Here is a 57671-nt window from a genome sequence, read left to right as displayed (position 1 = left end):
TTCCTGGTGTCCCGCATGGTCGAAGCCCGCGCGCGCGGCGCGACCACCGAGGAGGCCATCCGCTCCGGCACCGCCCAGACCGGCCGCATCATCACCGCCGCCGCCCTGATCCTGCTGGTGGTCACCGGCGCCTTCGCCTTCTCCGACCTGGTCCTCATGCAGTACATCGCCTACGGCATGATCGCCGCCCTGGTCATCGACGCCACCGTCCTGCGCATGCTCCTGGTCCCCGCTGCCATGAAGCTCCTGGGCGACCGCGTCTGGTGGGCGCCGGCCTGGATGAAGCGTATCCAGCAACGCATCGGCCTGAGCGAACCCGTCCTGCGCGACGAACCCGCCCACCTACGCCGCACCGAATTGGCCGACGCCCGAAGCTGATTCATCCCAGGACCCGATACCGATGATCGAAATCCAGGCCCTCCGACCCGACGATTGGGCCCTGTGGCGCGAGCTCCGGCTGCGGGCCCTCACCGAATCGGCGTCGGCCTTCGGTTCGACCCTTGCGGAGTGGAGTGGACCCGGCGACACCGAACAGCGCTGGCGCGCCCGGCTGACCGATGTCCCCCTCAACGTCATCGTGCGCTTGGACGGCACGCCCGTGGGGATGGCCGGCGCCTACATCCAGGACGACGAAGCGGCAGAACTGATCTCGCTGTGGGTCGCGGAGTCGGCCCGCGGTCGCGGCGTGGGTGATGCGGCCGTGCGCGCGGTTGTGGACTGGGCGGGCCGACGGGATGTCGTGCTCTCGGTCAAGTCCGGCAACGACAGTGCGATCGCGCTGTATCTCCGCCACGGATTCGTCGACGCCGGACCATCACCCGATGACGACTGCGAACGCTTCATGCGCCGCGTCCAGCAGAAAGTGGGCTGATCAGTCGGCGACGAGCCCGATGCCGCGGCCGATGTCGGCGAGGGTGGAGTCGAAGAGGACGTCGGGGTGGGAGATCTGGATCGGGTAGTTGCCGAAGACCTCGAGGGTGACGTGGCCGTAGAGGCGGGCCCAGAACTGGATCATGACGTAACTGACGCCGAGGTCCAGTTTTTCGGCGGGGAAGTTCTGGCCGGAATCGGCGAGGACGCTGAGGAGTTCGGTTTGGAACTTGATGAGGTCGTCGCGGAGTTCCGGGGGGATGAGTTCCAGCGGTGGGGTCACGACGGCGTAGTCGGTGAGGAGGCGGCCGGCGGCGCCGAGGAAGATGCGGCCGACGGGTTCGCCGAATTGCTGCATGGCGCTGGTGATTCCGGCGGTCACCGGGGAGGCGAAGACCAGGGTGAATTCGCGGGAGTGGGTGAGGGCCCAGCGGCGGAAGCCGCGGCAGATGGCGAAGAAGCGGACGCCCGCGTCGTCGGGGAGGCCCTCGATGGCGGCCTCCAGATCCTTTGCCAGATCGGCACATACGTCCGTACGGACGGCGGCGACGAGATCGTCGCGGGATTCGTAGTACCGGTAGAGCGCGGGAGCGGTGATGCCCAGCTCCCGCGCGATGGCCCGCAGCGTGATCGCATCGGGCCCTTGGTCGACCAGCAGTGACCGCGCGACGCGCCGGATGTCGGCGTCGCTGACCGCCGGCATCCGGCCGCGTCGGCGAGGTTCACTCATGCTGACTCCATAGGTCGAAAGAACGGGGCCCCTACCGGGTTACGCACACTACCTCCTCGGGGCCCGGACGCTCATTCGTACGCGACTTCCCAGCTCTTGATGCCGTTGAGCCAGCCCGAGCGCAGGCGCACCGGCTCGGAGATCTGGTGCAGGTTCGGCATCACGTCGGCGATCGCGTTGAAGATCAGATCCAGCTGCAGGCGAGCCAGATTCGCGCCCACGCAGTAGTGGGTGCCGGTGCCGCCGAAGCCGACGTGCGGGTTGGGGTTGCGCAGCACGTTGAACTTGTACGGGTCTTCGAAGTAGTTCTCGTCGAAGTTGGCCGCGCTGTAGAACATGCCGACGCGCTGGCCCTTCTGGATCAGCTGGCCGCTGAGCTCGACGTCCTCGATGGCGGTGCGCTGGAAGGCGATGACCGGGGTGGCCCAGCGGACGATCTCGTCCGGAGCGGTGCGCGGACGCTGCTCCTTGTAGAGCTCCCACTGGTCCGGATTGTCCACGAACGCTTTCATACCGTGCGTGGTGGCGTTGCGGGTGGTCTCGTTGCCGGCGACCGACAGCAGGATCACGAACCAGGCGAACTCGTCCGACGCCAGCGACTCGCCGTCGATGTCGGCCTGCAGCAGGGTGGAGGCGATGTCGTCCATCGGGCAGGCGCGGCGCTGCTCGGCCAGGTTCCAGGAGTAGCCCATGACCTCGGCGGTGGCGACCTTGTGGTCACCGTTGAACTCCGGGTCGTCGTAGCCGATCATCTGGTTGGACCAGTCGAAGATCTTGCCGCGGTCTTCCTGCGGGATGCCGATGAGCTCGGCGATGGCCTGCAGCGGCAGCTCGCACGCGACCTGCTCGACGAAGTTGCCGGAGCCGTTCTTCTTGGCCTCGTGCACGATTCGCTCGGCGCGCTCGCGCAGTGCGTTGCGCAGCGACTCGATGGCGCGCGGGGTGAAGCCCTTGGAGATGATCCGGCGCAGCTTGGTGTGGCGCGGCGGGTCCATGTTCAGCAGCAGGTAGCGCTGCACCTCGATCTCTTCGCGGGCGATGTCGCCGTAGAAGCGGATGACCGCGGTGTTCTCCTCGTTGGAGAAGGTCTCCGGGCTCTTGGAGATCTCCTTGATGTCATCCATCTGGGAGATGGCCCAGTAGCCGCCATCGTCGAAGCCGGTGAGGCCATTGGCCTGCGGCACCCAGAAGGGCTTGGCCTGCTTGCGGAGTGCGGCGAACTCTTCGACCGGCAGACGCTGCGCGAGCAGGTCAGGGTCGGTGAAGTCGAAACCGGTGGGGATGGACGGCGCGGACACGGAACCTCCTTTGGAACACGTTCGCCACCGAGTGAACCACACCACAGCAGGGTTTGTGAACACCTTTTACTAAAACCTGTTCACTAGATTCCGCCGCCCTCGGAAACCAGACGCGCCCGCTGCGAGGAACGCAGCGGGCGCGACGGTTTCGGAATCGACGGTCAGTATGCGCCCTCGCCCCTGGTCACCGCGCCGATGGTCTTGGCGATCAGGAGCAGATCCAGGACCATGGACCAGTTCTCCACGTAGGACAGATCGAGGCGCATGGCGTCCTCGGGGGTGAGATCCGAGCGGCCGCTGACCTGCCAGAGACCGGTGACGCCGGGTTTCACCAGCAGGCGGCGGCGCATGACGCCGTCGTAGGAGTCGACCTCGCGCTGGACCTGCGGACGCGGGCCGACGATGCTCATCTCGCCGCGCAGCACGTTGAAGAACTGCGGGAGCTCGTCGAGTGAGTATTTGCGGATGACCTTGCCGACCGCGGTCACCCGCGGATCGTCGCGAACCTTGAAGAACAGCGGGTTGCCGCCGTTGCTCTCGATGAGCGCGTTGATGTGCGCCTCGGCGTCGGCGTACATGCTGCGGAACTTGATCATCCGGAAGGGCCGCCCGTCCCGGCCGATCCGCTCGGAGAGATAGAAGACCGGACCGCGACTGGTGATCTTCACCGCGAGCGCGATGAAGGCCAGTGCCGGAGCGATGGCCAGCACGGCGGCGCAGGCGAAGCAGAAGTCGAAGACGCCCTTGCGAATCGACTTCGCGCGGTCGTACTGCGGCTTCTCCACGTGCAGCATGGGCATGGAGGCGACCACCCGGTGGGTGAGCCGGGTGCCGGCGATGTCCACCAGGCCCGGTGTCACGATCAGTTCGGCGCCCAATTCGTCCAGCTCCCAGGCCATCCGGCGGAAGTCGGCCGGGCCGAGGTTGTCGGTGGCGGTGACCGCGACGGTGTCGGCACCCGTCCGCCGGACCGCCTCGATCACGGCGTGATCGCTTGCGACAATCGGGATATCCCGTCCGCCCACCTCCAGCGCGGCGTCCGCGAGCGCCCCCTCGTCCCGGGTGCACACCCCGATCACCTGGTATCCGGAGTCACGGTCGCGGGAGAAGGCCGCGAGCATGGCCCGCGCCGCCTCCGGGCTGCCGACCACCAGCATGGCGGTGCGGTAGTGGCCGCGGGCGCGGCGCCCGGCCACCCAGCGCCGCCAGATCCGCCGCTCCACCATGAGCCCGATCATGCCGAGCGGCAGGGCGATGGCGAGATAGCCGCGAGCGATGTCGACCCGAAGTAGCAGCGACACAATGGCTATCCCACCGAACAGCTTCAGGGAAGCGGCCACCACACGCCGGTATTCCTCTGTGCCACTGCCGATTACGCGCGGTGACCGGGTGCCGCTGAGAGTCAGCGTGATCGACCACGCCAGTGCCAGCACGGCCGACACCATGGTGTAGCGAACTTCCAGCGGTAACTGGGAGGCCAGCGGCGGCTCGGCCCCCGCGCCGCCGAAGCGAATCCATTGGGCAAATCCGATGGATAGTACTAAAACGATCAAGTCACTAATAAACAGCCGACGCGCGTAATCCGCTTGCCAGCGTTCGCGATCCGAGCGCGGCTCGGGACGTGGAGGCCGAGGCGCGCGCACGGCGCGACCGGCAGAAATTTCGTAACTCATGAAACGAACGCACCTCCCCCACGGGAGAACTCGGTTCCGATCCCCGCTGATCAGTTCCACGACCGGCCGACGCCAGCTTCCCAAGGGCTTTCAGGACCATGACAACCGATGTGGCCGCCGAGTCTTTCGGTGGCCAGATGCCGAATGTTACACAACCACGGTAGCGCGCAGGATGTAACCCGTAGGGCCCCAACGTTTCCGAAAAGTAACGGGATTCGTGACGACTGGTTTCCCGCACCTCTCCCCCTATTTCCCCTATTCGCAAAATCGCAGGTTGCACTACGCAAGATCCACCGTGTGAGCTGGTCGAAACCCTTGCACTGCAAGGCTCGAGCGTTTGCCGACCGGACGCCTGGTTCTGCGGGTCGCAGAAATCCAGCTGCTTTGGCACCATCGGCCACTCGCCGGGCGCCCGAACACCACGCAATCCTGTTGTAACGTAAGGCCGGACCAAGCCGACCACAGGTCATCCGGCGCTGCGCGGGCAGCCCGAACTCGGTGAAAGGTGGGGAACTTCGTGCAATGCCGTCTTTGCCATTCCGATCGACTGCGCAGCGTTCTTGATCTGGGCGCGACACCGCCGTGTGAAAAATTCCTCACCGTCGACGAACTGGACCTGCGTGAACCGACATATCCGCTGCACCTGAGGCTGTGTGAAAACTGCCTGCTGCTGCAGATTCCGGCGCTCATCACTCCGGAGGAAACATTCACGGAATATGCCTACTATTCGTCATTTTCGGACAGCTGGGTTCGGCATGCCCAGCTATTCGTCGATCAGGCAATCACGCAGCTAAATCTGACTGATAATAGTTTCATAATTGAGGTGGCGAGTAACGACGGTTATCTCCTGCAGCACGCCGTGGCCGCCGGCATCTCGTGCCTGGGAATCGAGCCGTCGGTGAATGTCGGTGCGGCAGCACGCGACAGGGGCGTACCCACCGAGACCGCCTTCCTCGACGAGGAGCTGGCCGCCCGGGTGCGGGCCGAACGCGGACCGGCAAACCTGGTGGTGGCCAACAATGTCTACGCTCACATCCCCGACCTGCTGGGTTTCACCAGGTCACTGCGTGCGCTCATGGCCGACGACGGCTGGCTGTCCATCGAGGTGCACCACGCGCTCAACCTGGTGGCGCTGGCCCAGTTCGACACCATCTATCACGAGCACTTCCAGTACTACACGCTGCTGTCGGCCCAGCGGGCCCTGGCCACCGCCGGCCTGGCAGTGGTCGACTGCGAACTGATTGGCACACATGGCGGTTCGCTGCGTGTGTGGGCCCGTCCAGAGGGCGTCGGTGCCCCTACCGCCCGGGTTGCCGAGGTATTGCGGCTGGAGGCCGATGCCGGTCTGCACGAGGTCGCCGGCTACCTCGAACTGCGACCCGACACCGAGCGGGTGCGCCAGGATCTCCTGCGATTCCTGCTCGACGCCAAGGCATCCGGCAAGCGCGTGGTGGGCTACGGCGCTCCCGGCAAGGGCAACACCCTGCTCAACTACTGCGGCATCCGCACCGACCTGCTCGAGTACACCGTCGACCGCAACCCCTACAAACACGGACGGTTCACACCCGGCACCCGCATCCCGATACACGAACCGGAGCGGATCGACGCCGACCGCCCCGATGTGGTGCTGGTGCTGCCCTGGAACCTGGAACGGGAGATCACCGCGCAGCTGCGCCACGTCACCGACTGGGGTGGCGCGATCGTCTACCCGCTCCCCCACCTTCATCATGCGACGCTCGACGACGCCGCCGCATCCACTCATGCAGAAAGGCAAGCGAAGTGAAGGTCGTACTGTTCTGCGGCGGTTACGGCATGCGGATGCGCAACGGCACCGAGGACATGATCCCCAAGCCGATGCAGATGGTGGGCCCGCGCCCGCTGATCTGGCATGTCATGCGCTACTACGCGCACTTCGGGCACAAGGACTTCGTACTGTGCCTGGGCTACGGCGCCGCGCACATCAAGAACTTCTTCCTCACCTACCAGGAGTCGGTGTCCAACGACTTCGTCATCCGCGGCGGCAAAGTGGAGCTGCTGCAGTCCGATATCAGCGACTGGACCATCACCTTCGTCGACACCGGGGTGGAGTCGCCCATCGGTGAGCGGCTGCGCCGGGTGCGCGATCACCTCGCGGGCGAGCGGTACTTCCTGGCCAACTACGCCGACGTGCTCACCGACGCCCCACTGGACGAGATGATCACCCAGTTCCAGCATTCCGGGGCCGCGGCCTCCATGATGATCGTCCCGCCACAGTCCTCCTTCCACTGCGTGGACGTGAACTCGGCCGGGGAGGTCAAGAACATCACCCCGGTCTCGCAGCTGCCGATCTGGGAGAACGGCGGCTATTTCGTGCTGACGCAGGAGATCTTCGAGCATCTGCCGCCCGGCGGGGATCTGGTGGAGGACGCCTGCGGCGCACTGGCCGCGCAGGGCCGGATGTTCGGCTATCAGCATCACGGGTTCTGGAAGCCCGCCGACACCTTCAAGGAGCGCGCCGAGCTGGACACCGGCTATCTGCAGGGCGACCGCCCGTGGATGGTGTGGGAGCAGCGCAGCGCATGATCCGACTCGATACCGGCGCGATCACCGAGATCGCGCTGCTGGCGGCGCATTGCGACGATCTCGCCATCGGGCTGGGCGGGACGCTGCTGACGCTGGCCGAGGCCGTGCCGGGCCTGCGGGTGCGGGCGCTGGTGCTCACCGGCGCCGGCACCGAGCGCGCCGAGGAGGAGCGCACCGCGCTCGAATCCTTCTGTCCCGGCGCGGATCTGGAGCTGCGAATCCTGGACGTGCCGGACGGCTACGCACCCGCGCACTGGGCGCGGGTCAAGGACGCGGTGGGCGCGCTGCGCCGCGACAGCGCGGCCCAGGTGGTGTTCGCGCCGCAGCGCGGGGACGCCCATCAGGACCACCGGCTGCTGGCCGAGCTGGCGCCCACCGAGTTCCGCGACCACCTGATCCTGGGCTACGAGATCCTCAAGTGGGAGAACGACACCCCGCAGCCGGCGGTGTTCCATCCGCTGCCCGCGGGCTGCGCGGAGCGCAAAGCCACGCTGTTGATGAAACACTATCCCTCACAGCGCAATCGGGACTGGTTCGATGAGCAGTCCTTCCTGGCCCTGTCCCGGCTGCGCGGGGTGCAGTGCCGCGCCCAGCACGCCGAGGCGTTTCTGCTCGAGAAGGCCACCATCACTTTCGGAGGTGCATAGTCATGCGCGTGCTCGTCACCGGGCATCAGGGGTATCTGGGTACCGTCATGGTGCCGTTGCTACAGCAGGCCGGCCATGAGGTGACAGGGCTGGACAGCGGCCTTTTCGCGGACTGCGTGCTGGGCGAGGCACCGCCCGCGCCGCCGGCCCTCGCGGTGGATCTGCGCGATGTGACCGCCGATCAGCTCGCCGGTTTCGACGCCGTGGTGCATCTGGCGGCACTGTCGAACGATCCGCTGGGCGCGCTGGCGCCCCGGATCACCTACGACATCAACCATCACGCGTCGGTCCGGCTGGCGCGACTGGCCAAGGACGCCGGGGTGCGCCGATTCCTCTACGCGTCCACGTGTTCGGTGTACGGAGCGGCCGGGGACGGCCTGGTGACCGAGGACGCGCCGCTGCGCCCGCTCACCCCCTACGCCGAGTCCAAGGTCCGGGTCGAGGACGATGTGGCCGCCATCGCCGACTCCGGCTTCTCCCCCGTATTCCTGCGCAATGCCACGGCATTCGGGTTCTCGCCGCGGCTGCGCGCCGATATCGTGCTCAACAATCTGGTCGGGTACGCGGTGCTGACCGGTGAGGTGAAGGTGCTCTCGGACGGCACGCCGTGGCGGCCGCTGGTGCACGCGCAGGACATCGCGCGCGCCTTCGCCGCCTGCCTGGCGGCGCCCGACGAGGCCGTGCACTGCCGCGCCTACAACGTCGGCACCGAGGCCAACAATCTGACGGTCGCGCAGATCGCGCAGGCGGTGGTCGACGTGGTCCCGGAATCCACGCTGGTCATCACCGGCGAGAGCGGCGCCGACCCGCGCTCGTACCGGGTCGACTTCGGTTATGCCCGCAAGGAACTGGGCTTCGAAGCGGAGTGGAGCATTCCGGACGGCGCGGCCGAGCTGTACCGGGAGTACCGCGCGCGCGAGCTCACCGCCGGGGCCTTCTTCCAGCGTTTCACCCGCCTGGCGTGGCTGAAGTCGCTGAAGGAGACCGGGGTGCTGGACGACGAGCTGCGCCGGATCAGGACCGAGGCGTGAGATGAAGGGCGGCGAGCAGCTCGCGCCACGAGCCCGCGCCCGCGTCCCGCTCCGACACCACGGTCACCGGCTGCGGCCAGGTGATGGCCAGGTCCGGATCGTCATAGGCGACGCCCAGGTCCTCGGCCGGGTCGTGCGGGCGGTCGATGCGGTAGCAGACATCGGCCACCTCGGTGAGCGCCTGGAAGCCGTGCAGGAAGCCGGGCGGGACGTAGAGGTGCCGGAAGTCGGTGTCGTCCAGCAGGAATGCCTGCCGGCGGCCGAAGGTCGGGGAATCCGGGCGGATGTCGACGAGCACGTCGTGCACCGCGCCGTGCGCGCAGCGCACCAGCTTGGCCTCGCCACGCCCGGAGCGGCCGTGCATACCGCGCACGACACCCCGGTGCGAGCGCGACTGCGAATCCTGCACGAACGTCGCCGACACCCCGGGTGTGCCCAGGTGGGCGTCGAATTCCTCGGCGTCGAAGGTTCTGGTGAACAGGCCGCGATCGTCGCGGAACGGCTGCGGGATCAGGATCAGGACGTCGGCGAGGTCGGTCGATTCGATACGCACCAGGTCATCGTGCCATGAGCGGCGAACCCCGGTGCGGGTGTCGCGGCTGCGGGCTTGGACCGCTGGCCCGGGTGCTGGATCTCGGGAAAATGCCTGCGGCAGACGACTTTCCGAGTCTCGCCTCGGCGGGCCTGCATCGCGCAGGAAGTAGCCTGGCGGCCGAGGCGGCGCATCCGCTGGCCATGGAACTGTGCGCCGTGTGCGGGCTGGCGCAACTGGCCGAGGACGACACCGTCACCGCCGAACCGCGCGGCGTGGAGCCGCAGGCGCTGCGGGATCAGGCGGCGGACGCGGTGGCCCGGGTGGCCGCGGCGGGCCGGCTGCCCGGCGGCGGGACGGTGCGGGAGTTCGGCAGCCCGCACGGCGGCAGCTGGCTGCCGCTGCTGACCGAACGCGGGTACCGGGTCACCGATCGCCCCGCCGATGTGGTGATCGACTGCTTCGGCATCATGCACGAGCCCGATCAGCGGGTCGCCTTCGCGCAGCGCGCGGCGGCCACCGTGCCGGGCGGGGTGCTGCTGCTGCAGTTCCACTCCTTGCACACCATCGTGCGCCACGGACAGTGGAATGCGTTGCGGCACGGGCATTTCGCCTACTACACGATGGCTTCGCTACAGGGCCTGCTGCGCCCGGCCGGGCTGGTGGCGGTGACCGCGTGGGAGTTCCCGCTCTACGGCGGCACGGTGCTGGTGGCGGCGGTGCACGCGCCCGCCGTCCCCGACCCCGCCATTGCGCGGATCCTCGCCGCGGAGGCGGCGGTGGCGGACCCGGTGGTGGTGCGCGGGCTCCAGCGCGCCGCCGACCAGCAGGCGCGGTCCCTGCGCGCCTGGCTGGAGGCCGAAACTGCCTCCGGAAGAACCATTTATGCGTACGGGGCGGCCTCGCGCGCGGTCGCGCTGCTGCATCTGGCGGGCGCGCATCGCGGCCTGCTGGCCGGGGTGGCCGATGCCTCCCCGGGCAAGCAGGGCCGCCGCATGCCCGGTACCGACATCCCGATCCTGTCTCCGGCGGAACTCGTTGCGGCGCAGCCGGATCGGGTTCTCCTGACGGTGCCCGATCTGTTGCCGGAGGTCTCGTCCCGGTGGCCCGAACTCCAGGGGAAGTGGGTGACCGACGTGACCGAATCACTATGAAAGCCAGCAAATATCGCCCGGCACGCGCATGAACCGCCGGGCACGTACCACGTCGGCCTGTGATATCGATCATCGGATTGCGGCCACACGCAGGGTAATCGAGTGGGTTAGTCTCAGCGTGAGGGTCGATCATCGACCGAGGGGACGGGGGACGTCGTCTCACGCCCCGTAGCACTGGGGAATCATCAATCACGCGTAGGCAATACGCAGCAATACCTGATGAGGGAATGGGATTCATCATGCGCAACAACACGACTGCGCTCTCTCGCACCGCGGCCGTCGCGGTAGCGGGCACCATCGGCCTGGTCCTGAGCGGCGGCGCCTCGTCGGCCGCCGTCGACGCCGCCAATTCGATCGTCGACCAGCAGGGTCGGACGGTCCAGGCCATCTCCGCCGATACCAAGATCGATTTCGTGCCGCCGCTGGACGGCAACCCGCTCACCCGGGAGTGGTTCCACAGCGGCAAGGCCTGCTTCAAGGTCGACCGCCCGGCCGGCGACCCGTGGACCGGCCACATCACCCTCGGCTACCAGGTCGGCTATCCGGCCACGCTGTCGGGCAAGCTGGAATTCCAGTACCAGACTCCCGGCCTCGAGCTGGAGATCGGCAATGACCCCAAAGCCGATGTCTTCAACCTGATTCCGACGCTGGGCGTGACTCTCGACGTCGGCTTCGGCCCGGGCATCCAGTCGGTGGACGCGGCCGGCGGCGATGTGTCCGGCACCGAGGGCTGCATCACCATGTCCGGCTTCCACGGCACCGTGTCCGGGGTGCTGGGCACCACCACCATCCGGCCGTTCGTGCGGCTGGTGAGCAGCAGCGGCGACACCGTTGTCGCCTACGGGCCGCTGTCGAGCATCTAGCGGCGGTCAGTGCAGCAGGTCCGGGCGGCGCAGTGCGGTCGCGACCGTCCGGACCCGCACCCGTTCGGCGGCGGCGCGTGCCAGCCGCCAGTCGCCGCCGAGGACCGCGCCGCGGCCGACGTACTGCGGGTACTCCGCGCCCAGGCGGTGATGGAAGCGCAGCATCTCGGTCAGCTTGCTGACCGTCGAGGTCTGGCTGCACAGGTTGAAACTCGAATTGCGCCAGGCGGCCAGGATTTCCGGCATGCCGTAGAAGTCGCCGAAGGCGCACACGCGGGCGAACAGATCCACGTCCATCGGGAAGACCAGATCGCCGCGGAAGCCGCCCACCCGGTCGAAATCCTGACGGCGGAAGAGCGCCGCCGCGGTGGGGCCGAAGTCGGCGGGGCCGCGGTGCACGATGGTGCGCATGAGGGCGCGGGCGTTGCGGCGGCCCAGCAGGTTCGGCAGGCCCAGATCGGTCTCCTCGACCGCGCCGTGCTCGTCGATGACCTGGAATTTGGACGAGCAGATGGCGATGCCGTTGTCGCCCATGATCTCCAGCTGCTTGTCGAGAGAGCCGGGCAGCAGGATGTCGTCGGCGCAGACGACCTTCACGAAGCGGCCCGAGGTCAGCGAGACGGCCTTGTTCCAGTTCTCGCCGATGGGCAGGGTGTCCTCGTTGCGGTGCACGTGCACCCGCGGGTCGTCGAAGGATTTCGCGATGGCGCCGGTGTCGTCGGAACTGGCATTGTCCAGGACGAGCACCTCGATATCGGTGTCCTGGTCCAGAATCGAGCGCAGCGTCGTCTCCAGGGTGCGGCCGGAATTGTAGGCCGGGACGCACACCGAAAGGTTCTTCATCATTCCCCCTGAACTGGTTCGGCTGGTTCGCCGGGTGCGCCCTCACCTCCTGCCACGAGCCCGTACACCCGATCCAGACCCGCGCGGCCGGCGTCGATCTGTTCAACTGCCCTCTGCTGCAGCGTATCCCGCAGTTCCGGCGCGAATTCCCACAACTGGCGAATCGCACGTGACAGTTCGGCGTCGAGGTTGTCCACGTCCAGGTGCACGATGCGCAGACCGGCCCCGGCCGCGCCCGCGCCGAACATGTCGGCCAACCCATAGAATTTGTCGTCGTAGTACTGCGACGCCGTTACAGCCACGGCCGGAATGCCCTGGGAGAGCGCGAAAACCGCGAGGTGGTAGGCGCTGGTCACCAGCACCCGGCAGCGCGAGACCTGACGCGCCACATCCTGCGCGGTGCCCGCGCGCCCGATGACGGGCCGGGTGCTCGCCGCGCCCGTGAGCAGCGGCAGCGTGTGGCGGCGGTCCTCGTCGTCGTATTCGGAGATGATGAGCGGGGCCAGCGCGGTGTTCAGCTCGGCGGCCTCGCGGCGTACCACCACACCGAGGGTGTCGCGGGCCGAGTCGCTCACCTTGGAATAGTCCGAAATGCGCAGGCACAGACCGAGGTCGGTGCCGATGCCGGGCCGCCGCAGACGGTAGGCGAACTCCACCGCGTCGTCGCCGGTGACCACGATCTTCTCGGCGGCGACGCCGAGTTCGGCCAGCAGCTTGGGGCCGCGCCGGCCCTCGCGCAGGGCGATGAGGTCGGCGCCCGGCAGCACCTCGGCCGCGCGGCGCAACAGGTGCGCATCGCGCATGGGGCCCAGGCCCTGGCCGATCATGACGTTCGGAATGCCTTGGCGCTGCGCAGCTTCCAGCAGGTTGAGGGTGCGATGGGCCTGGTAGAGGTCGACATCGGTCATGTAGCCACCGCCCTGGGCGATGACCAGGTCCGCGTCGGCGAGGGCGGCGGGCACCGGCGGCAGGTCGGGCATGCCGGCGGGTTCGGGTTCCCGGTCGCCCGTGGTGAGGACGTGGACCTCCTTGCGCGCCCAGTTCTTGGCGCCGCGCAGATAGTGCTTGGGCACCTCGGTGGCGGAGCGCCAGCGCATGGCGGCGGGGCCGAGTAGGTGGACCCCGGCGGCCTCCTCCAGCCGGCCCGCGATACCGCCCCGGCCCCAGTGCCCGCCGGTGTGGGCCGGCACGGGCTCGGCCTGCGGCAGCACGCCGCGCAGAATGTGGGGTTCGTCGGTGAGCATGCCGATGCGGGCGTGCGGCCAGCGTTCCCGTAGGCGTTCGACGGTCATCACCATCATGGCGATGTCGCCGCGATTGCGTAACCAGTACTCGCCATTGTCGACGAGCACCCTTATTTTCCCGGCACCATCCCCCGCGCCAGAGTTCCCCACGCTCGATTCCTTCCGACGCCCGGTCCGAGCACGAATCCGCAGCGAATCTATCGCACGTCCAGTGCTTCGCGCCATACGGAGCGGGGGTCCCGGAATGCGAAATCGTTTCAGTGACAGGATCATCGGCGCGGCAGGACCGACCGGTCAGCTGGGGAACAGGGGGCTCACCAGATTGCTGCACAGCCACTTGCCGTCCACATAGTCCATGGACAGGGTGATCTTCTGGTGATTGGTGCTGTCGGCCTTGCCCTGGGTGGAGTTGATCTGGGTGACGTCGACGGCCAGATCGTAATGAGTGTTGCTGCCCGAGGTCACCGTGCAGGCCGCGTCGGCGGCGCGGGTGTGCTCGGAATCCGACTCCAGCAGCACGCGGATCGTCGGCAGTAGCGTCTCGGCCTCGGATTTCCAGGTGCCGGTCGCGCCCGCGATCACCTTCGACTGCCAGTCGTCGCCATTGCTGTAGTCGTAGGTGGTCATGAGTTCGGCGTAGTCGCAGGCGGCCTTGGTGGCCGCGGCCCGGGACGCGTCACCGGCTGCCGGCGGCTGGGAGATGGAGCGACCTCCGCTACCGAAATGGATTGCGCCCGTTCCGAATCCAACGCCCAGGCCGCCGGCCAGCAGGAGGGCGGCCAGGAAGGCGCCGAGGAGAACCGTGCGGACGTGGCGGCGCGGCGAGGCGGGGGTGGCGTCGGCGGGATGCGGGCCGCTGCCGGCCGGGCCGTACTGCAGTGGCGGCGCGGTGAGCAGGACCTGCTGAGGCGTGATCTGGGTCTGCGGCGCCGCGAACTGGGAGCGCTGCGCACCGAGCTGGGTCGGCAGCTCGCCGTACGGGACCGGCGCGGGCTGGGTGGGCATGCTGGGTTCGGTGGTCGCGCCGGTGAACTTGCTCGGATCGAAGCCCATCCGGGACTGCGCCACAGCGGGATTCGGTGGCCAGGCGCCTTGCTCAGCGGGTCCATCCTGGCGGAAGCCCGGCCCCCAGGGGCCGTTTGTGGCCGCGAGCGCCTGCTCGGCGGCCGCGGCCAGTTCCCCGCAGCTGCCGAAGCGCTGGTCCCGGTTCTTGGCCAGCGCCCGGTCGATGACCGTGTCGAACGCGGCGGGAACGCCGGTGTGCACCAGGCTGGGCCGGGGAATCTCGGCGCCGAGGTGGGCCGCCACCAGCTGTGCCGTGCTCTCGCCCGGATACGGCAGCCGGCCCGTGAGCATGTGGAACAGCGTGCAGCCCAGGGCGTAGACGTCCGCCCGATGGTCGGTGTCGCTGCGCAGTTCGAACTGTTCGGGTGCGGCGTACTGGAAGCTGGCGTACATTTCGCCGGTCCGGGTCAGCGCGCCGGTCTGATCGACGGCCTTCGCAATGCCGAAGTCCGCCAGGTACACCCGTTGATCCGGACCCCAGGCCAGCAGGATATTGGCCGGTTTCACATCCCGGTGCAGCACGCCGGCGCGGTGCGCGTGGTCCAGTGCCCGCGCGGTCTCCCCGATGATGCGCACCGCGTGGTCGGGCCGGACCGGGCCCTCCCGCAGGATCGCCGACACATCGGTGCCCTCGACGTACTGCATGGCCATCCAGAGGCGGTGGTCGTCATTGCCGCGCGCGTACACCGCGACGATGTTCGGATGCGACAGCCGCGCAGCGGTATCGGCCTCCCGCAGGAAGCGCGCCCGCACCTCGGGGTCGTCGGCCTTGCCGGAAGCCAAGAGCTTCAAGGCCACCGAGCGTGGCAGATCCTTGTCCTTCGCGAGATAGACCTCCCCCATCCCGCCCACCCCGAGCAGCCGTTCAACGGTGTACCCCGCGAAAACCTGCCCCTGCGCGAGTGTCCGCCCCACAGCCTGCCTACCTCCGACCACATCGTGCCCGCCGATCACCGTAACCCAGATACGGCAGCGCGGCGTCGGCGTTAATCGCCGGGCTCGACCTGGAATCGGAGATCGGTGATCTGCCCGGAGTCGTCGCAGCGCAGCTTGCGCAGCCGAACCGGCGCGGTCCCTTCGAACAGTCGCACTCCGCTACCGAGCAGGATCGGCACTATGTGCATGGCGATCTCCTCCACGAGCCCGGCTTCGAGGCATTGCCGGGCCAGATTCGCGCCGAAAATCCCGAGGTCGCCCTCCCCCGCAGCGGCTTTCGCCGTGGCGACCGCCTCCGCGATTCCGCAGGACAGGAAGGTGACATCGGGATCGGGCGGCACGTCCCCGGGCCGATGGGTGAGCACGAATATCGGCCCGGACCACATGCCGCCGTACAGTTTCCGATCGCCGGTCCCGGGCCTGTTGCCCAGGTCGTATCCGCGTCGCCCGGACAAGACGGCCCCGGTCCGCCGCATCGCCTCCACCCCGAGCGGGCCCGCCGCGCCGTGCCCGAACATCCACCCGGTGGAGTCGTCCTCCGGTGCGATGAACCCGTCCACCGACATCGTGATGTGCCACAGAACCTGCGTCATACGAGTGGAGACGGGTCGGGAGGCGCAAACTCATCGGCGGCGGCCGGTCCTATCGACGCGGGAGCACGCGGTCCGCGGGCCGCAGGGCCCAGGAGGCGAGGACCAGCGCCACGATGCCGGCGGTGACGGTCAGATGCATGCCGGCGGCGCCGTAATCGCGCTCGACCAGGTGCGAGATGAAGGCTCCGGTCATGTTGAAGAACATTCCGGCGTAGGCCCATTCCTTCAACCGCGGGAAGCCGGGCACCAGAATCGCGGCGCTGCCCAGCAGTTTCCACGTTGCGATGAGGGTGAGGAAGTAGGTGGGATACCCCAGAATCGTGTGGGTTTCCTGGGTCCCGTACTGCTGGGTGTACTCGCCGTAGGCGCCGCTGACCATCATGAACGCCAGACTCACCGTGCACGCCCAGTAGGCGTACGTGCGAATCCGGCCCTGGGCGGCCGGGATGGTCCGGGTCGGGATCTGCTGCGTGATGGTGGCCATGGTCTTCTCCTGTCGGGATGCACTCTTCGGTGTCATCTCCTCGACCATCGGCACGCGGGAAATGTGACAGCACCCGGGTGGGAGTGTTCTTACGACAGGTCGGAGAAGCGCACGGTGTGGGCGACGGCGGCTACCTGCAAGCCGTCGGCGCTCGGTTGGATGGACGTGAGCTGCGCGCCGAGCGGCAGCCGCTGCAATGGCACGGTGAAGGTGAGATTTTGCTGCAGCAGGGCCAGGGGAATCGTCGGGCCGCCGGCCGCGGCCTGGACCGAGACCGGAGTGACCACGATGCCGTCCTCGGTCGGCGCGACGGTGACGACGACCGTCGCAGGCACCGAAAGACCCTCCACCGAAAACGTTCCCTTCACGCGCAGTCCGTCCGGAGCATAGGAAATCGACTGCACACCCTCCGGGGCAAAAGTCTGCACGGTGTCGTACGGAACCAGCGCCGTCGCAGTCGCCGTCGCGGCAACCAGATTCGAGGTGCGGCCGTGCACCACGTCGCTCAGCGGCGCAGATACATCGGTCAGGCTGACATCGAGATCGTGAACAGAAATCTGCTGTCCACTCCAGTCGCCGACCTTGATATCGATGTCATGGAAATTGCCGTTGACGGCCTGCGTCAGAAACGGGAAGCCGCCTATCTCCACGCGCGGCTGCTGCGGAAGGTTGTACTCGGTAGCAATCTGGCGCCCGATCTCGTTCTGTGCCACCACAACCCCGATCCGGTCGCCCACGACCAGCGCAATCGCCAGCACAACCACCAACATCAACAACGCACGCATGCACTCACCCGCTCAGCCATCCCACCATAATGCTGTCGATCGCGACCATCCGCCGCCTCCGACTCGCCACCGGGTCCGGCGTGGGGCGACGACCGATTATTTCCTCGTGAGGCGTCGGGCAAGCCATGACTCGGCGTCGCGGAGCGCGGCGGTGGCCATGCCGGTCGGGCGCGAGGTGAAGGCGTGGGTGGACTCGGGGTAGACGCGGATGTCCACGTCGTTTCCCGCTGCGGAGAGACGGGCAGCCATGGCCAGGTTGTCTTCGAGGAGGAGATCCAGGGAGCCGACCATCAGTAGCGTCGGGGGCAGTTCGGCGAGGTTGCCATAGAGGGGCGATATGTCCGGGTTGGTGCGGTCGGAGATGTGGCCGGCGTAGGCCTGGATGAAGTACTCGTCGGCGTAGAGCTTGCCGCCGGGAGATCGCCCGCTGAGGTCGTAGGCGCCGAACTGCAGGACGGCACCGGCGAACCGATCGGCCAGGCCTCGGTCGCGCAGTCGTAGCAGGGTGGTCATGACCAGGGTGGATCCCGCGGATGCTCCGCCGATCGCCAGATCCGTTGTCCCGAACAATGATTCCGCCTGTTCCAGGAGCCAGAACGCGGCGGTTTCGCAGTCGTCGGGGGCGGCGGGCCAGGGATGCTCCGGCGCCAGGCGGTAGTCGACGCTCACCACGGCTACCCCGAGGGCGTCGGCAAGGCGAGCATTGCGTGCATCCTCGCCGGCCGCCGAGCCGAGATAGAAGCCTCCGGCGTGGATGTCGAGATAGGCGGCTCGGATCTCGGTGTCCCGTGGGACCGTGATCCGCACCGGGACTCGACGGCCGCCCGTTTCGGCGATGTGCTCGGTAGCCCTGGTGCTCGCTCGGGGGAGGGACGTGGCATGTCTGTCCCGCACCTCGAGGAGCTCCTCGAAGGTGGCCGGGCCGGCAACAGGTTTCGAGGCTGCGTTGAGCTGCCGGCATTCCGCGACATGAATGCCGAGTTCCTCATCGATCAACCGCGTGAGTCCGATCTCCACGTTCCTCCTGTTCACAGCCCTGTACCGCGTGGATGTCAGCGGCGCATCGCCGCATCCGAACACCCTCGCATCGATCATGAGCATGCAATCAGGCGAGGTACCTGACATCAAACAACCAATCCACCTGCTGCCCACAACATTTGGTTGTGCGCAGCCCCTGACACCGTCCTAGCGCGGTTGCTGGAAGCCGCCGATCTTCTCTTCGAGCAGTTCGGCCAACCGCAGTGGGGTGCGGTCCTCGAACATCGGCCCGATGAGCTGAACGCCCACCGGCAACCCCTCGGGTGAGAGACCGGTCGGAATGGCGGTGGCGGGCAGGCCGGGCATGGTTGCCACGCCGGCCCAGACGAGCTGGTCGCCGAATGGGTGTGCGACGCCGTCGATGTCGATCCGCCGGTCCCGCATATCGGCATTGTGGTCGTGCGGGAACGCGGGAGTCGGCGTGATCGGGCACACGACGACATCGAACTCGCCGAAGAGCTGCCGCCAGGTCTGGCGGTGGAATTCGCGTCGGGTGTTCGCCTCGATCCATTCGCGGTGGCTGAAGACGGCGCCGCGCACCCAGGCCACCTCGGAACCCTCTGCGTCCGCGGGCAGTCCGGCCGCGACCGCCCGCACCTGCTCGTACTGCTCCGCCGGCATACGTGCCGCGAGGTTCGAAACCAGCAGCTGCGTATAGAGGGTCGCGGCTTCGGTGAGATCGGGCAGCAGCGGACTGTGCCGTTCGACGCGAGCACCCTCCGCGGTGAGCGCGCCGGCGACTCGGTTCAGCCCGGCCCGCACGGCCGAGCCCGTAGGAATCAGCGGGTGCTCGTCGATGATCAGGACGCGGAAGTCCGACAGCTTCTCGTGGCGGGCGGGCGGCAGAGCCACTTCGTATGCGACACCGAGGGTCAGCGGATCCGGTCCGGCCATGACGTCGAGCAGGAGCGAGAGGTCGCGGGCGGTACGCGCCATCGGACCGACGACGGCGAGATCGATCTCGGCCGGCAGTGCCGGTGCGGGCGGCGGCACCATACCGCGCGTCGCCGCCAACCCGAGGGTCGGCTTGTGCGCGTACACGCCGCAGAAATGCGCCGGAGTGCGCAGTGAACCACCGATATCGGACCCGATGGACAGCGCGCCGAACCCGGCCGCCAAGGCCGCCGCCGATCCACCGGAAGACCCGCCCGGCGAACGCCCGTGATCCCAAGGATTGTTGGTGGTGCCATAGATCTCGTTGAAGCTCTGCAGATCCTGCAACATGAACGGCACATTGGTCTTACCCAGCATCACCGCACCGGCAGCCTCGAGCCGCGACACCTGCACCGCGTCCTCGGCCGGCACATAATCCCGGAACGCAGGCATGCCCCAGGTCGTGGGCAGCCCAGCCATGTTGTAGGACTCTTTGACCGTCACCGGAATCCCGAGCAGCGGCTTGTCCTCGCCCCGCCCGCGCGCCTCATCGGCCCGACGCGCCGCAGCCCGCGCCCGGTCGAAGTCCGGCACACAAATCGCATTGATCGCCTTGTCGTCTCGCTCGATCCGCGCAATCGCCTCCTCGGTCAGCTCCACCGAGGTCACCTCACCAGCGCGCATCGCCGCCGAAAGCTCTTCCGCCGCACGAAAACTCCACTCCATGAACCCGACCCTACCGCCGTGCGCCAGTCCCTCGACCCGACTTTTCGCCGCCCACAATCCGCGGAAGAGTCCGCCACGACAGACCTCACCCCGTCGTCAATCGCGACGCACCGCAGGTCACGGTGTCTGCGATGGACCGTTCCCCCTGGTGCGGGGCACGGAATACCGCGTCACACAACCAGATAGATGTCTCGCTCCGCGCTGCGGCCATGTCGGGGCATGCGTTCCGTGTAGTCGTGGTGATGGCGACGGCGCCGCCAGCACCAGGCTCGCCTGTCGCACTACCGGCGCCGGGGCCACCGACTCACCTGAATCCAAGTGGATATCAGCTGGCGACTGCCGATGGAGTTGTGCCGTTGACAGCGGCTTCCGAATCACCGAAGACATCCCGATGACCGCGTGCGGTATCCATGTACTCCCGAACCCGGTGGATCAGACCGTCGCGCAACTCGAACACGAAACAGTAGTCGTTGCTGTATCGATTCCCGTTCGCCAGCGTGGCACTCATCGTCTCCTCCACGATCACGCGGTCACCATCGGAATAGAAGCCATGGAATTCCACCGCGACATCGCCGACGAACAATCGAGGGAAATCGTTCGCGACGAACTGCGTGATGGCCTCGCGTCCGACCATGTGACTGGGGGCGTCCAACGCGACCGCGGTCGCGTTGCCGGACGGCGCCAGCCACTCCGCGTCGGTGGTGAAGAATGCCGCGATCTGCTCGGCATCATGGCTGGCGAACGCTCGCCAGGCGGCCTGAACGACGTTCCTGCTGTCGGGTGTCATGAACCGCACCATATAGCCGCACATCGGGGCGAGCTGGCGGAAAAACGACAGCATCATCCGGCCGCCGGTCGAAGTGGATGCCGGAAGCGGATGGATTGGGCGGCAATGCATCTGGTGTGAATCATGCGGTAGGGTCGAATGACCGTGCACAATCACGAACCTTCCGGCTACGACTGCCCATTCTGTTTCCTTCTCACCGGTGGCGAGACCCCACTCGACAGCCCGCGAGACATCGTGCTGCGCACCGGCCGTGCCACCGCTTTCACCGCATCCCGGTGGTGGCCGAACAACCGCGGACACGTCCTGGTCATACCGAACGCTCATCACGAAAACCTGTACGACCTGCCACCGGAATACGGGCACGCCGTGCATGACGTTGTCCGCGAGGTCGCCATCGCGATGCGCGCCACCTACGGTTGCGACGGAGTATCCACTCGCCAGCACAATGAACCCGCCGGCAGCCAGGACGTGTGGCACTACCACGTCCACGTCTTCCCGCGATGTCACGCCGACAACCTCTACGGGTCTCAGCCACTGCCGGGGTACGCGACCGGCGAACAACGATGGATCTACGCCGACCGGCTGCGCAACTACTTCGACTCATCACCCAGAACCTGACTCCGCCGGACCGATGCGGTCGCCAGGTCGCCGATTACTCGTTCCGCGCAGTCGGTTTCGTTGAACTCAATGATGAAGGCGCCGCCGGAGGTTGGGCGCGTTGTCAGTACGACGAAGAAGCCCGGACAGAGCGTTTGTCTGTCCGAGCTTCGGGTCCCTGGTCGGAGGTGGCGGGTCGGTGCCGGTGGGGGTGGCCCCGGGGGCATTTGGTCAGGCGGCGTCGAGGGCTGCGGTGATCTTGCGGGTCATGTCGGTGACGGTGGGGGTGGATCCGGTTTTGTGGGTGGCGGCTTCGATGGCGACGAGGACGGTGGTGCGGAAATTGGCGGCCTCGGCCGGGGAGTGGTTGGCCAGCAGGGTCATTGCTGCGGTGAGGGCGGGGAGGACCTGGTCGGCCAGGGCGGCTACGGATTTGGACTCGAGGCGGACGCCGGTGGACTTCTCGGCGAGGATGTGGCCGACCAGGCCGGTTGCGGAGCCGAGGGCGATGCTGCCGGCGGTGGCGGCCTTGTGGGGCGAGCCGCCGGCGGCGTCGGCGGCCGAGATCAGGGAGACGGCGCCGTAGGCGGCGGTGCGGAGGGTCTGCTTGTCGTGGGCGGTCAGGGTGGCGGTCATGGTGGGCTCCTCGGTTCGAGTTGCGGTGTTGTTGACGTGAATTACTTTCGCGGGGGCGGCTGACGTCGAGCTGATACCGGCCTGACACCTGCGCTGACACGACATCCAGCCGATTCCGCGCATGGATGATCCGGCCGATTCCGCGCGGGGATGGTTCGTCCGTTTCGCGCCTCGACGATCCGTCCGATTCGGCGCCTGGAAATCGGCGGCTCGGAAAATACTGGTCGGTGGGTTGATTGCGGGTCGATAGCCCGCCCAGCAGCGCGGATTGGCATACACTTGCGCTGCAAGGGCGTTCGGATCGTTATCTCGGTCCGAATGTGGGTGACGGACCCGGGGGTGAGGGTTTTGACACGGCCCATTCGGGTGTTGATGACAGGGTCGGAGTGGTTCACGGCCGCTCATGGGGGTCTCAGCCGGTACTTCACAGATCTATACGGTGCACTGACGCGCGACGCTCGAATCAGTGTCGGCGCAAGGGCTTTCGGTGACGGTCCGGTCGGCGCGGGGTCATGGGGACCCACCGGCGGATCGACGCTCCAGCGCGCCCGGACCGCGTTTCTGGACCGGGACGGGCTCACCCGCGACACCGTGATCGATCGGCACTTCTGCTTGTACGGGCCTGCGGCGGTACGAAATCCGCTGGTAGTGCACTTTCACGGGCCGTGGGCGGCCGAGAGCCGGATGGCCGGAGAGGGCGCGCGGGCGGTGCGCGCCAAGTATCTGGTCGAGCGGCTGCGGTATGCCGGGGCGGACCGGTTCGTCGTGCTGTCGCAACATTTCGAAAGGTTGCTGGTCGGCGACTACGGCGTGCGGCCCGATCGGGTTCGGGTGATTCCGCCGGGTGTGGATCTGGAGCGTTTCACGAATTCGGAGCCCGAGGCCGGCACCGGAATCGTGTTGTGCGTGCGGCGATTGGAGAAGCGGATGGGTATCGACGTGCTCATTCGCGCCTGGTCCGACGTGTCGGCCAAGCATCCCGATGCCCGGTTGATCATCGTCGGAACCGGGACTGCCGAGGCAGAATTGCGGGCGCTCGCCGCAGACCAGCCGTCGATCCGATTCACCGGATCGGTGTCCGACGCGGAGCTCACCGACCTGTACACCCGATCCGATCTGACCGTCGTCCCCTCCCTCGCACTGGAGGGATTCGGGCTCATCGCCCTGGAATCCCTCGCCGCCGGACGCCCCCCGATTGTGTCCGACTGTGGCGGATTGCCCGATTCTGTCCGGGATTTGGACGCCACGCTCCTCGTCCCGCCGGGCAATGCCGAGGCACTCGCCGCCCGCATCGCCGCGGCCCTCGACGGCTCCCGGCCCGCCGCGAAGCAATGCCGCGCCCACGCGGAGTCATTCTCCTGGGCCGTCGCGGCGCATCGGCACCGGGATCTCTACGCGGAGCTCGTCGGCTGATGGCACCGCTGAAGGCCGTATTCCTGGCGCACACCGCGGCCCCCTCCGGAGCCGAATTGGCAACGCTCCGCCTGGTCTCGGCCATGCCCGCCGGGCGGACCGCCGTGCTCTACACCGAGGACGGCCCGATGCTGCGCCTGATGGCCGCGCGCGGGATCGAAACCCGCGTCGTCACCAATAGTTTCGACTCCCGCGCCATGACCATCGACAAGGCCGGGATCCGCAGCCTGCTCGTGGGCGCGACGGGCCTGCTACGTCTGGGCTGGGCACTGGGCGCGACCGTCCGCGACCTGGACGCCACGGTCCTGGTCGCGGGCAGCACCAAAGCCCTGCTCATGGGCGCGGTCGCCGCCCGCCGGGCCCGGGTCCCGCTGGTCTGGCATGTGCACGACCGGGTTTCGCGCGACTACTTCGGCCGCGTGCTCGCCCTCGTCATCCGAGTGCTGGGCTGGGTGGTGGCCCGCGGCGTGATCGCCAACAGCCGCGGCACCCTGGCCTCGCTGTACACCTGGCGGCGAGCGGCCGTCGTCGCCTATCCGGGCGTCGAGTTCCCACCCGACGACGACACCGCGGCAGACGAATCCGCGCTCACCCGCGAACGACGACCCCAGGAACAACGCCCCGCCGGCGAGACCATCATCGCCGTAGTCGGCCGCCTCGCCCCTTGGAAGGGCCAGGACCTGTTCCTGCGCGCCCTGGCCGATGTGAAAACCCTCCCCCGCGAGGTCTTCCTGGTCGGCGGCACCTTCTTCGACGAGGAGCCCTACCGCGCCGAACTCGAGGTGCACGCCACCGCCCTCGACCTCCCGGTCACCTTCACCGGCCACGTGGACGACCCGGAATCCTATCTGCGCCACGCCGATATCCTCGTGCACTGCTCGGTGCTGCCCGAGCCCTTCGGCCAGGTGGTGGTGGAGGGCATGCGGGCGGGCTGCGCGGTCATCGCGACCCACCCCGGCGGACCGGAGGAGATCGTGGAGCCGGGGGTGAACGGCCTGCTGGTGACGGCCGGCGATCGCGCCGAGCTCACCCGCGCCCTGGACACTCTCATCGCCGATCAGGAACTGCGCGTCAAGCTCGCCGATGCCGCACGGGTGCGATCCCGCGATTTCGATGTCGCCGAGTCGGGCCGGATCGTGACCGACCTCCTGACCGGTCTGCCCGGAAAGCCGTGGCGGCGTGGATGATCCGACCGATCCGCTGCCGGCCTACGACCCGCCCACCGTGCGGATGGAGGCCCTCGGCACGCTGGGCCGGTTGCGACAGCGCCGCCATATGCGGCACGGGATTCCGGAGGTCGACCAGCAGGCTTCCGCCTTCGAGCTCGACGCCCGCGGTGATTCGGGTCCGGCCGGCCCGCGCCACGGCCGCGCCGGACCGAACGGCCACGAGAACGGCACCGGCCGGGGCACGGTGTCGTTCGACGAGACCCGGGCCGCCCGCTATGCCGCGCCCTCCCGCGGTCCGGTGCTCCCCACCTTCTACGGCGATCCGGTCGACCCGCCCACCGTCCGGCTTCCGGTCACCCGCCCGGCGCGCGATGTCACCGGCGCCTACCGACAGGCCGCAACGGACGGCGAATCCCCCATCGCCACAGATCATTCCGACACCAACCGTAGGCATCGCAAGGATTCGTCCTCCGGCCTGGGCAGTATCGGCAGCATCATCCGCGATATCGGACTGGTGACCTTCGGCAAGTACGGCCAGTACGTCATCACCCTGGTCACCGTCCCGCTGCTGGCCCGCATGCTGGGCCCGCACGGCACCGGCCTGCTGGCCATCGGCATGTCGTCCTACTTCATCGGCTCGCTGGTCGTGGATCTGGGCGTCACCTCGTTCCTGGCGGCCAAAGTGCCCGAGGACGATCCGGGCCACCTCGAGGTGAACCGCCTGCGCGGCACCTACCTCGCCATTCGCGCGACCACCCTGACCCTCATCGGCGTGGCGCTGCTGGCCGGCCTCGCGATCGGGGTGTCCCCCAAACTGCACATGGTGCTGCTGGGCCTGTTCGCCGGTGGCTTCTGGTCGATCTCGGAGGACTGGCTGCTCATCGGCCAGGGCAGATTCGGCAGCTCCACCATGTATCAGGGCGTGGGCCGCATCGGATATCTCGGCCTGCTCGTCGGACTGCTACCCCGATTCCCCAGCGCCTCCATGGCCGTGCTGTGCCTGCTGGTCTCCTCCATCGCCACGGTCGCGCTGACCTGGTGGGACTCCTTCCGCAAGTTCGGACCGCCCGCCCGGCCCTATGGCGTGCGGGCCGTCCTGCGCATGGCCGCACCGATTTTCACCTCCCGGCTGCTGGTCACCGGTTACGGCCAGGGCTCGGCGGCGGTGTACGGCGCGGTGCTGGAGGCGGCCTCGCTGGGCCTCTACTCCGCGGGCGACCGGCTGGTCCGCGCGATCCAGTCCACCCTGGACCCGATCGGCTTCGCCCTGCTCCCCCGCATGGCCCGCCGCAGCGCCCATGATCAGTTCTGGCGCAATCAGATCCAGATGCTGGTCGGCTGCGTGACCCTGGCCTGCCTGGCCGTGGTGAGCGTCTGGGTGATGGCCCCCATCCTCATCCACCTCATCTACACCCACGATTTCGACGGCGCGATACCCCTGCTGCGCGTCGAGATCCTCATCCTGCCCGCCACCACCATCACCTCGTACGTGACCACCGCCGTGCTGCCGGTCAAGCAGGACACCATCGGCGTGCTGATCGGCGCGATCATCGGCACCTGCGTGGCCGCGGTGGCGCTGGTGGTCGCCGCCCGGACCGGATCGGTCTGGACCCTCGTCTATGGCACAGTTTCCGCGGAAATCAGTGTCGCGCTGTGGTACATCATCCGGGTGCGGTGGCTCATGGTCCGGGAACGGGCCGGCCGCGGCGGGCCGGTCGAACCTGCCACGCTGCTGACCAAGGGGGATCTGGCGTGAAAGTACTTTTCGTCGGGGATGACTGGGTGGGCAGCAACGCGCGCTCACTCGCCGACGGATTCCAGCAGGCGGGGCACGAGGTGGTGGTGATCGACACGACCCCGGTCACGCTGCCCGCGCGGCTGTCGCCACCGTGGGTGTATTCGAAGGTCGCCCACCGGCGCGCACCCTGGAACGTCGAGGCACTGCATCGCGAGATCGACAGCGCGGCCGCCGCATTCGCGCCCGATGTGCTGTTCGCCTTCAAATCGGTGCACCTGGACCAGCAGCGGCTCCTGAGCGCCCCGGCTGGTCTGCATGTGCACTACAGCCCGGATGACGTATCCAATCCGTACAACACCAGCCCGGAATACTTGGCACACGAAGCCGAATGGGATCTCATCGTCACCACCAAGTGGCACAACGTTCCCGAGCTGGCCGCCCGCGGCGCCCGGCACGTGAAATTCGTTCGCAGCGCATACGATCCGGCCCTGCACCACCTCACCGCCCGCCGCACCGTCCGCAACTACCTGGTCGGTTTCATCGGTGCGGTGCGCCCGGACCGTCAAGACCTCTTGATCTCGCTGGCCCGGGAACACCACGGGGACATGCTGTTACGCGGTCCCGGCTGGCGGCGCGTGCGCGCGCTGTGGCAGACCGGCGCCGATGTCGGCGGCGCGGTCTATGGCGAGAATTTCTCCACGGCGGTCGCCGCGGTCACCGCGAACCTGGTACTGCTCAATTCCGACAATCGCGACACCCACACCTGCCGCACCTTCGAAGTCCCGGCCGCCGGTGGCCTTTTCGTCGGCGAACGCACCGACGAACACGCCGAATTGCTCCAGGACGAGGCCGAGTGCTATTTGTTCTCCGGCCCGACCGAGCTGCGCGAGATCCTGCGCCGCTGCGCCAAGTATCCCGATCAGGTCGCCAAGGTCGCCGAGGCCGGTCATCGCCGCATCGTGAACGGCGACCACCGGTACGTGGACCGCGCCCGCGAGATCATCGACGCACTGGCATGAGCGGCCGCGCGCACCCGGCCGCACAGTGTAGCCGCGCGCAGCGCCACCCATGCCCGGAACGGCGCAACGGATCTGCCGCGCCGACGGCGAAAAGAACGGCCGCGCAAACGGGTAACGCCCCGGCCCGCGGCGCGGACATACGGGTGATGGGAGAGTGATGGCCTCCGCACAATTCGCTGTATTCCTCGTCGCCGCCGCGCTGGTGACGATCGTCGTGGTCGCGATGTTCCTGCCCGGTGTGGCCCGGGTGTTCCTGATCGCGCAGACCGCGCACTGGTCGCTGTCCTATATCGCGCGGCCGGTGGTGCTGCTGTGGGTGCAGCCCGTCCCCAGTTACGGCGACAACGTGCCTGATCCGCGGCTCTACGAATACGGCTACGACGGCGGCATCGCCGCGGTGCTGCAACCGGTCATCTTCGGACTCTGGGTCTACGCCGCGCTGATCATCGGCTACGTGCTGTGGGTGCGGCTACGCCCGCGCGAGACCACGCCGCGCGTAGCGCCTTTCGCGGGCGAGCCCATCTTCACCCAGACCCTGTTCCTGCTCTACGGCGTCGGCACCCTGGGCCGGCTGGCGGCCTACGCCACCGGCACCACCGGCAAGGCGGGCGAACTGGAGAGCCCGAACCCGCTCATCAACCTGGTCACCATTCTCGCCACGCTCGGCGCGGTCGGCCTGATCGTGTTCTACCGCAACGAGTCCGGCCGCACCACCGCGCTGGTGGTCGGCGCGCTCACCTGCGGCGAACTGGTGTGGACCGCCACCGTGCAGTCCAAGACCCCGATCATGGGCGCGGCGCTGGCCATCGCCGTGCGCTTCGCCATGACCGGCTGGACGCGCGTCAAGGTGGTCGGCGTGCTGAGCATCACCGGCCTCGCCATCGGCGGCTTCGGCTGGCTGCAGTCGCTCAAGACCGACGCCGCCGCCAAAGCCGAAGCGGCACAGGTGGATGCGCAGTATCCGACGGTGGTGCACCCCTTCCTGAGCATGCTGCGCCGTTTCGACCTGCTCGAGGCCGCCACCGACTCCTGGTTCGCCGGGCCGAGTTCCTGGCTGACGCCGAGTCAGGTGGCGCAGCACGCCGTGCAGAGCCTGATTCCCACCCAGCTGCTGGGCGCGGAGAAGTTCCGATCCGGCGCCGCCTGGGCCGAGCAGGTGCGCGGGCGCTCGGTGGACATGTCGACGGTGGAAGTGTCCCTGGCCGAGGGCAATATCAACGAGGGCTATGTGCTGGGCGGCTACATCGGTGTCGCGGTGGGGGTCACGATCACGTTCGTGCTGCTGCTGATCTGGATCCGGGCTCTCTACAGCAGGTACCTGGCCATGGCGATCCTGGGCCTGTCGGTGATCGAGGTCCCGGTCCTGTTCGAGCGCGGCATCCTCGGCACCGTCGAGATGCTCGGCAAATATCTGCAGGCCGTGGTGCTGGCATGGCTGGCGTATCTGGTTGTTGGTGAATTCCGAAGACGGATGGAACAGCTGCAGGGGGCACCGATTCCATCCGGGAAAACGAGGACAGCGCAATGGGTTTGATCGACTACTGGCGGTTGCTGCGGCGGCGCTGGCCGATAATCGTGGTCGCGGTGGTGATCTGTACGGGGGCGGCGTACGGATACGCGAGCACGCTGCCGACCGAGTACACCGCGTCCAGTTCGGTGTACGTATCCATGGCCACCGGGACCTCGGTCAACGACTCCTATCAGGGCGGGCTGGCCGCGCAGCAGCGCGTGCGCTCGTACGTGGATCTGGCCACCAGCATCACCGTCGCCACCTACGTGCACGATCAGCTGGGCCTGAAGAGCTCGGTGAACGACGTGCGCGGCCGCATCACCGCGGTCTCGCCGCCGGCCACCACGATCATCATCATCACGGTGAAGGACTCCACCGCCGCCGGGGCGCGCACCCTGGCCGACGAGGTGGTCTCCCAGTTCCGGGCGCTGGTCTCCCGGCTCGAGGTCACCCAGAGCGACGCCGCGCCCGCCGCCCGCGCGGAGGTCATCGACAAGGCCCAGACGCCCAGCCAGCCCAGCGGACCGCAGCAGAAGCGCTACTACATGCTCGGCGTGCTGGCCGGACTGATGGTCGGCCTGGGCGCGGCGATCCTGCGCGACAAACTCGACAAGCGAGTCCGCACCTCCACCGAGCTGGAAGCCTTTCTGCCCGTGCCGATTCTGGGCATCGTCGACGACGGGCGGCCCGGAGCGGCGGGTGAGCTGCGCCGGCTGCGCACCCGGCTCACCGAGGATCCCGCGCTGGTCAGCCTGCTGCTGACCTCGCTGTCGCCGCACTCCGAACCGGATGTGGCGATCGGGCTGGCCCGCACCTTCGCCGATACCGGCGCGCGGGTGGTGCTGGTGGACGCCGACACCACCGGACAAGGCTCGTCCCGGCGCAGTCCAGCGGCCGCGGCGGCGGGACTCTCGGAACTGTTGCGCAACAACGCGACTCCCGCAGGGTTCGTGATGGCCTGGCCGGAGGTGGGGATCACTGTGCTGCCGCTGGGCGGCATGGACTTCCGCACCCCCGACCTGCTGGACTCCGAGCGGTTCAGCGACATCATGTCCAAGCTGCGCAGCGAATTCGACCACATCGTGGTGGAGGCCGCACCCGTCACCGCGGCCGCCGACGCCATCGCGCTGGCGCGGCGCGTCGACGCCACCATCGGCGTGATCGAGCTCGGGCAGACCACCTCCAACCAGGTGCGCGGGGCGCTGGCCACCTTCGGCCACGAGAACAAGCGAATGATCGGCACGGTCGTCTTCTCGCGGCCGCATCGCAGCGTCGGCGAACTCGTCAAGCATCCGCTCGATCTGGTGAAACGGTGATCGAGGAGGACGGGGGGACAACGGACAACCGGTCGGAGGCCGCCGTGCGCCGCCGGCGGCTGCTGGCCGCCGGACTCGGGGCGGCGGCCATCCTGCCGGTCGCGGCCGCGTGCGCGAAAACCGATTCCGGCGCAACGGAATTCCGTTCACCGCATGTGACCGATCAGCCGTCGGCGCGGAATGTGAAGGACTTCGGCGCGGTCGGGGACGGGAAGGCCGACGACACCGACGCCTTCGCCAAGGCCGCCGCGGTCGGCGACAAGCCGCTGGTGCTCTACATCCCGGCCGGGCAGTACACGCTGAAGAAGTTCCCGGCGCTCGCCGACTACGCAACGGTGCTGGGCGACGGGGCCGATGTCACCACCATCAATTACGAGGGCGATGACACCTTCATCGCACTGCAGCGCAAGCAGCGGGTTCGCTTCTCCCGCCTGGGTTTCTACTTCTCCGGCCCCAAGGCCACCGCGGTCCGGCTGTCGGAGTGCTTCCGCTGCACCTTCGATTCGGTGGTGCTGCGCGGCAACCATCTCAGCGACAACGCGCCCCGATTCCAGGACCAGCGGGGACTGGTGCTGGATCAGAACACCGGGGGCACGACCGTCATCAATTCCGATATCAACAATTTCGGGTACGGGATCGTCACCTCGTGCATCCAGAACTACGTGACGTCCTCGAAACTCACCAACAATCACATCGGGGTGCTCGGCACCGGCGGCGACCACAATGCCGGATTGGCCTTGGCCAATGTCGAATTCGTGTCCGACAACGATCCCAGGACCACCGACAAGCATCTGGTGGTGGACGGTCCCGCGAACGACTGGTGGCTGACCAACGTGTGGTTCGAAGGCGCCGATACCGCGCTGTCCATCGGCGGACCGGCCGGCGGGCCCGCCCAGTTCGGTCTGGTCAACTGCAAGGTGGCCGCGCGCAAGGTGTGCCTGGACCTGATCCACTGCCGCCAGCCGTATCTGGCCAATGTGCAGTTCGATCCGGATCTGGACGCGCCGCCCATCGAGGTGCGGGTGGATCCCAAGGGCGTGTCGGAGGGCACGGCCGTCAACCTCATCTCCGGGTCCTACCAGGACGTGGATCCCAGGTCGTTCCCGGACGGTTGGCACGTCATCGGGCGCGGGGCCATCCATGGCGCGCGCTTCGCCGGGACCACGGTGGCGCAGGCGAGTCAGCCCGATGCCGACATCTTCCAGGTCCAGGACCGGGACGGGACCGTATTGTCGGCCGTATTGAACAGCGGGGCTTATATTTCCGATCGCAGCGAAGGGGGAATCGTGTTGAAGGATTCGGCGGGCACGTACTGGCGGCTGTCGGTGGGCACGGACGGTGCGATCAAGACCTCGTCGCTGGGCAAGCAGCGACCGCACTCGTGAGCGGCGCGGGGGCACGACTGCGACTGGGCCCGGCACGGCTGCACGGCAGCACCCTGCTGCTGCGGCTGCCGCGCTTCGCCGATTACCAGCAGTGGCGGCGGCTGCGGCTGCGCAATCGTGAACTCCTGGAACCGTTCTGGCACACCTCGCCGCTGGACTGGGACACCCGGCACAGCGAGAAGGCCTGGGTGCGTGAATGTCTGGAGGCGGCGACCAATGCCCGCACCGGGCGGCGGGTCGCCACCGCCATCGAGATCGACGGGCGCTTCGCCGGGCAGGTGGAGATCGGCAATATCGATCCGCAGGCCCGGCAGGGCGAGATGGGGATCTGGATCGACGCCCGGATGGGGCGGCACGGATTCGGCGGGATCGCGGCGGGATTGATCCTCGACTTCAGCTTCGAGGTGCTGGGGCTGGAGCGCATCAATGCGCCCATCTCGCCGGGGAACACGGCGGCCACCAGTGGTGCGGTCCAGATCGGGTTCGTGCGCGAGGCCCGCATGCGGCTGCACTTCGATGTGGGCGGGGCGCGGGCCGATCACGATCTGTGGTCGATGACGCGGGCCGAGATTCCGCCCAAGGGATTCACCGAGATGTGGACCGAGCGCACGCTCGAGCATCGAACCCCGCCCCCGGACGAACCCACCGGAACACCGGAGTCGACCGGAATACCCGATACAGCGACAGTTTTCGGGGTCCTGGCGCGGTATCGCGCGGGCCAGCTGTGGCGGGCTGCCCGCCAGGCGCTGCCCACCCGGCCCGTCACGCTCCGGCTGACCGGGTTCGACCGGGTGGCGCTGCGCAGCCTCCGGCCCTCCGACGGCCCGGCCCGCGCGACCGCCCGGCGTAACGGGGCGCTCCCGGCGACCGACGGAACCGATAGCACCGGTCCGTCCTGGTGGCGCGAATTCGCCCGCAGCACAGCGGGAGTGCGCTCCCCCGCCGGTCTGCTGCTCGTCCTCGACGCCGCGGGCACCTACGCCGGGGAGGCCCGGCTGTTCGACCTCGACATGTTCGATCGCAACGCCCGGATGCACATCTGGGCCGATCCCGCCCACGCCGACGACGGAGTCCGCCTGGCGGCAACCCGGGCCCTGCTGGCACACGCCTTCGACCGGCTCGGACTGTTCCGCGTATACACGGCCGTCGCGGCCGGGGATACCGCATCGGCCGCGGTCGCCGCCTCGGCGGGACTGCACAAGGAGGGAACCATGCGCAGCTACACCGGACTCGACGGGCATCGCGGCGACCACGAACTGTGGGCCATCACCGCCGGGGGTGCCGATCATGCGTGACTACCGGCGCAGTGCCGCCCTGCAGGCGCGCCTGCACGATCTGGTCCCGGGCGGCGCGCACACCTACGCGCGTGGCGCGGACCAGTATCCGGAGGCCATGGCCCCGATCCTGGTGCGCGGCAGGGGTGCCCGGGTGTGGGACGCGGACGGCAACGAGTATGTCGAGTACGGCATGGGGCTGCGCTCGGTGACCCTCGGCCACGGGTTCGCGCCGGTGGTCGAGGCGGTGGCGCGGACCATCGCCGACGGGGTCAACTTCTCCCGGCCGACCGAGCTGGAACTGTTGGCGGCCCAGGATTTCCTGAGCCTGGTGCCGGGCGCGGACATGGTGAAGTTCGCCAAGAACGGCTCCGACACCACGACGGCCGCCGTGCGGCTGGCGCGCGCGGTGACCGGGCGGGAGGCGGTGGCGATCTGCGAGCAGCCGTTCTTCTCGGTCGACGACTGGTTCATCGGCACCACCGAGATGAACGCGGGGATACCGGCGGTTCCGACGGTCCGATTCCGCTACAACGACCTGGCATCGCTGGAAACGGCCATGCGCCGCACCGCGATCGCGTGCGTGATCCTCGAACAGGCCACGGCCCTGTCCGAACCCGCGCGGGGCTTCCTGGAAGGCGTACGCGCGCTGTGCGACCGGTACGGCGCGCTGCTGGTCTTCGACGAGATGATCACCGGGTTCCGCTGGTCCGCCGGCGGGGCGCAGCGGATCTACGGTGTGACCCCCGACCTGTCGTGCTGGGGCAAGGCCATGGCCAACGGGTTCCCGCTCTCGGCGCTGGCCGGCAAACGCGAGTACATGGAGCTGGGCGGGCTGCGCACCGACGCGGACCGGGTCTTCCTGCTGTCGACAACCCACGGGCCGGAAACCGCGTCCCTGGCCGCCTTCCGGGCCGTCGTGCAGACCTACCGCGACACCGATCCGGTGGCGCGCATGGAGGAATCCGGCCGTCGCCTCGCCGCCGGGGTCAATGCCATTGCCGCGGACCTCGGTATCGGTGATCATCTCGAGGTGGCGGGCCGGCCGTCGTGCCTGGTGTTCCTCACCCGGGACCCGGAAGGTGTTCCCTCCCAGCCGTATCGGACGCTGTTCCTGCAGGAGCTGCTGGACCGGGGTGTGCTGGGGCAGTCGTTCGTGAACTCGGCCGCGCACACCGACGCCGAAATCGACCACACCCTCGATGCCTGCCAGTCGGCGGCCAAGACCTACCGCAAGGCCCTCGAACAGGGCACGGTGGACGGCCTGCTCGCCGGACGGCCGGTGGCTCCGGCGCTGCGGCGCACGGCGGCACCGCGTCGTCTCGCACCGTAACCCAGTCTCGCGCCGCAACCCAGTCTCGCGCAGTAACCCAGGAGCTGTGATGTCCGCACCCCGGATCGCCCTCGTCCACGAGCGATTCACCGAATACGGCGGCTCCGAGGCCGTGGTCGCCGAGTTCATGAAAACCTGGCCCGGCGCACCGGTTTTCGCGCCCATCACCGACTCGGAGTGCACGCGCGCACTCTTGGCGGCGGCAGGGCCCTCGATCGAAACGGGCTCGGCGGCAACCGGACCCGTGTACGACACCTGGCTGTCGCGCGCCTACTCGGCGAGTGGGCGGCGGTCGCATGCGCCGCTGCTGCCCTTCGTGCCGGGAACTCTGCGCAGTCTTCCACTCGACGGCGAGTACGACGCGGTGGTGGTGAGCCATCACGCCTTCGCGACCCAGGCGGTCTTCGCCACCACCGCACCGGTGATCGCCTATGTGCACAGCCCGGCCCGGTGGGCCTGGGACAGCGCGTTCCGGGCGCGGGAGGCCGGAGGACGGGCGGGGCAGGCCATTCTGATGGCGCTGGGCGCGCTGGCCCGGCGCAACGAACTGCGGGCCGCGCCGCGGCTCGCGCACGTGGTGGCTAACTCGCAGGCGGTGGCCGATCGGGTGCGGGACTGGTGGGGATTGCCCGCGTCGGTGGTGAATCCGCCTGTGCGCGTGGACCGTTTCTCCCCCGATCCGCGCATCGACCGGGAGGATTTCTTCCTCTTCGCGGGCCGGCTCGTGCCCTACAAGCGCCCCGATCTCGCCATTCGCGCCGCCCGCGCGGCCGGGGTGCGCCTGGTGATCCTCGGCGACGGCCGCTATCGCCGTCAGCTGGAGGCGCTGGCGGGCCCGGAGACCACCTTCCTGGGCGCGGCCTCCGACGAGGTGCTGCAGGACATGTACCGCCGCTGCCGGGCGCTGCTCATGCCCGGCGTGGAGGATTTCGGCATCGTCCCGGTGGAAGCCATGGCCTGTGGCGCACCGGTGCTGGCGGTGGGTGAGGGCGGGGCGCTCGACACCGTCGTGCCCGGGATCTCCGGCGAACACATTCCGACCGGTTCCGACGATTCGGTGGTGGCCGGATTCGCCCGGGTGATGCGCGATTTCGACCCGGCCGACTATCACCCCGAAACCATCCGCAAGCACGCCGTCACCTTCTCCCCCGAGGCATTCCGCGGCCGAATCGCGGACATTGTGTCGCGCAATTCCCGCTGACCGACTATTCATAGAATCCGGACGGATTCGAGAACAGCGGAACAGGGTGAGGCAGTGGGTGGTGTCGGAGCGGTATCCGGCGCGCTGGTGACCGGTGGGGCAGGGGATGTCGGGGGCGCGGTGGCGCGGCGACTGGTGGACGCCGGACGGCCCGTATGGGTCGCGGATGTCGATGCCGAGGGTGCGCGTGCGTGTGCGGCGGAGCTGGGGGCGGAAGCCACTGCGCTGGAACTGGATCTGACGAGCGCGGAGAGCATCGAAGCTGCCGCCCGGACGGTCGGCGGGCGGGTCTCGGCGGTGGTGCACTGCGCCGGGGTCGCCGTCGTGGAACCGTTCCTGGACAGCGGAACCCTCGCCTGGGACCTCATGTTCCAGGTGAATCTGCGCGGGCCCATGCGCCTGACCCAGCTGCTGCTGCCCGGCATGCTCGACGCCGAGGCCGCCCGCATCGTGTTCGTCGCCTCCGACGGCGCGCGAGCCGGCGCCTTCGGCGAAACCGTCTACGCCGCATCCAAATCCGGCCTGTTCGGTTTCGCCAAATCCCTCGCCCGGGAGGTGGCCCGCGACGGCGTCACCGTCAACGTGGTCTGCCCAGGACCGCTGGAGGGCCGCATGGTCGCCCACACCATGGCCGATCACCCCGAAACCCTCACCGCCCTCGAAAAATCCATCCCCCTCAAACGCCTGGGCCGACCGGACGAAGTAGCCTCCCTCATCGCATGGCTGGCAAGCCCGGAAGCCAGCTACGTCACCGGCCAGCTGATCAGCGTCAGCGGCGGCATCACCATGCAGTAGGAGTTGCCCACATGCCCTCTCTCCCCCTCGTCGACGCCCACATGCACCTGTGGGACACCGGTGCGCATGCCTGGTATCCGGGCCTGGCGAGATTCGCCGCCGCCGGTCGACCCGACATCGCGCAGAACTTTCTACCGGCCGACTTCGATCGGGGGCTGGGCTCGATCGAGGTGGCCGGGCTGGTGCACGTGTCGGCCACCACCGCGCCGCATGCCTATCTGGACGAAACCCGTTGGGTGGACGGCATTGCCGCGGCCGGCTCGCGGCCGTTCGCGATCGTCGGGGCGGTCGATCCCACCCTGCCGACGACCGAGCTGATCGCGCATCTCGACGAGCAGGCCCGCACCGAGCGGTTCCGCGGGGTACGGGTTTTCGAAGGGCTGTCGCCGAATACGCCTGCGGCGGATGCCCTCGCGAGCTGGCTGCAGGAGCACGACGCGGTCTTCGATCTGGTGACCGAGCCCGGCGAGATTCTCGACTGGATCGACTTCCTGGCCGGGTACCCGGAGCTGCGGGTGGTGCTCGAGCACCTGGGGTTCCCGCAGGGGCATTCCTCCGAGGCCCGCTCCGCCTGGCACAATGCGATCTCCTTGGCGGCCAAGGAGACTCAGTGGCTGTGCAAGCTCTCGGGGTTCGGGCTCATCTGCCGCGATCTGGCGTGGCCATCGCTCGAGTACTGGCTGGAATCGAGTGTGGCGCTGTGGGGGTGGCGGCGGCTGATGTTCGCGTCCAACATGCCGGTGGATTCGCTGGCCGGGACCTACACCGAGCTGGTCTCGGCGATCGACCACATCGTCACCACCGACGCCACCGATCAGGAGGCGGAGTTCTTCTACCAGGCCAACGCGCTCGACACCTACCGCCTGAAATAGGCGACGCGGCTAGCGGTTCGGCAGTGATCGGGGCAGCCCGAAGCGTGGGAGCACGGCGGTGTCGAACCTGGTCAGCCCGCTGATCCGGTCGCCGGCGAGGGTCAGGACGTAGAGGCCGGTGCCGTGGGCGGTGCCGTCGGGGCCGCGCAGATAGGCCCCGAACGCGGGCTGGCCATTGGCGCTGGTCGCCACCAGGTCGAAGCGGCGGCCCGCGCCGAATATCGCTGCGCAGAAACGGGTTACGGTCTCGAGGCCGACGTATTCGAAGGGCATCGGCGGCATCGACATGAACACGTCGTCGGTCAGCAGGGCCACCAGTGCGTCCAGATCGGCGGACTCCCACGCCGTGGCGAACTTCGCCCCGACCGCGTCCTGCGCGGCCGAACGCGGGGCCGATTCCCCCTCGGCGGTCGCGGGCAGCCGGTGCCGCAGGCCGGTCCGGGCCCTCTTGAGAGCGCTGTTGACCGAGTCGACGGTCGTGTCGAGCATGCCCGCCACCTCCGCCGCGGGGAATCCCAGGGCGTCACGCAGGATGAGGACGGCCACCTGGCGCGGCGGCAGAAGCTGCAGGGCCGTCACGAACGCCAGTGAAATGGACTCGGTCTGCTCGAGGCGGGCTTCCGGGCCCAGCGGCATCGCGATCGCACCCGCCACCAGATCCTCCGGGAGCGGTTCGAGCCAGACGATCTCGCCGAGCCGGGTCGGCTCCGGTGGCTGTACATGGGGCACGTTCCACGCCTCGGCCGGTCGCCGGCTCGCCGAGCGACGCGCGTTGAGGCAGCGATTGGTGGCTATCCGGTAGAGCCAGGTCCGTAGCGAGGCACGCTCCTCGAAGCCGTCCAGGCCGCGCCACGCACTCAGCAGCGTCTCCTGCAGGGCGTCCTCGGCGTCCTGCAGGGACCCCAGCATCCGGTAGCAGTGCACCAGCAGCTCACGCCGGTACGGCTCGGTCAGCTCCGCGAACGCCGCGCTGCTCCCGGCCCGCGCGGCCACCATCGGATCGTCGACTGCCACTCTCGCCACCTCTTCCGTCTCGAATGCTCGTGCATATCGACACCGGCCCGGGCGCGAACTGGGCGGTGGGCGCGCGCCCAGTTTCGGCGGGCTCCGGTTTCTACCTCAGCAGCAACCGAACACACCGATCAAGGAGACCCGCATGGGCACGATCGTCATCACCACCAATGTCAGCCTCGACGGCGTCGTCCAGGACCCCGACGGGCGGGAGGGCTTCGCCCGTGGCGGCTGGTTCCCGGCGCCCGACAGCACCGATTTCCAGGCCTGGGCCGAACTCGAGACGCGGGAGGCGCTGGGCGCCGACGCCATGCTGCTCGGCCGCCGCAGCGACGAATGGTTCGCGCCGCGATGGAATTCCCGCACCGGGGTCTGGGCCGACAAATTGAACAGCCTCCCCAAGCATGTCGTGTCCTCGACCACCGAACCCCCGCAGTGGATCAACGCGACGGTCCTCAAAGGCGACGCCGTCTCCGAGATCGCGGCCCTGAAGCGGTCCGTGGAGGGCGAGATCATCGTCTACGCCAGCTATGAGCTGGTGCGCACACTGATCGAGCACGACCTGGCCGACGAATTCCGCCTCGTCGTCTTCCCCGTCGTCCTCGGCGACGGTAAGCGTCTCTTCGATCGGACCACCGTCGCGAAATCGTTGCGTCTCATCGAGACCCGGCAGATCGGCGACGGCCTGGTGTACTACGCCTACGAATTCCTCCGCGACGCCTGAACCCACGCCCGGAGGGCCCAGCCGCCCACCCGGCGGCTGGGCTCTCCGACTCCGGTTTCGACAGCCCTCCACCGGGAGCCGCCGCCCGTGCCCGTTACGTCCTGTACCGGAACAGAATTCGGCCACGGGTGAGGTCGTAGGGGCTCAGTTCCACGAGGACGCGGTCGGCCGGGAGGATCTTGATGTAGTTCTTCCGGATCTTGCCGCTGATGTGCGCGAGGACCTGATGCCCATTGGGCAGCTCCACCGTGAAGGTGGCATTGCGCAGGCACTCGACGACGGTGCCCTCGATTTCAATTCCCTTTCCGGTCTTGGTCATCGCAGCACCAGTTCCAGGTTGCTGTTCACGCGCCGGGCGCCGATGCCGTCGAACAGTGCGGTGGCCGCCGCGTTGGATTCGTTCACCTCGGCCGAGGCGGTGGCGATGCCACGGTGGTGCAGCGTGGACAGGGTGTGGGCCAGCATTGTGCGGGCGATGCCGCGGCGCTGCTGGTCCGCCCGGACCGCGATCAGTCCGATCCGCGGTAGCCGGGTCACCTGCACCACGCGGAGCAGGCCCACATAGCGGCCGGCCTGGGCCGCCACCACGTATTTCGACCGGTCCACAATGGTGTCACCGTCGTACCCGCCCAGGATCTCGGCCGGCATCTCCTGCCAGCCGACCGCCGCCTCCACCTCGTCGCGGATGACCCGGTCCACGGCGCGCAGCGGTTCCGCCGCCGCGCGCCCGGCCGGCACGATCGTGATGTCCGGTGGCGGGAGGACCGCATGCAGCGCGGTGCCGGCGGGATCGGTGGGGATCAGGTACTCCCATTCCCGGCGCCGGGTCGTGAAACCGGCTCGCGCCCACCGGGACAGCAGGTCGGCGTCGTTCTCGTCGACCACGGTGTGCAGTGGCCTGCGCAGGGTGGGGAGCATCGCGGCCGCGAGTTGGTCGAACACCGCGTCGTGCCAGGCGTCGATGCTGACGAACAGCCGTCCGTCGGGTCGTGTCGAAATATCGCCGCACCCGACCACCAGGTCGTTCTCCACGGCTTGCCATCGGGTCAGCGCGACCCGGGTGATCGCGGCGGAATCGCCCGCACGCGAAGAGATATCCGAAGTATTCATCGTCGTCACCTTTCGGGATTGCCTTGTCAGGCAGGCGCTCCCGGCGACAACTACAGCGTTCGCCAATCCGTGACGACGAGAGGGAGCCCCCACATCGGTACTGTGTTCACGGGTCTCACCTCCTCGCCTGATGCCACGGTAGGCAGCAGGCTAGCAGACCGAATCACGGTCCGCGCAAGGTATTTTCCGCCACGAACCGAAGATGAAGCACAAGAATGGGCTGTCTCAGCGACGGGATCGCACGGTCAGGACGCCCACGACCCAGCCGATGGCGAAGGTCACCAGCAGCACCAGCCACATCGGCGAACGGATGGTCATCAGCAGGAATTCGATGTCCACCCGGTGCCGGTTCTCCGCGATGAACATCACCGCCAGCACGGTGAGGACGATCGCGATCCACTGCTTCATCGAGATCTTCGACAGCAGTGAGGGTTTGGCTGGCTCGGTCACCTGATCCTCCTGTCGAGGTGAGGGGCGGATCGGGGTCCTGTCGGACCACGTCGTCCGACGCTAGTCGCCGTCATCGGACGCCTGCCTCAACCGTGCCGCGATTCGGCCGATTCGTTACCTACCGAGCATCGGCACGACGGCGGCCGCGACCAGGCCGGTTACCTTCTCGCGCCGGCCCGCGTCATACAGGGTGGCGACCGACATCGACCGGGGTCGCCGGACCGAGAAATGGAGGACAGGGTGCTGTCGAATATTTTGTATGTCACCGTCTATGTGACCGATCAGGACCGGGCGCTGCGGTTCTACACCGAAGGGCTCGGGCTGGAGAAGCAGGTGGACTATGCCGGGCCCGACGGGCGGTTCCTGACCGTCAGGGCGTCCGGGAGTCCCGTGGAGATCATTCTGTGGCTGCTTCCGGAGGCGGCCGGGCAGCCGACCGGGGGTCCGGAGGTGGTCGCACCCGGGCCGCTCATTCTCGAATCGGACAACTTGTGGAAGGACTTCGAGGTGCTGCGGGACAGGGGCGTGACGTTCATCGATCCGGAACCGGTGGAGTATCCGTTCGGGGTGCGCATCGAGGCGGTGGACCCGGACGGGAACCGGGTCTCGCTGCGGCAGCAGCGGCGGGGACGGTAGCCATGGCCGGATCCGGCTCGACGGACCCGGTGGCCGCGGCCTTCGAGGCACAGCGCGATCGGCTGCGGGCGGTCGCGTACCGCGTCCTGGGCTCGCATGCCGATGCCGAGGATGTGGTGCAGGAAGCCTGGATGCGGCTGGCCCGCCAGGACGCCGCCGCCATCGACAACCTCGCGGGCTGGCTCACCACGGTCGTCGGCCGGATCAGCCTGGACCTGCTGCGCTCGCGCCAGGCCCGGCAGGAGTCGTCCTACGACGGCCTGCCCGAGTTCGTCGTCACCGCCGACCACGGCGCCACCGAACCGGAAGAGTATGTCGCCCTGGCCGATTCGGTGGGCCTGGCGCTGCTGGTCGTCCTGGACTCGCTCGGCCCCAGCGAGCGCCTGGCCTTCGTGCTGCACGACATGTTCGCGGTGCCGTTCGCCGAGATCGGCCGGATCCTCGGCAAATCCGCCGACGCCACCAAGATGATCGCCAGCCGCGCCCGTCGGAAGGTGCAGGGCGCCGGCGAGCACCCGGCCGCCCCCGGGCGCGAACAGCGGGCGGTGGCCGAAGCGTTCCGCCGGGCCGCGGTGGGCGGCGACTTCGAGGCGCTCCTCCGCGTCCTCGACCCCGAGGTGCGGCTCACCGTCCACACCCCCGGCGGCGTGTTCGTCACCCTCGGCGCCACCGAAGTAGCCACGCGCGCACGCAGTTTCTCCGGCGCGGTCACCCGCCACCAGCCGGTCCTCGTCGACAATCTGCCCGGCTACATCTCCTGGCGCGAGGACGGCACCCCGCTATCCGTCATGTCCCTCGCCGTCGCCGGCCATCGCATCACCGCCATCACCCTGCTCGCCGACCCGCACCGCCTCGCCGCGATGCACCTACCCGGTTCGGCCTGAATCACCGACCGGCCGCGCCGAGGGCGTCGAGCAGGTTTCGGGCCGGCGACCAGCCCTGCGGGATCCGGGTAGGCGCGTTCCAATTCGACTCTGCCGCAGCTGCCATCGAGGATCTGGGCGAGGAGGCAGGGGGACCACTGTCTTCCCGGTGGGCAGTGCGGTGGTCTCACATCCGGTCGCCGCGATACGGGAGCGTGTCGAAAGAAGTCTCGAAGTCACGACCCGAATCCGCCTCGGCCACAATCGCTTCCGCGAAGACCCGCAGGCCGCGGGACAGGCATGGCCGCGGATCATGATCCACAGTTCGACCAGGAACAGTCCGCTGGGCCGGTGCAGTGCGAACATCAGTGAATACGGGTCTGCACCCGGTCATCGTCGTCGCAAGATACGAATTGCTGCACGGCCACACCCTGGCGTGCAGAGCCGAACATGCTGCCGCTCAGTCGCTTTCGCGCTGGTCAAGATGCCGCGAACGGGAGGCGGCAATCGACTTGACGAATTGTGTTCCGCGGTGTCATTATTGAAATGGGAAGACACCGGAATATCGGTGTCGATTTCTTTGCGCCTCTCGACATCTGTTGACTTCGGGTGTAATTTGAGATTTCGCGCCTGGGCGGGTGCTGTCCGACTCTCGAAATGTGAAATGACCGTGGAAGGTCGCGCTGTCTGCGTGCGGCTTCATCCACCCGTTGTTGTCGAGTCATGTTCGGACGGCCGGCGCCGGTGCGCGTGAATTACGGCCACAGGACAAGCAGATACCGCGACCGACCGCCTGCGCGGGCGGCGCGAGGTGCTGGAAGGACGCATTTTGGCAGTCTCGAATCAGACCGAGCGGGTTTCGTTCGCCACGGTGACCGAGCCCCTGGCAGTTCCGGATCTCCTGCAGGTGCAGACCGATTCGTTCGGCTGGCTGATCGGCGCGCCCGATTGGCGCGCCCGGACGGCCGCGCACGGCGCCACGCGCGCCAGCGGGCTGGAGGAGGTACTCGACGAGATGAGCCCCATCGAGGACTTCGCGGGAACCATGTCGCTGACCCTGTCCGAACCCCGCTTCGAGGACGTCAAGACCTCGATCGAGGAGTGCAAGGACCGGGATCTGACCTACGCGGCACCGCTTTTCGTGACCGCGGAGTTCATCAATCACAACACCGGGGAGATCAAATCCCAGACGGTATTCCTGGGCGATTTCCCGATGATGACCGGCACGGGCACCTTCGTCATCAATGGCACCGAGCGCGTGGTCATCTCGCAGCTGATCCGCTCCCCCGGCGTCTATTTCGACGAGAGCATCGACAAATCCACCGAGAAGACACTGTATTCCGCGCGCGTCATCCCCTCCCGCGGTGCGTGGCTGGAGTTCGACGTGGACAAGCGCGACACCGTCGGCGTCCGGATCGATCGCAAGCGCCGGCAGCCGGTGACGGTCCTGCTCAAGGCGCTCGGCTGGACCAGCGAGCAGATCGCCGAGCGCTTCGGCCACTCCGGCATCATGCTGACGTCGCTGGAGAAGGACAACACGCCCGGCACCGACGAGGCGCTGCTGGACATCCACCGCAAGCTGCGCCCCGGCGAGCCGCCGACCAAGGAGTCCGCGCAGACGCTGCTGGAGAATCTCTTCTTCAAGGAGAAGCGCTACGACCTGGCCCGCGTCGGCCGCTACAAGGTGAACAAGAAACTCGGCATCCACACGGCCGAGGCGGTCGGCTCGCCGGTGCTCACCGAGGAGGACCTCGTCACCATCATCGACTACCTGGTGCGGCTGCACGCGGGCGAGAAGGTGATGACCGCGCCCGGCGGCATCGAGGTCCCGGTCGAGGTCGACGATATCGACCACTTCGGCAATCGCCGGGTCCGCACCGTCGGCGAGCTCATCCAGAACCAGCTGCGGCTGGGCCTGTCACGCATGGAACGCGTGGTGCGCGAACGCATGACGACCCAGGACATCGAGGCCGTGACCCCGCAGTCGCTGCTGAACATCCGGCCGGTCGTGGCGGCGCTGCGAGAGTTCTTCGGAACCTCCCAGTTCTCGCAGTTCATGGATCACCGCAATCCGCTGTCGAGCCTCACCCACAAGCGGCGGCTCTCGGCGCTCGGGCCCGGCGGGCTCAACCGGGAACGCGCCAGCCTCGAGGTGCGCGATGTGCACTACAGCCACTACGGCCGGATGTGCCCGATCGAGACGCCGGAGGGGCCGAATATCGGCCTGATGGGGTATCTGTCGGTGTACGCGCGGGTCAATCCGTTCGGGTTCATCGAGACTCCGTATCGGCGGGTGACCGAGGGCCGGGTGACCGACGAGATCGACTACCTGTCCGCCGACGAAGAGGACCTGCACGTGGTGGCGCAGGCCAACGAACCGCTGGATGCGGCGGGGCGCTTCGTGTCCGATCGAATCGCGGTGCGGCGCAAGAACTCCGAAGTCGAGCTGGTCCATGCCGCCGCCGTCGACTACATGGACGTGTCACCGCGCCAGATGGTGTCGGTGGCGACCGCCATGATTCCGTTCCTCGAGCACGACGACGCCAACCGTGCCCTCATGGGCGCGAACATGCAGAAGCAGTCGGTGCCGCTCATTCGCTCGGAGGCTCCACTGGTGGGCACCGGTATGGAAATGCGGGCGGCGATCGATTCCGGCGATGTCGTGCTGAACGAGAAACCCGGTGTGGTGGAGGAGGTTTCGGCCGACTTCATCACCGTCATGCACGACGACGGCACTCGCCGTTCGTACCGGCTGCGTAAGTTCGAGCGTTCGAACCAGGGCACCTGCGCCAACCAGCGTCCGATCGTGGACGAGGGTATGCGGGTGGAGGCCGGGCATGTGCTCGCCGACGGTCCGTGCACCGAGAACGGTGAGATGGCGCTGGGCAAGAACCTGCTCGTGGCGATCATGCCGTGGGAGGGTCACAACTACGAGGACGCGATCATCCTGTCGCAGCGCCTCGTGGAGGACGACGTGCTGACCTCGATCCACATCGAGGAGCACGAGATCGATGCTCGTGACACCAAGCTCGGTGCCGAGGAGATCACCCGTGACATCCCGAACGTCTCCGACGAGGTCCTGGCCGATCTCGACGAGCGTGGCATCGTGCGTATCGGTGCCGAGGTTCGTGACGGCGACATCCTGGTCGGCAAGGTCACCCCAAAGGGTGAGACCGAGCTGACCCCGGAGGAGCGGCTGCTGCGCGCGATCTTCGGTGAGAAGGCGCGTGAGGTGCGTGACACCTCGCTGAAGGTGCCCCACGGTGAGTCGGGCAAGGTCATCGGTGTGCGCGTGTTCTCGCGTGACGACGATGACGATCTGCCCCCGGGCGTGAACGAGCTGGTGCGTGTTTACGTCGCGCAGAAGCGCAAGATCCAGGACGGCGACAAGCTGGCCGGCCGCCACGGCAACAAGGGTGTCATCGGCAAGATCCTCCCGCAGGAGGACATGCCGTTCCTGCCCGACGGCACGCCGGTCGACATCATCCTGAACACCCACGGTGTGCCGCGTCGTATGAACATCGGCCAGATCCTCGAAACCCACCTCGGGTGGATCGGCAAGGCGGGCTGGAACATTCGGCTCACCGACGGCATCCGCCCCGACTGGGCGCAGCGTCTGCCCGCGGAACTGCTGTCCGCACAACCGGATACCAACCTCGCCACCCCGGTCTTCGACGGCGCCCGCACCGAGGAGCTGACCGGTCTGCTCGGCTCGACCCTGCCCAACCGCGACGGCGAGATCATGGTCGGCGAGGACGGCAAGGCCACCCTCTTCGACGGCCGCACCGGCGAGCCGTTCCCCTACCCCATCGCCGTCGGCTACATGTACATCCTCAAACTCCACCACCTGGTCGACGACAAGATCCACGCACGTTCGACCGGCCCGTACTCGATGATCACGCAGCAGCCGTTGGGTGGTAAGGCGCAGTTCGGTGGTCAGCGCTTCGGTGAAATGGAGTGCTGGGCCATGCAGGCGTACGGCGCGGCCTACACCCTGCAGGAACTCCTCACCATCAAGTCGGACGACGTGGTCGGCCGCGTGAAGGTGTACGAGGCGATCGTCAAGGGCGAGAACATCCCCGAACCGGGCGTCCCCGAATCCTTCAAGGTCCTGCTCAAAGAACTCCAATCCCTCTGCCTCAATGTCGAAGTCCTCTCCGCCGGCGCCGCCATCGAACTCCAGCAACCCGACGACGACTTCGACCGCGCCGCCACCAATCTCGGAATCACCCTCACCCACAACGAATCCGCCACCATCACCGACCTGACCAGCTGATCCACCCTGCCGTGTGGCGCGTCCCGGCTCCCCGGGACGCGGCACACGCGCTGGTTCCAGCAGTGCGACGGCTCAACACGGTTGGCAGGATGTCCGCCGTATGTCTTTTCATTCGAATAGTGCCCGGGACAGTCTCGAAGGGCTGTCCGTCGGGGATGCATTGGGGGCGCAGTTCTTCGTGCCCGGGCGTTCGGTGCCCGAATTGATCGCCGGTCGGCCACCGGCCCCGCCGTGGGAATGGACCGATGACACCGAAATGGCCTGCACGGTTTTCGACGAGATCCGGGCGCGGGGCCGAATCGACCGCGATGCGCTGGCGGCGGCGTTCGCCGATCGGTGTGAGCCCTATCGGGGATACAGCGGCGGTACCGTCGCTCTACTGCACCAGATTCGTGATGGCCGACCCTGGGCCGAGGCGGCGGGCGCGCTGTTCGGCGGGCGCGGGTCCTGGGGCAATGGCGCGGCGATGCGGGTTGCCCCGCTCGGGGCGGCGTTCCCCGGGGAACTGGACCGGGTGGCGGCGCAGGCCGCGTTCTCGGCCGAGGTGACGCATCGGCACCCGGAAGCGATCATCGGCGCGATGGCCGTCGCCGTCGCGGCGAGCCATGCGGCGGCCATGCGCGGAAAACACTGTGCACCACACGAATTGCTCGACGCTGTCGAGCCGTATCTGGTCGACGGGCGTACCGCCGACGGCGTGCGCCGGGCGCGGAAGCTGCTGGGCCGATCGGTCGCCGAGGCGGCGTACGACCTCGGCAATGGCGCACAGGTCACCGCCCACGACACGGTGCCGTTCACACTCTGGACCGCCGCAACCTTCCTCCGGGACTACCCGGCCGCGATCACCGCGTGCGTGGAGGCGGGCGGCGACGCCGACACCACGGCCGCGATCGTGGGCGGAATCGTGGCCGCCCACACCGGAATCGGTACCGACGGCGACCTGTGCGGGGTGCCCCGCGAATGGCTGTCGGCGCGAGAACCCCTGCCCTCGTGGGTGACGGCACCCGCACGGTAATCGTCGGGAGGCACGGATCACACGGACCGGGGCCGCGAGCGTTCGTCGATCCGGAAGTCGTCGGCCGCCGCGGTGTGACCGGGCTCATGCCGGCGGGGGGTCGAGTCCCCGGTCGCGGCAAGTGTGATGCTTGTCGGGTTCCCTCGGCGGTAGACCGATCGTCATACTCGATCGTGGTCTCGTGGCGGGCGGTCGTTGCTCGCCGGACCGATCAGATGCTGGGGACCGCCCATGGGTGCGGTTCGAAGAGTCCCCGGCAGTTCTGGAGATCAGGAGGGTTGATGGATCGCCGTCGAGTGGCAATCGGGATTGTTGTCACCGGTCTCGCGTTGAGTGCTCCCACCGTGGCCGTGGGCGCGGGTTTGGCCGGGGCGGCACCGGTGACCGAGGGATGCCATAGCGGTAGCCGGGTTCCCACCGAGGACCCGCACGAGTACGACTCGTGCATCGCGGGTGAGTGGGGCAATGTGCGGCGGTGCCCGCCGTTCACGATCGTCGATCAGACCGTGGACGGCGACATCCGCTGCGTGAACGAGTGACGTTCGCGCCTGCGGCACACGGGTTCCGGGGATCGGTCTCCGGCCCGTGCACACCTGACAGGCGCTAGCCGGCGGAGACCGCTCGGGGCGCGGCAAGACATTCTTCGACGAGCCGGACCGCCTCGGGCAATTCGATGTGGTCTTCCGGGTAGGCCCCGAGGTGGCCGCCGTCGGGGAGGACGGTGGCGACCGCGCCGAGCTCGCGGACCAGAACGCCCACGTGTTCGAGTGGGTCGGGCGCGTTGACCGGGTCGTCGATGGCCTGGAGCACCCGGAACTGCTTGGCGGCGGCGCGGATTCGCGTCCAGTCGAAGTCACCCGCGAAGAAGCCGGCGAGCAGGTCGTAGCCGACCTCGTGGACCGAGGCCGAGACCAGGACGACCCCGGCGAAGACCCCCGCGGCCGGATCGTGCGCCTCGAGCACGCGCAGCACATTGACCGCGCCGATGCTGTGGCCGACCAGCACGGTGTCCTCCGGCCGGCTCACGGCGGCGGCCGCCGCAAACGCTTCGCGCCACGGATCACGCTGCGGCGCATCCGTATTCGGCAGGTTGGGGATGACGACCTGATGCCCCCGGCCGGTCAGCTCGGCGCCGAAGGGGGGAAACCAGACGCTGTCCGCACGGGCTTGCAGTCCGTGCGAGACCACGATGGTGCTCACTGCTCGATGGTCCTCTCGTTGTCGTTCCGGCCATCGAGCCTGCACGACGACACTGGCATTCGACTGGCAAGGCCCCCGCCGTCGGTGTCGGGCGGGGAAGGCGGCGTCGGCGTCCGACAGGTCGCCCGCGAAGGAGCCGTGGAAGCCGGGCCGGCGCGGGGAATCCGTCAGATGACGTACGTATGCCGTTGCAGGGCATCACGCAGCGCACCGCGGCGGGTGGTCCCGAGTTTGTGGAAGACGCGCTGGAGGTGGGTGGAGACGGTTCTGGACGACAGGAACAGCTGCTCGCCGATCTGTTTGTTGGTCTGCCCGGCAGCGGCGAGTTCGGCGACGGCCAGCTCGCGCGCGGTCAGCGAATTCGGCCCGCCCGCAGTGGAATTCGCGCGGGCGGCGCTGAGCTCGGCGCGAGTGCGCTGCAACCATGGTTCGGCACCGAGTTCGGCGAAAATCCTTGCGGCCGTGTCGAGATGCGTCCTGGCCGCGACGGTGGCGCGGTCGCGGCGGAGCTGCTCGCCGTAGAGCAGTTCGATGCGCGCACGATCGAACACCCACCGCTCGGCGCCGGGCGTGGCCAGCGCCTGTTCGAACAGCGCGCCGCCGTCCTCGGGATGCGCGACCGCCAGCGCGGCGGTGGTGATCATCGCCAGTCGTGGCGAAAGCTCGTCCAGCCCGGCCGCTTTCGCCGCACCCGCATGCGCCCGCGCCTCGTCCACGCGGCCGCTGCGGGCCGCGGCTTCGGTCAGGTCGAGCACCAGCCACAGGGCGTGGGGTGTGTGCGGCAGGAAGGCGCCGGGCGGGTTGATCGAGGCGGCGTGCCGGTAGGCATCGGTGAAGGCCGAGGTGGCGAGGGCATGCATGCAGCGGATGTGGGAGGCGTAGTGGGCCAGCGCCAGCAGGTTGCGCGGAGCCGCCCACATGAGCAGCTGCTCGCTGAGCTGTTCGAGGGTCGCGACCTCCCCGCGGGCGGCCGCGACCAGGCCGCGCAGGAACTTCCCGGGCCCGGCGGTGGTCAGATACCCGAGCTCGGCGCACAGCCGCAGCCCCTCCGCGGTGACCTCGATCAGGTGATCCCAAGCGCCACTGAAGAAGTCGTCGTTCCCGAGCAGGAACAACGCGTCGATGGCCCGCGCCACCGCACCGCCGTCGCGGCCGTCGTCGATCACCCGTTGCAGCGGTTCCCGGACCCGTCCGGCCCGATCCAGATACGCGCCGGCGGTCGCGACGCGCACGATGTGCACCGGATCGGCGCAGAACCGCAGCTGGTCCAGGGCCGCATCGAGATCCGCCAGGGCCTTGGCTCCGGCCTGCGCGGGATCGACGAACGGCCCGCCGAGCAGTGACAGGGCATCGGCCGGGTCCGGCAGCACGCGGTCGAGCGCGGCCCGGATCTCGGGCCACAGCTCCTGGCGGCCGCTGTAGAAGCCGATGTACAGCAGGGTGTGCAGGGCCTCCACCACGGTGTCCGGATCGGCGGGTGCGTCGTCTGCGGTGCGCAGCGCGGCCAGCAGCAGCCGGCTCGCGGTCGCGACATCACCCTCGCTGTTGAGCAGTTGGAAGGCCGCGGCGAGCGCCACCTCCAGCGAATGACCGCCGGTCGCGGATTCGCGGGCGCCGCGCAGCAGGCGGCCGGTGTCGGAGAGGTCGCCGGTGACGAGGGAGCCCAGATAGGCCGCCCGCGCGGTCCGGCGGGCCCGGTCGCCCGCGGCCGGGCTCAGTTCCGCCGCGCGCAGCATGGTCGCGGTGGCCCGCACACTGTCACCGTCGCGCAACATGCGCTGGGCGACCGCCTCGAGCAGGCCCGCCACATCCTCGTCGGGGCCGGTCGCGGCCTGGCCGAGGTGCCAGGCCGCGCGCTGCGGCGAGTCCGCGAAGCCGTCGGCGAGGGTGCGGTGCACGGCCCGGCGTTCGCCGCTCGTCGACAGCTCCACCACGGCCGACCGGATCAGGGGATGCCGGAATTCGAGGCGGCCGGTCCGCGGATTCGCCCGCACGATTCCCGCCCGCTCGGCCGCCGCCAGATCCCCCGCACCCTGCGGGAGCGCGACGCCGTCGGCGAGGCTCATACCCTGGTCCGCGGCACCGAGCACGACGACCAGCAGCGAGCGCCGGGTCTCCGGCGGCAAGGCCTCGATCCGGGCGGTGAACACGCGCTGCAGGCGCCGGGTCAACGGCAGCACCTCCGGCAAACGCCCCGTGGCACTGTGGGTTTCGAGGGCAATGGGCAACTCCAGCAGTGCCAGCGGATTGCCCCGGGCATCGGTGCGCAGCCGGCGCCGCACCGCGGCCGGGAGGGCAGGTAACTCCGATTCCAGCAGTTCCTCGGCGCTGTGATCGTCCAGTGGCTCGACCTCCCGGATCCGAAACCCGCTGCGCGTGAACGCATCACCGGCATCGGAGCGCACCGCCGCCAGCAGCCGGATATCGGTGGCTCCAAGGCGGCGCAGGGCGTAGATCAGCACCATGCTGCTGGCCAGGTCCAGCCATTGCACGTCGTCGATCACCAGCAGCACCGGACCGCCCTCGGCTCCGGCCCAGACCCGCAGCAGCGCAAGGGTTGCCGAGCCGGCGAGCAGGGTCGCGGGCAGGCTCCCCGGCTCCAGCCCCATGATCACGCGCATGGCATCCCGGTGCGACGCCTCGAGTCGATCGACGAATCCGGCCATCGGTTGCAGTAGCTGGTTCAAGCCGCCGAACCGCAGGCCCGCCTCGAATTCCAGGGCGGCCGCACGCAGCACCCGGGTCCCGTTCCAGGCCGCGATCTCGGCGGCCGCGTCCAGCAGCGCAGTCTTGCCGACCCCGGCCTCACCGCTGAGCACCAGCGCGGTGTCATCGCCCGGAACGCCGGTGACGAACGCGGAGATCACCTCGATATCGACCGCCCGACCGACCAGCATCCGCCACCACTCTCCGACCGCACCACATCGTCCCGATCATTCTGACCACGCGGCATTCCAGGCCCCGCGCATTTCGGGGAATACCCGCCGAATCCGCCCACCCAGTGGGCGCAGGTGCGAGCCGGGTGCGGCCCGCGAATTGCACGGCGGGCCGGGCAACGATGGTTCGGCGGGTGAGGCGGCAGAGGCGGGCAATTCCGACCGCCGGAACCGGTCGGTGACCGGGCAAACCCCCAGAGATCCAACAAGTGAGCGCACGCTCAGGACATTTGACCAGTTGCCTATGAATTGCCAAGGGGGCCGATACGTTACATCAAACCCCTTGTTACACATATCAACTCGAATAGCTCCGAGGTGACCATCCCCACAGCACCGAAACGGCGATTCCGGTTGAACGCCCAACCTGGAATCCGTAAAGTTACTCACTAGTTAGGCACGAAGGTGTTCCTACCTCGGCCCAACATTCTGCTAGGGGGCCAATCGCATACCGTCCGCATCCACCGACGCATGTCGGACGAACACCGTTGGATACCAACAGGTTCGTATTTAAGGAGGGGACGATGGTTTCGTACATCGTCACGGGCGGTACTGGATTCCTGGGCCGGCGCGTTGTCGCCGCGCTGCTGGAGCGCGACCCGGAGGCCGTGGTCCACGCACTGACGCGTGAGGCCTCGGTGGCCAAACTGCGCGAGCTGGCGGCGGGCTGGGGCGCCGAAGATCGGGTGTTCCCACTGGTCGGAGACCTGGCCGCGCCGGGACTGGGCCTGCCGGAGGGCGCCGGCAGCCGCTTCTCGGAGGCCCCGCGGGCCGATCACATCATCCACCTCGGCGCGGTCTACGACATGACCGCCGACGCCGAGGTCACCTACGCGGCCAATGTGCAGGGCACCCGCTCGGTCATCGACCTGGCCCTGGAACTGGGCGCGGTGCTGCACCACGTCTCGTCGGTCGCGGTCGCGGGCGATCACAAGGGCAAGTTCTTCGAGGACGACTTCGACCTCGGCCAGGGCCTGCACTCCCCCTATCACCGCACCAAGTTCGAAGCCGAGAAGATGGTCCGCGAGGCCGCGGGCCTGCGCTGGCGGGTCTACCGCCCGGCCATCGTGGCCGGCGACTCCCGCACCGGCGAGATGGACAAGATCGACGGGCCGTACTACTTCTTCCCCGCCATCGCGGGGCTGGCGGCACTGCCCTCGGAGCTGCCCATGCCGATCCCCGACCTGGGCGCCACCAATATCGTTCCGGTGGACTATGTGGTCGACGCCATGGTCGAGCTGATCGGCAAGCCCGGGCTCATCGGCCGCACCTTCCACCTCACCAACCCGGAACCGCAGCCGTTCACCGAGATCTACAACGCGCTCGCCCGTGCCGCCGGCGCGCCGACCGCCATCGGCACCGTGCCCGGCTCGCACACCGCACTCAACGCCCTCGGCGGGCTGCCGGGCGTGCCCGCGGTGCGGGACTTCCTGCTGGAGCGCTTCGGCATTCCCGCCGAGGTGGCCCCGCACACGTCCTTCGAGTCGACCTTCGTCTCCGAATCCACCCGCGCGCAGCTGCGTGGCAGCGGCATCGAGGTGCCGAAGTTCGAGGACTATGCCGCCGCCCTGTGGAAGTACTGGCGCGCCAACCTGGATCCCGATCGCGCCCGCCGCATCGAGGGCGATCGCCTCGCGGGCCGCATCGTGCTGATCACCGGCGCGTCCTCCGGAATCGGCCTGGCGACCGCGCACGCGGTGGCCAAGCGCGGCGCGACCGTGCTCATGGTGGCGCGCACCGAGGAGGAGCTGAACGCCGCGGCCGCCGAGGTGCGGGCGGAAAGCGGTGCGGCGCAGGCGTACATCTGCGACATCACCGACGAGAAGTCGGTGGAGCTGCTGGTCAAGCAGGTGCTCGCCGATCACGGGCACGTCGACTACGTGGTGAACAACGCAGGCCGCTCGATTCGCCGCTCGGTGCTCAACTCCACCGATCGCATGCACGACTTCGAACGGACCATGGCGGTCAACTACTTCGGCGCGGTGCGGCTCATCCTGGCGCTGCTGCCGTCCATGCGGGAGCGCCGCTTCGGGCACTTCGTGAACATCTCCTCGATCGCGGTGCAGACCAAGGTGCCGCGCTTCGCGGCGTACGTGGCCAGCAAGTCGGCGCTGGACAACTTCAGCGAGATCGCGGCGGTCGAGAACGCCGACGCCGGAATCACGTTCACCTCGGTGCGCATGCCGCTGGTGCGCACCGCCATGATCGCGCCGACCGACCTGTACAAGTCCATCCCGGTGCACAGCCCGGATCAGGCGGCCGACATCGTGGTGCGCGCGCTCGAGCGCCGGCCCAGCCGGATCGACACCCCCATCGGCACCTTCGCCCAGGTCGTCGACACGGTCATGCCCTCGGTGAAGCGCGCCATCCTGCACCAGGGCTTCCGGATGTTCGGCGAGTCCAAGGCGGCACGCACGCCCGCGCCGGTCGCCCCGGTGGACGCCGAAACCGCCACGGAGAAGCCGGAATCGCGCAGCCCGCTGCTCGCGCTGGCCCCGATCGTGCAGCCGCTCATGGGCCTGCCCGCCCCGGCCGCGCGCATCACGAACCGCATTCCAGGCCTGCACTGGTAAACAGCTCGTCCGCCAACACGGTTCGGCCCGGTGTGGAACAGCACACCGGGCCGGCCGTTGTTCGGTATCCGCGGTCCGGTGGTGGGCGAGGCCCCAAGTGCCGTGACACCTGACGCCCCCCGAACCGCGGATACCCGGACCCCGCTCCGGGGTCTCGTCAGCAAGTCCACGAGACCGCCCGGGAGCCGGGCCCTTTCCCCTCCCCGGGGTCAGATGCGGTCCGTGGCGAAGTTCACCGCGTCCACCAGATCGCTGCCGTAGGCGACGTGCGCGTTGGCGTCGACGCCGGAGCCGCAGATGGGATCGCCGCCGGTGCACCAGTCCCCGGTGCGGAACTGGTACGCGCCGGGCACATTCCAGCCCAGGCCGCGCATGGGGTCACCGAACAGCAGTACCGCGGCGACGCGCTCGCCGAGGTAGCCCGGCAGCTGCACCCGGCCCGGATACCAGGACATCACGCCGGTGCCCATTGCCGCGTGCACGACCGCCGCGCCCTGCGAGTAGCCGACCAGGACGAACTCCTGGCCCGGGCAGGCGGCGGCCGCAGCGGCCAAGTGCCCCACCAGATCCGCGCTCCCCGCGCCCACATCGAACGAGTAGTCGGCGGGGTAGTTCACGCGATAGGAACTCGTCGAAACGGGCAACCGATCCTGCAGCATGCCGTAGAGCGGATCGCCGATCTCGTCGCCGAGCCACCCGGGTTCGCCTGTGCCCCTTGCCACTACGACGTCCACGGCGGCGCATTCCGCGTACGCGTGGGCCCTCGATGGTGGAACGAACACGGTCGCGATCGTCAGCATGATCGCGAGACCCAAAGCCGTACGCCACTTTCCGGGCAGCAATACCTTCCGGTCGCCCATTGGCCTCACCTCTCACGTCGTTGTGAGAAGCCCAGTGACTCTTGTCATTGACTAGAGACCGATCACCGGGCCATGTGACCCACGGTAGGAAGGGTCCAGGAGGGCGGCAACGAATTCTACTGGAGAGACACCTGATTGGTACCCAAACGTTTCATCATGAAACTTGTTATCTACGTGCTACTTTGGGGCTACGAATCGGCCACGGACGGGATCCGGACCACACCGCGAACCGCGCGCAAAATGGAACTAGTTCTCATAGTGTGTTGGTATGGAACGACTTACCGGGCTCGATGCGAGCTTCCTCTATCTCGAAACAGACACCCAACTCCTGCACGTCTGCGCAATGCTGATACTCGATCCCGCCGCCGACGGGGTGAGCTACGAGCACGAGGCCTTCAAGGCCGAACTCGGACGGCGGCTGCACCTCATCCCGGCCATGACCCGGCGGCTGCACGCGGTGCCGCTGAACCTCGATCATCCGGTCTGGGTGCGGGATTCGAACTTCGACCTGGACTACCACGTGCGCCGGCTCGCGCTGCCCGCCGGCGCCGGGGACCGGGGACTGGCCGAACTCGCCGCCGACATCGCCGGACGCCCCCTCGACCGCGGCCGGCCGCTGTGGGAGATGTGGGTGGTCGAGGGCCTGCCGCACGGCAAGGTGGCGGTCATCTCGAAGTACCACCACGCCATCGTGGACGGCATCACCGGCACCAACATGATGATGCACCTGTGCGATGTGCAGCCGGGTGTGTCCTACACCCCGCCCGCCGAGATCGGCCCGGCCGAAACGGAACCCAATGATCTGCAGCTGGCCGGGGAGGCGCTGCTGAAGCTTCCGGGCCGGCTCGGGATGGTCGGCATGGTGCCCAAGACCGTTGGCATTCTGGGCGGTCTGGTGCAGCGGCGGCGGGGCAACGGAAGCCGCGGCATGCCCTTGCCCTTCACCGCGCCGCGCACGCCGTTCAATCGGGCAATCACCCAGCATCGCGCCATCTCCTTCGTGCAGACCGAGCTGTCGGATATCAAGGAGATAAAGACCGCCTTCGGGGTGAAGGTCAACGACGTGGTGCTGGCGGTGGTCGGCGGCGCACTGCGCAGCTACCTCGAGGTGCACGACGAACTGCCCGAAACCTCGCTCATGGCCTCGGTTCCGGTGTCCACGCACGAGACCTCACGCCACGAGGAGGGCACCAACAAGGTGTCGACCATCTTCGCGCGGCTCTACACCGAGATCGAGGATCCGGTGGCGCGGGTGCTGGCCATCGCCGAGGACAATCGCGGAGCCAAGGAGGAGCACAACCTGATCGGCGCCGACTTCCTCCAGGACTGGGCGAAGTACGCGCCGCCCAACACCTTCCAGCTGGCCGCCCGGGCATACTCGTCGCTCAAGCTGGCCGAGCACCACCCGGTGGTGCACAACCTGGTGGTGTCGAACGTGCCCGGGCCCAACTTCCCCATGTACTTCCTGGGGGTCCGGGTGGCGTCGATGTATCCGTTCGGGCCGGTGTTCCACGGCGCGGGACTCACCGCCACCGTGATCTCCAACAACGGGCACCTGGATTTCGGGTTCATCGCCTGCAAGGAACTGGTGCCGGATGTGGACACCATCGCCGACGCCGTCCCCGAGGTGATCACCGCGCTGCTCAAGGCCGCGCGCGAAAAGGCCTGACCCGGGCCCGAATTCGCTACACCCGATCCACCACCGATTGAACGGCCTCGAGGAACACCGGGACAAAGACGTCCGCCTCGAGTGCGCAGGCCGCATGACCGGCCTTGGCGAGGAAGATCTCCGCTCCCGGAATCGCCTTCGCCATCTCCAGCTGACGGAAGACGGGCAGCGCCCGATCCCGCGTGGTGATCACCACCGCCGTCGGCACTTTCAGCGTCGGCAGCCAGTCCGACGCATCGAAACGCCCCAGCACCGCGAGCGCCTGTGCGAGCGCCCAGCCGCTGGTGGCCCGCAGTTCCGTCATGGCCCAGCGATCCATCCGGCCCACCGGCCACGAGGATTCGGGCAGCGTGGGCAGTTTGTCGCGGCGCAGTTCGGCGCGGCGGAAGGACCATTCGGAGAACAGCGTGGCGGTGGCCGACCAGCCGCGGTGGAAGGCCCGCTCGCGCCACTTCTCCTGGAAGCGGTAGGTGGTGGCGGCCAGTACCAGCCCGCCCACGCGATCCGGATGCCGGTGCGCGGTCAGCTGGGCGACCACGCCACCCATGGAATAGCCTGCGAGAATGGGGCGTTCGACGCCCACCGCATCGGCGACGGCGACGACGTCATCGGCGAGATCGTCGAGATCGAAACGCTCGGAACGGATTCCGTGACCGTGCCAGCGCTGATCGAACAAGACCACGCGGTAGCGCTCGTTGAGTTCGCGCAGGCACGGGAACCAGTTGAGCATGGCGGTGGTGGCCATGCCGTGCAGCAGCAGCACGGTCGGCGAATCCGCGGCCGGACCCGGCAGGTCCACCACGTAGGTCGAGCCGCGGCCGGGCAGCTCCACCATCGCGCCCTGCGGCACCTCGGTCAGCCGGGAGATGCGTGGCGAGAGCCGCCGGCCACGGCGGGGCGCGGCGGCGGGCGTGGTCAGGTCCGAGCTGGGGTTCGTCATCGAAGGCCTCCCGGCACACCGCCTCGGCGGTCGAAATGGAACACGTTCCACTTTATGATGCCATACCGGGGACGGACCTGCGGGTTACGGCTCGCAGACGTCCGGGGCGGCGACGACCGTGGTCACGACCACCGGAGCGGCCGGCGAGGGCGGGGTGACGGGCGGGTCGGCGGGAATCTCGTAGAGGTGAATTCCGGTGCGGCGCACCTGCCCCGGCTCCAGGGTGACGTCCGAGACGAAGGCGGCGTGACCGTAGATATCGATCACCTCGGCCGTGAACGGGCCCGGACCAAGACCTGAGAGGTTCCAGTAGTTGTCGTTGCCGCGCCGCAGGGGCCGGTAGTCACCGCCCGAGGCGGGGCGCAGCGCGACCTGACGGATGGGATTTCCGGTGCCGGAGAACAGGATTCCGATCCAGC

General features: G+C 68.2%; 52 protein-coding genes (2 of these 52 only partly in view). 29 read left to right on the top strand and 23 right to left on the bottom strand.

Annotated features, from left to right (window positions below; translation table 11 throughout):
• On the top strand, nucleotides 1–378 hold the 3' end of the coding sequence (locus ACFXIV_RS24085) for an MMPL family transporter (RefSeq protein WP_379402053.1). 1854 nt of this gene lie to the left of the window's left edge; only the last 378 of its 2232 coding nucleotides appear in the window; its start codon lies beyond the left edge, outside the window; it ends in the stop codon at nucleotides 376–378.
• Between the two features lie 22 nt (nucleotides 379–400).
• Entirely contained in the window at nucleotides 401–871 is a 471-nt protein-coding gene (locus ACFXIV_RS24080) for a GNAT family N-acetyltransferase (protein WP_379402055.1), read from the top strand.
• On the opposite strand, the gene ACFXIV_RS24075 is transcribed toward ACFXIV_RS24080, so the two are convergent.
• The 3 genes from ACFXIV_RS24075 to ACFXIV_RS24065 form a co-directional block, all read right to left on the bottom strand.
• Nucleotides 872–1600, bottom strand: coding sequence for a TetR/AcrR family transcriptional regulator (locus ACFXIV_RS24075; RefSeq protein ID WP_379402056.1), 729 nt, complete (start codon nucleotides 1598–1600; stop codon nucleotides 872–874).
• Nucleotides 1601–1671: 71 nt separating this feature from the next.
• Complete coding sequence (locus ACFXIV_RS24070; protein WP_354850552.1) at nucleotides 1672–2898, bottom strand: cytochrome P450; 1227 nt, start codon at nucleotides 2896–2898, stop codon at nucleotides 1672–1674.
• 161 nt (nucleotides 2899–3059) lie between these two features.
• A complete protein-coding gene (locus ACFXIV_RS24065; RefSeq protein WP_379402057.1) occupies nucleotides 3060–4451 on the bottom strand; it encodes a sugar transferase in 1392 nt (463 codons plus the stop codon).
• Nucleotides 4452–5088: 637 nt separating this feature from the next.
• Between ACFXIV_RS24065 and ACFXIV_RS24060 the strand changes: the two genes are divergently transcribed.
• The 4 genes from ACFXIV_RS24060 to ACFXIV_RS24045 are packed head-to-tail and all read left to right on the top strand — an operon-like array spanning nucleotide 5089 to nucleotide 8811.
• The gene (locus ACFXIV_RS24060) at nucleotides 5089–6354 is read left to right on the top strand and encodes a methyltransferase domain-containing protein (protein WP_379402058.1); all 1266 of its coding nucleotides are present in this window, start codon (nucleotides 5089–5091) and stop codon (nucleotides 6352–6354) included.
• Nucleotides 6351–7133: a sugar phosphate nucleotidyltransferase gene (locus ACFXIV_RS24055; protein ID WP_379402059.1), complete on the top strand. Its 783-nt coding sequence runs from the start codon at nucleotides 6351–6353 to the stop codon at nucleotides 7131–7133. The genes ACFXIV_RS24060 and ACFXIV_RS24055 overlap by 4 nt, the downstream gene beginning before the upstream one ends.
• Entirely contained in the window at nucleotides 7130–7780 is a 651-nt protein-coding gene (locus ACFXIV_RS24050) for a PIG-L deacetylase family protein (protein WP_379402060.1), read from the top strand. Before ACFXIV_RS24055 ends, ACFXIV_RS24050 begins: the two co-directional genes overlap by 4 nt.
• A gap of 2 nt (nucleotides 7781–7782) precedes the next feature.
• Nucleotides 7783–8811 (top strand): NAD-dependent epimerase/dehydratase family protein, encoded by a 1029-nt coding sequence (locus ACFXIV_RS24045; RefSeq protein WP_379402061.1) that lies wholly within the window; start codon nucleotides 7783–7785, stop codon nucleotides 8809–8811.
• Here ACFXIV_RS24045 and rfbC read toward each other — a convergent pair.
• Nucleotides 8795–9364 carry a dTDP-4-dehydrorhamnose 3,5-epimerase gene (gene rfbC / locus ACFXIV_RS24040; RefSeq protein WP_379402062.1) on the bottom strand — a complete coding sequence of 190 codons (570 nt, stop codon included), beginning with the start codon at nucleotides 9362–9364 and terminating at the stop codon, nucleotides 8795–8797. The two genes, ACFXIV_RS24045 and rfbC, sit on opposite strands and share 17 nt — an antisense overlap.
• A 14-nt stretch (nucleotides 9365–9378) precedes the next feature.
• Between rfbC and ACFXIV_RS24035 the strand changes: the two genes are divergently transcribed.
• Together ACFXIV_RS24035 and ACFXIV_RS24030 are read left to right on the top strand one after the other, a co-directional pair.
• Complete coding sequence (locus tag ACFXIV_RS24035; protein WP_379402063.1) at nucleotides 9379–10497, top strand: transferase; 1119 nt, start codon at nucleotides 9379–9381, stop codon at nucleotides 10495–10497.
• 239 nt (nucleotides 10498–10736) lie between these two features.
• Nucleotides 10737–11360, top strand: coding sequence for an MspA family porin (locus ACFXIV_RS24030; protein ID WP_379402064.1), 624 nt, complete (start codon nucleotides 10737–10739; stop codon nucleotides 11358–11360).
• 6 nt (nucleotides 11361–11366) lie between these two features.
• Here the strand turns inward: ACFXIV_RS24030 and ACFXIV_RS24025 are convergent, their stop codons facing one another.
• From ACFXIV_RS24025 to ACFXIV_RS23985, 9 genes are all read right to left on the bottom strand, one after another.
• Nucleotides 11367–12206 (bottom strand): glycosyltransferase family 2 protein, encoded by an 840-nt coding sequence (locus ACFXIV_RS24025; RefSeq protein ID WP_379402065.1) that lies wholly within the window; start codon nucleotides 12204–12206, stop codon nucleotides 11367–11369.
• Complete coding sequence (locus tag ACFXIV_RS24020; RefSeq protein ID WP_379402066.1) at nucleotides 12203–13597, bottom strand: polysaccharide pyruvyl transferase family protein; 1395 nt, start codon at nucleotides 13595–13597, stop codon at nucleotides 12203–12205. Before ACFXIV_RS24020 ends, ACFXIV_RS24025 begins: the two co-directional genes overlap by 4 nt.
• A 144-nt stretch (nucleotides 13598–13741) precedes the next feature.
• Complete coding sequence (locus tag ACFXIV_RS24015; RefSeq protein WP_379402067.1) at nucleotides 13742–15427, bottom strand: protein kinase; 1686 nt, start codon at nucleotides 15425–15427, stop codon at nucleotides 13742–13744.
• A gap of 71 nt (nucleotides 15428–15498) precedes the next feature.
• Nucleotides 15499–16041, bottom strand: coding sequence for a dihydrofolate reductase family protein (locus ACFXIV_RS24010; protein ID WP_379402068.1), 543 nt, complete (start codon nucleotides 16039–16041; stop codon nucleotides 15499–15501).
• Between the two features lie 49 nt (nucleotides 16042–16090).
• Nucleotides 16091–16525: a DoxX family protein gene (locus tag ACFXIV_RS24005; protein WP_379402069.1), complete on the bottom strand. Its 435-nt coding sequence runs from the start codon at nucleotides 16523–16525 to the stop codon at nucleotides 16091–16093.
• 89 nt (nucleotides 16526–16614) lie between these two features.
• Entirely contained in the window at nucleotides 16615–17310 is a 696-nt protein-coding gene (locus ACFXIV_RS24000; protein WP_379402070.1) for a DUF2993 domain-containing protein, read from the bottom strand.
• A 96-nt stretch (nucleotides 17311–17406) separates the two neighbouring features.
• Complete coding sequence (locus ACFXIV_RS23995) at nucleotides 17407–18327, bottom strand: alpha/beta hydrolase (RefSeq protein WP_379402071.1); 921 nt, start codon at nucleotides 18325–18327, stop codon at nucleotides 17407–17409.
• Nucleotides 18328–18495: 168 nt separating this feature from the next.
• Nucleotides 18496–19947 carry an amidase gene (locus tag ACFXIV_RS23990; RefSeq protein WP_379402072.1) on the bottom strand — a complete coding sequence of 484 codons (1452 nt, stop codon included), beginning with the start codon at nucleotides 19945–19947 and terminating at the stop codon, nucleotides 18496–18498.
• Nucleotides 19948–20272: 325 nt separating this feature from the next.
• Nucleotides 20273–20890 (bottom strand): nuclear transport factor 2 family protein, encoded by a 618-nt coding sequence (locus tag ACFXIV_RS23985; RefSeq protein WP_379402073.1) that lies wholly within the window; start codon nucleotides 20888–20890, stop codon nucleotides 20273–20275.
• Between ACFXIV_RS23985 and ACFXIV_RS23980 the strand changes: the two genes are divergently transcribed.
• On the top strand, nucleotides 20873–21352 hold the full coding sequence (locus ACFXIV_RS23980) for an HIT family protein (RefSeq protein ID WP_379402074.1): 480 nt from the start codon (nucleotides 20873–20875) through the stop codon (nucleotides 21350–21352). The two genes, ACFXIV_RS23985 and ACFXIV_RS23980, sit on opposite strands and share 18 nt — an antisense overlap.
• Before the next feature lie 210 nt (nucleotides 21353–21562).
• On the opposite strand, the gene ACFXIV_RS23975 is transcribed toward ACFXIV_RS23980, so the two are convergent.
• Nucleotides 21563–21967 carry a hypothetical protein gene (locus ACFXIV_RS23975; protein ID WP_379402075.1) on the bottom strand — a complete coding sequence of 135 codons (405 nt, stop codon included), beginning with the start codon at nucleotides 21965–21967 and terminating at the stop codon, nucleotides 21563–21565.
• A gap of 372 nt (nucleotides 21968–22339) precedes the next feature.
• Between ACFXIV_RS23975 and ACFXIV_RS23970 the strand changes: the two genes are divergently transcribed.
• From ACFXIV_RS23970 to ACFXIV_RS23915, 12 genes are all read left to right on the top strand, one after another.
• Entirely contained in the window at nucleotides 22340–23380 is a 1041-nt protein-coding gene (locus ACFXIV_RS23970; protein WP_379402076.1) for a glycosyltransferase family 4 protein, read from the top strand.
• Nucleotides 23380–24567, top strand: a complete 1188-nt coding sequence (locus tag ACFXIV_RS23965; protein ID WP_379402077.1) for a glycosyltransferase family 4 protein — start codon at nucleotides 23380–23382, stop codon at nucleotides 24565–24567. The genes ACFXIV_RS23970 and ACFXIV_RS23965 overlap by 1 nt, the downstream gene beginning before the upstream one ends.
• Before the next feature lie 457 nt (nucleotides 24568–25024).
• Nucleotides 25025–26305 (top strand): oligosaccharide flippase family protein, encoded by a 1281-nt coding sequence (locus ACFXIV_RS23960; RefSeq protein ID WP_379402099.1) that lies wholly within the window; start codon nucleotides 25025–25027, stop codon nucleotides 26303–26305.
• The gene (locus ACFXIV_RS23955; RefSeq protein WP_379402078.1) at nucleotides 26302–27306 is read left to right on the top strand and encodes a glycosyltransferase; all 1005 of its coding nucleotides are present in this window, start codon (nucleotides 26302–26304) and stop codon (nucleotides 27304–27306) included. Before ACFXIV_RS23960 ends, ACFXIV_RS23955 begins: the two co-directional genes overlap by 4 nt.
• 157 nt (nucleotides 27307–27463) lie before the next feature.
• Complete coding sequence (locus tag ACFXIV_RS23950; RefSeq protein ID WP_379402079.1) at nucleotides 27464–28840, top strand: hypothetical protein; 1377 nt, start codon at nucleotides 27464–27466, stop codon at nucleotides 28838–28840.
• A complete protein-coding gene (locus ACFXIV_RS23945; RefSeq protein ID WP_379402080.1) occupies nucleotides 28831–30132 on the top strand; it encodes a Wzz/FepE/Etk N-terminal domain-containing protein in 1302 nt (433 codons plus the stop codon). The genes ACFXIV_RS23950 and ACFXIV_RS23945 overlap by 10 nt, the downstream gene beginning before the upstream one ends.
• Nucleotides 30132–31517 carry a glycosyl hydrolase family 28-related protein gene (locus tag ACFXIV_RS23940; RefSeq protein ID WP_379402100.1) on the top strand — a complete coding sequence of 462 codons (1386 nt, stop codon included), beginning with the start codon at nucleotides 30132–30134 and terminating at the stop codon, nucleotides 31515–31517. Before ACFXIV_RS23945 ends, ACFXIV_RS23940 begins: the two co-directional genes overlap by 1 nt.
• Nucleotides 31514–32812, top strand: coding sequence for a GNAT family N-acetyltransferase (locus tag ACFXIV_RS23935; RefSeq protein WP_379402081.1), 1299 nt, complete (start codon nucleotides 31514–31516; stop codon nucleotides 32810–32812). The genes ACFXIV_RS23940 and ACFXIV_RS23935 overlap by 4 nt, the downstream gene beginning before the upstream one ends.
• The gene (locus tag ACFXIV_RS23930; protein WP_379402082.1) at nucleotides 32805–34124 is read left to right on the top strand and encodes a glutamate-1-semialdehyde 2,1-aminomutase; all 1320 of its coding nucleotides are present in this window, start codon (nucleotides 32805–32807) and stop codon (nucleotides 34122–34124) included. The genes ACFXIV_RS23935 and ACFXIV_RS23930 overlap by 8 nt, the downstream gene beginning before the upstream one ends.
• A gap of 49 nt (nucleotides 34125–34173) precedes the next feature.
• Nucleotides 34174–35325, top strand: coding sequence for a glycosyltransferase (locus tag ACFXIV_RS23925; protein WP_379402083.1), 1152 nt, complete (start codon nucleotides 34174–34176; stop codon nucleotides 35323–35325).
• 54 nt (nucleotides 35326–35379) lie between these two features.
• Nucleotides 35380–36120 carry an SDR family NAD(P)-dependent oxidoreductase gene (locus tag ACFXIV_RS23920; RefSeq protein ID WP_379402084.1) on the top strand — a complete coding sequence of 247 codons (741 nt, stop codon included), beginning with the start codon at nucleotides 35380–35382 and terminating at the stop codon, nucleotides 36118–36120.
• An 11-nt stretch (nucleotides 36121–36131) separates the two neighbouring features.
• The gene (locus ACFXIV_RS23915) at nucleotides 36132–36992 is read left to right on the top strand and encodes an amidohydrolase family protein (protein ID WP_379402085.1); all 861 of its coding nucleotides are present in this window, start codon (nucleotides 36132–36134) and stop codon (nucleotides 36990–36992) included.
• Nucleotides 36993–37001: 9 nt separating this feature from the next.
• Here the strand turns inward: ACFXIV_RS23915 and ACFXIV_RS23910 are convergent, their stop codons facing one another.
• Entirely contained in the window at nucleotides 37002–38006 is a 1005-nt protein-coding gene (locus ACFXIV_RS23910; protein WP_379402086.1) for a sigma-70 family RNA polymerase sigma factor, read from the bottom strand.
• A gap of 142 nt (nucleotides 38007–38148) precedes the next feature.
• Here ACFXIV_RS23910 and ACFXIV_RS23905 point away from each other — a divergent pair, with 142 nt between their 5' ends.
• Nucleotides 38149–38727 carry a dihydrofolate reductase family protein gene (locus ACFXIV_RS23905; RefSeq protein ID WP_379402087.1) on the top strand — a complete coding sequence of 193 codons (579 nt, stop codon included), beginning with the start codon at nucleotides 38149–38151 and terminating at the stop codon, nucleotides 38725–38727.
• Nucleotides 38728–38821: 94 nt separating this feature from the next.
• On the opposite strand, the gene infA is transcribed toward ACFXIV_RS23905, so the two are convergent.
• The 3 genes from infA to ACFXIV_RS23890 form a co-directional block, all read right to left on the bottom strand.
• Complete coding sequence (infA, locus tag ACFXIV_RS23900) at nucleotides 38822–39046, bottom strand: translation initiation factor IF-1 (RefSeq protein WP_356996338.1); 225 nt, start codon at nucleotides 39044–39046, stop codon at nucleotides 38822–38824.
• On the bottom strand, nucleotides 39043–39837 hold the full coding sequence (locus ACFXIV_RS23895; RefSeq protein ID WP_379402088.1) for a GNAT family N-acetyltransferase: 795 nt from the start codon (nucleotides 39835–39837) through the stop codon (nucleotides 39043–39045). The genes infA and ACFXIV_RS23895 overlap by 4 nt, the downstream gene beginning before the upstream one ends.
• 225 nt (nucleotides 39838–40062) lie before the next feature.
• Nucleotides 40063–40287: a hypothetical protein gene (locus ACFXIV_RS23890; RefSeq protein ID WP_379402090.1), complete on the bottom strand. Its 225-nt coding sequence runs from the start codon at nucleotides 40285–40287 to the stop codon at nucleotides 40063–40065.
• 240 nt (nucleotides 40288–40527) lie between these two features.
• Here ACFXIV_RS23890 and ACFXIV_RS23885 point away from each other — a divergent pair, with 240 nt between their 5' ends.
• The 5 genes from ACFXIV_RS23885 to ACFXIV_RS23865 all read left to right on the top strand — a co-directional run bounded on the left by ACFXIV_RS23885 (nucleotide 40528) and on the right by ACFXIV_RS23865 (nucleotide 47616).
• Nucleotides 40528–40923, top strand: coding sequence for a VOC family protein (locus tag ACFXIV_RS23885; RefSeq protein ID WP_379402092.1), 396 nt, complete (start codon nucleotides 40528–40530; stop codon nucleotides 40921–40923).
• Between the two features lie 2 nt (nucleotides 40924–40925).
• Nucleotides 40926–41807, top strand: a complete 882-nt coding sequence (locus tag ACFXIV_RS23880; RefSeq protein WP_379402093.1) for a sigma-70 family RNA polymerase sigma factor — start codon at nucleotides 40926–40928, stop codon at nucleotides 41805–41807.
• 790 nt (nucleotides 41808–42597) lie between these two features.
• On the top strand, nucleotides 42598–46062 hold the full coding sequence (locus ACFXIV_RS23875) for a DNA-directed RNA polymerase subunit beta (protein WP_379421329.1): 3465 nt from the start codon (nucleotides 42598–42600) through the stop codon (nucleotides 46060–46062).
• A 100-nt stretch (nucleotides 46063–46162) separates the two neighbouring features.
• Nucleotides 46163–47077: an ADP-ribosylglycohydrolase family protein gene (locus ACFXIV_RS23870; RefSeq protein ID WP_379403275.1), complete on the top strand. Its 915-nt coding sequence runs from the start codon at nucleotides 46163–46165 to the stop codon at nucleotides 47075–47077.
• A 281-nt stretch (nucleotides 47078–47358) separates the two neighbouring features.
• Nucleotides 47359–47616 carry a hypothetical protein gene (locus ACFXIV_RS23865; protein WP_379403274.1) on the top strand — a complete coding sequence of 86 codons (258 nt, stop codon included), beginning with the start codon at nucleotides 47359–47361 and terminating at the stop codon, nucleotides 47614–47616.
• Between the two features lie 64 nt (nucleotides 47617–47680).
• Here ACFXIV_RS23865 and ACFXIV_RS23860 read toward each other — a convergent pair whose 3' ends face one another.
• Together ACFXIV_RS23860 and ACFXIV_RS23855 are read right to left on the bottom strand one after the other, a co-directional pair.
• On the bottom strand, nucleotides 47681–48277 hold the full coding sequence (locus tag ACFXIV_RS23860; protein ID WP_379403273.1) for an alpha/beta fold hydrolase: 597 nt from the start codon (nucleotides 48275–48277) through the stop codon (nucleotides 47681–47683).
• Nucleotides 48278–48444: 167 nt separating this feature from the next.
• Nucleotides 48445–51174: a LuxR C-terminal-related transcriptional regulator gene (locus ACFXIV_RS23855; RefSeq protein WP_379403272.1), complete on the bottom strand. Its 2730-nt coding sequence runs from the start codon at nucleotides 51172–51174 to the stop codon at nucleotides 48445–48447.
• A 560-nt stretch (nucleotides 51175–51734) separates the two neighbouring features.
• Here ACFXIV_RS23855 and ACFXIV_RS23850 point away from each other — a divergent pair.
• Complete coding sequence (locus ACFXIV_RS23850) at nucleotides 51735–53783, top strand: SDR family oxidoreductase (protein ID WP_379403271.1); 2049 nt, start codon at nucleotides 51735–51737, stop codon at nucleotides 53781–53783.
• A gap of 209 nt (nucleotides 53784–53992) precedes the next feature.
• Here the strand turns inward: ACFXIV_RS23850 and ACFXIV_RS23845 are convergent, their stop codons facing one another.
• Entirely contained in the window at nucleotides 53993–54643 is a 651-nt protein-coding gene (locus tag ACFXIV_RS23845; protein ID WP_379403270.1) for a cutinase family protein, read from the bottom strand.
• Nucleotides 54644–54911: 268 nt separating this feature from the next.
• On the opposite strand from ACFXIV_RS23845, the gene ACFXIV_RS23840 reads away from it, so the two are divergent.
• Complete coding sequence (locus tag ACFXIV_RS23840) at nucleotides 54912–56312, top strand: wax ester/triacylglycerol synthase family O-acyltransferase (RefSeq protein WP_354849947.1); 1401 nt, start codon at nucleotides 54912–54914, stop codon at nucleotides 56310–56312.
• 16 nt (nucleotides 56313–56328) lie between these two features.
• Here the strand turns inward: ACFXIV_RS23840 and ACFXIV_RS23835 are convergent, their stop codons facing one another.
• Together ACFXIV_RS23835 and ACFXIV_RS23830 are read right to left on the bottom strand one after the other, a co-directional pair.
• Nucleotides 56329–57252, bottom strand: a complete 924-nt coding sequence (locus tag ACFXIV_RS23835) for an alpha/beta fold hydrolase (protein WP_379403269.1) — start codon at nucleotides 57250–57252, stop codon at nucleotides 56329–56331.
• A gap of 84 nt (nucleotides 57253–57336) precedes the next feature.
• Nucleotides 57337–57671, bottom strand: the end of a protein-coding gene (locus ACFXIV_RS23830; RefSeq protein ID WP_379403268.1) for an expansin EXLX1 family cellulose-binding protein. 571 nt of this gene lie beyond the right edge of the window; 335 of the gene's 906 nt are visible here — the last part of the coding sequence; its start codon lies beyond the right edge, outside the window; the stop codon is at nucleotides 57337–57339.

Source organism: Nocardia sp. NPDC059236 (genome assembly GCF_042754085.1).
GTDB lineage: Bacteria > Actinomycetota > Actinomycetes > Mycobacteriales > Mycobacteriaceae > Nocardia.
The sequence above is the reverse complement of the archived record's forward strand: the minus strand, read 5'-3'. Positions and strand labels throughout refer to the sequence as shown.

Bases quoted from the DNA above. Each gene is read 5' to 3' on its own strand.
- ACFXIV_RS24080 (WP_379402055.1), top strand. From the start codon at position 401: ATGATCGAAATCCAGGCCCTCCGACCCGACGATTGGGCCCTGTGGCGC.
- ACFXIV_RS24075 (WP_379402056.1), bottom strand. From the start codon at position 1,600: ATGAGTGAACCTCGCCGACGCGGCCGGATGCCGGCGGTCAGCGACGCC.
- ACFXIV_RS24050 (WP_379402060.1), top strand. From the start codon at position 7,130: ATGATCCGACTCGATACCGGCGCGATCACCGAGATCGCGCTGCTGGCG.
- ACFXIV_RS24045 (WP_379402061.1), top strand. From the start codon at position 7,783: ATGCGCGTGCTCGTCACCGGGCATCAGGGGTATCTGGGTACCGTCATG.
- ACFXIV_RS24035 (WP_379402063.1), top strand. From the start codon at position 9,379: ATGAGCGGCGAACCCCGGTGCGGGTGTCGCGGCTGCGGGCTTGGACCG.
- ACFXIV_RS24030 (WP_379402064.1), top strand. From the start codon at position 10,737: ATGCGCAACAACACGACTGCGCTCTCTCGCACCGCGGCCGTCGCGGTA.
- ACFXIV_RS24025 (WP_379402065.1), bottom strand. From the start codon at position 12,206: ATGATGAAGAACCTTTCGGTGTGCGTCCCGGCCTACAATTCCGGCCGC.
- ACFXIV_RS24010 (WP_379402068.1), bottom strand. From the start codon at position 16,041: ATGACGCAGGTTCTGTGGCACATCACGATGTCGGTGGACGGGTTCATC.
- ACFXIV_RS24005 (WP_379402069.1), bottom strand. From the start codon at position 16,525: ATGGCCACCATCACGCAGCAGATCCCGACCCGGACCATCCCGGCCGCC.
- ACFXIV_RS24000 (WP_379402070.1), bottom strand. From the start codon at position 17,310: ATGCGTGCGTTGTTGATGTTGGTGGTTGTGCTGGCGATTGCGCTGGTC.
- ACFXIV_RS23990 (WP_379402072.1), bottom strand. From the start codon at position 19,947: ATGGAGTGGAGTTTTCGTGCGGCGGAAGAGCTTTCGGCGGCGATGCGC.
- ACFXIV_RS23980 (WP_379402074.1), top strand. From the start codon at position 20,873: ATGACCGTGCACAATCACGAACCTTCCGGCTACGACTGCCCATTCTGT.
- ACFXIV_RS23975 (WP_379402075.1), bottom strand. From the start codon at position 21,967: ATGACCGCCACCCTGACCGCCCACGACAAGCAGACCCTCCGCACCGCC.
- ACFXIV_RS23970 (WP_379402076.1), top strand. From the start codon at position 22,340: ATGACAGGGTCGGAGTGGTTCACGGCCGCTCATGGGGGTCTCAGCCGG.
- ACFXIV_RS23965 (WP_379402077.1), top strand. From the start codon at position 23,380: ATGGCACCGCTGAAGGCCGTATTCCTGGCGCACACCGCGGCCCCCTCC.
- ACFXIV_RS23950 (WP_379402079.1), top strand. From the start codon at position 27,464: ATGGCCTCCGCACAATTCGCTGTATTCCTCGTCGCCGCCGCGCTGGTG.
- ACFXIV_RS23945 (WP_379402080.1), top strand. From the start codon at position 28,831: ATGGGTTTGATCGACTACTGGCGGTTGCTGCGGCGGCGCTGGCCGATA.
- ACFXIV_RS23930 (WP_379402082.1), top strand. From the start codon at position 32,805: ATGCGTGACTACCGGCGCAGTGCCGCCCTGCAGGCGCGCCTGCACGAT.
- ACFXIV_RS23925 (WP_379402083.1), top strand. From the start codon at position 34,174: ATGTCCGCACCCCGGATCGCCCTCGTCCACGAGCGATTCACCGAATAC.
- ACFXIV_RS23915 (WP_379402085.1), top strand. From the start codon at position 36,132: ATGCCCTCTCTCCCCCTCGTCGACGCCCACATGCACCTGTGGGACACC.
- ACFXIV_RS23905 (WP_379402087.1), top strand. From the start codon at position 38,149: ATGGGCACGATCGTCATCACCACCAATGTCAGCCTCGACGGCGTCGTC.
- infA (WP_356996338.1), bottom strand. From the start codon at position 39,046: ATGACCAAGACCGGAAAGGGAATTGAAATCGAGGGCACCGTCGTCGAG.
- ACFXIV_RS23895 (WP_379402088.1), bottom strand. From the start codon at position 39,837: ATGAATACTTCGGATATCTCTTCGCGTGCGGGCGATTCCGCCGCGATC.
- ACFXIV_RS23880 (WP_379402093.1), top strand. From the start codon at position 40,926: ATGGCCGGATCCGGCTCGACGGACCCGGTGGCCGCGGCCTTCGAGGCA.
- ACFXIV_RS23870 (WP_379403275.1), top strand. From the start codon at position 46,163: ATGTCTTTTCATTCGAATAGTGCCCGGGACAGTCTCGAAGGGCTGTCC.
- ACFXIV_RS23865 (WP_379403274.1), top strand. From the start codon at position 47,359: ATGGATCGCCGTCGAGTGGCAATCGGGATTGTTGTCACCGGTCTCGCG.
- ACFXIV_RS23855 (WP_379403272.1), bottom strand. From the start codon at position 51,174: ATGCTGGTCGGTCGGGCGGTCGATATCGAGGTGATCTCCGCGTTCGTC.
- ACFXIV_RS23850 (WP_379403271.1), top strand. From the start codon at position 51,735: ATGGTTTCGTACATCGTCACGGGCGGTACTGGATTCCTGGGCCGGCGC.
- ACFXIV_RS23845 (WP_379403270.1), bottom strand. From the start codon at position 54,643: ATGGGCGACCGGAAGGTATTGCTGCCCGGAAAGTGGCGTACGGCTTTG.
- ACFXIV_RS23840 (WP_354849947.1), top strand. From the start codon at position 54,912: ATGGAACGACTTACCGGGCTCGATGCGAGCTTCCTCTATCTCGAAACA.
- ACFXIV_RS23835 (WP_379403269.1), bottom strand. From the start codon at position 57,252: ATGACGAACCCCAGCTCGGACCTGACCACGCCCGCCGCCGCGCCCCGC.